Raw genomic sequence first — 56507 nt, 5'->3', positions numbered from 1 at the left:
GTTTTTACATTTTCACGCGGACAGACGTCCACGCCCACCAGACCCGCCCGCGGGACAAACTGCACCGCCTTGGTATCGGACTTCCACAACCGCACGAAGTACGTGCCGTCCGCTTCGGCAATGACCCGCAGCGGGCGACTGAAACCGGGCCTGTCGGGATCAGTGATCGACTCGAAGCCTTTGCTCTCGGCGCCGAAATTCAGCACCGTGCAATTGCGTGCGCCGGAGGCGGACACCTGGAAGGCGAAGCCGCCGAGCCTGGCGCCCGAGGCAGGGTAAAACCCCAGCACCATGACCAGCACCATCACCGCGCACGCCACCATGGCAAGCGGATTGTCGTGGCTGCGCATCTTCACCACGAACAGGGCGCCCAGCAGCTGGATGATCCACAGCACCAGCAACTCCACCAGCATCAGCGGCACCATCCACCACAGATTGCTCACATAGCGGCCGGCGATGTCGATCGCCACGATGGTGACATTAAGAATCACGCCCATCTGCACGAAGGCCGACATCAGGCAGGCGAATCGGAAGTCCATCGACATGGGGCCGTCGACACCCAATGTCATCAACCAGTAGTAGGCGGCGATGGTCAGCACCGTGCCCACGACCGCCAGCAGGGTCCAGTACCAGGTGGCAGACACCTGGGAACCGATCACGCTCAGCAACGCGCAGAACGTCCCGAGTACCACCAGGCTGGCCGCCCAACGTCCCAGCATGCGCTTGTGGCGCTTGCGCTGTTGCGCGGTGGCCGGGCCGAGGGTGAGCTCGTCACTCAGGCGCCGCTGCGAATCATTGAATCGGTGAAACAGCACGAAGATCGGCAGCAAAACAAACGCCACCAGAATCGAAATGATGAAGATCAGAATCGCCGACATCACCGGCAACGCCGTGATGACCACCGACGAGGTGATGCTCAGCGGGATCTTTTCTTCCTGGATGTATTGGTACAGGTAGACCCCGGCCATCAGCAGAATGCCCACGGTCAGCGGCCAGGCGCGCTCGTTGAGCCACAGCAGGCACTGGCTCAACTGTTTGAAACGATCGGGGGTTGCAGTACGCGGGGGAATGTTTTCGATATCGGTCACGTCGACAGGCTCCAGTTCCATGGGGGCAGGTCCAACGACTGTACAGGCCGAAACGCAGGAAAACATCGGTGCCGAGCTTAATCAGAAGCGTCCGTCAGATCTTTCGCCAATGCCCCCTGGAAACGCGCCCGGTACTTGCCCGGGCTCTCCCCGGTCCACTTCTTGAACGCCCGATGAAACGCGCTCGGCTCCTGAAAACCCAGGCGTTCGGCGATGTCGCCGATGCTTGCACGGCTTTCGCGCAACTGCTCGAACGCCACGCCACGCCGTACTTCGTCCTTGATTTCCTGGTACGAACAGCCTTCGCGCTCCAGCTTGCGGCGAAAGGTGCTGGGGCTCAGGTGCTGTTCAAGGGCAAAAGCCTGCAAGGTCGGCCAGTCGCTGTATGGGCTGTTGCGCAGGCGCTGGTGCACTTGCGAGGCCAGGCCATGCTGATTGCGGAAGCGGATCACCAGCCACTGCGGCGCCGTGCGCAGGAATACCTTCAGTGAGGCCAGGTCCTGGACCACAGGCAGGCGCAAGTAATGGCTGGCGAACTCGATCTCGGTGCGCTCGGCCCCCAGTGTCAGGTTGGGACCCCAGAGCAGTCGGTCATCGCTGAGGGCTACCCGGGCATGGCGAAAGTCGGCACGGTCGATCGGAATGCGCCGGCCACCGAGCCAGCACAACAGGCTGATCATCAGCACCAGGAAGGTCTCCTCGCCAAATCGACTGACTTCAGGGTTCTTCGCCTGGGACTCCAGGCTAATAACCGCACGCTTGCCACGTACGATCAGCGTGCCGCGAAAGTCGCGCAGGAACAGGCCGAAGTTGGCCAGGCACTGGCGCATCGCCTTGTGCAGGTCGGGTTCCTGGATCAATGCCCGACAGATCAGGGCGAACGCACCCGGCGGCATGCCATGGGAGTCGAGCAGGAAAAACTCATCATCGAGCTCGCGGATCAGGATCAGCCATAGCGCGGCAAACGCGCTGGCAGGCACTCGCGCTGTGGGCTGCTGCACCAGCACCGGGTCGATGCCGGCCTGTAGCAGCAGCGCTTCGCGACGCAACGGATCGGCGCCCAGCTCCTGGACCATGGCTTGCACAAAGTAGGCGGCGACCGAATCCTTTTCCCGCATGTGAACGCTTCACTCCCCAGTATTCGAATGGCAAAAAACACCAGTTGCGTTGAACAGTTGCGGCATAGGACAACTGCCCTGCCCGCTCTAGACTCGGCGCCAATAGTACGCTTTTGGCCGCCTCGACGGCCAAGGTATCGCACGGTTTTGAGCGCAAGGACTGGAACATGGATCTGCAAAATATTGGCGTAATCGGCGCGGGCACCATGGGCAATGGCATCGCCCAGGTGTGTGCCCAGGCCGGTTTCGATGTGATCTTGCTCGACATCAGCGAGAGCGCGCTGCAAAAAGCGCTGGCGACGGTGGGCAAGAACCTCGATCGACAAGTGGCCAAGGAAACGCTGAGCGAAGCACAAAAGCTCGCGACCCTCGCCCGGATCCGCACCAGCACTGACTACAGCAGCCTGCAGGCCGTGCAGCTGGTGATCGAGGCGGCGACCGAAAATCTCGAACTGAAACTGCGGGTGCTGCAACAGATCGCCGCACAAGTGGGCAGCGAATGCGTGATCGCTTCCAACACGTCGTCGCTGTCCATCACTCAACTGGCCGCCAGTGTCAGTAAGCCTGAACGTTTCATCGGCCTGCACTTCTTCAACCCGGTGCCAGTGATGGGCTTGATCGAAGTGATCCGCGGCCTGCAAACCAGCGACGCGACCCACGCTCTCGCGCTCGAGATGGCGACTACCCTGGGCAAGACCGCGATCACTGCCGGCAACCGCCCGGGTTTTGTGGTGAACCGGATCCTGGTGCCCATGATCAACGAAGCGATCCTGGTGTTCCAGGAGGGCCTGGCCAGCGTCGAGGACATCGACGCCGGCATGCGCCTGGGCTGCAACCAACCGATCGGCCCTCTGGCATTGGCAGACCTGATCGGCCTGGACACCGTGCTGGCAATTCTCGAAGCCTTCTACGATGGATTTAACGACAGCAAATACCGCCCTGCTCCACTGCTAAAGGAAATGGTCGCCGCCGGCTACCTGGGACGTAAAACGGGGCGTGGCTTCCATGCCTATGCCTGAGCGTTGTTCACGTTTTGCCGAATACCGGGACAAGGTGCTGGAGCTGTTTGCCAGCAAGGGTTTCGGCCAGGTCGGCATGCGTGAACTCGCCACCTGCCTGGGGCTCGCCCCGGGCTCGCTGTACCACCACTATCCGAGCAAGCAGCACTTGCTCCTCGATCTGATTGAGGAGTTCTACGAAGAGCTGCTGGCCACCCTGGGCCGCGTCGAACAGAAGGCTCCGGCCAAGCGCGAGCGCCTCAACAGCCTGATCCGCGCCCACCTGAATCTGCATGAGGACATGCCTTGGCATTTTCGCCTGGTAGAGCGCGACAGCGGTTGCCTTAACGATGAGCAGCAAGTGCGAGTGCAGCAGCTGCGCGAGCAGTACGAGCGCAAACTGCTGAAAATGCTTGGGGTGCGCTCGCGCTTCAGCGAACAGGGCATGCTCGCCGCCGGGCATGCCATCGCCTCGCTGCTCAACAGCGCCCCCACCTGGTTGACTCACCACCCGCTGGACGAAACCGAGCGCGACGAGCTGCTGGAGAACATGGTCAGCGGCGCCATCGAAAGGCTGCTGGCACCGCGTCGCTCGAGTGAGGCGATAAGCCTGGCTCTATCCATAGATAAAACATCTAAAAAAACCTCGGCAATCGCCGCGATTTAGCGCTTTGCTACCCGGGTCAATCATCTTCAATGACCGGGAGCTGAATCATGAAAATCAATCCCTATCTCATCTTCAACGGCGACTGCAAAGCCGCCTTCACGTTCTACGCCCATGCGTTAAAAGGCAGCATCGACGTCATGATGACTTTCGGTGAAAGCCCCGCCCGCGAACACGTCCCCGCCGACCTGCACAACCTGATCATTCACACCCGCCTGTCGATAGGTGACCAGGCCATCATGGGCTCGGACACCACCCCGGATCGACCCACGGATGACATGGCGGGCTGTTCGATATCGCTGAACGTCGACAGCATTGCCGAGGCCGAGCGGGTGTTCAGTGCATTGGCCGAAGATGGCAGCGTGCAAATGCCGCTGGAATCGACGTTCTGGGCGGCACGGTTTGGCATGTTGCAGGATCGGTTTGGAGTGGCGTGGATGGTGAACTGCGAGAAGGATCAGTGATTGGCTGATTGGCTGATTGGAAAATTGGCAGTTGGCAGTTGGCAGTTGGCAGTTGGCAGTTGGCAGCACCTTGTGGGAGCAAAGCTTGCTCGCGATGACTGACTCCTATTCAACAGTGATGTCGACAGGCACACCGCCATCGCGAGCAAGCTCTGCTCCCAAAATTTCACCTCCAACAGAGGGGTAGATATTCGGGCCGTGGGAACCCGCATCAAAGCTTGGCGATCGAAACCTCAGTCGATTTAACAAACGCAATCACCTCACTGCCCACCCGCAACTCCAGGTCCCGCACCGAGCGGGTGGTAATGACCGAAGTGACAATCCCGGAAGCTGTCTGCACATCAATCTCGGAGACCACTTCGCCCTGGACGATTTCCTTGATGACACCCTTGAACTGGTTCCGCACGTTGATCGCTTTGATGGTCATGTTAAGGCTTCCTGTCTGAGTCTTGTTGGCTGGCACACATGTGCAGGCCCCCAAAGTGCACCGAGCGGAACAACATTAAAAGGAATATATAATTATCCATCTATTCCTTTTTGGAATAAAAAGATTCACTTGATCCGATAGTGAAAGGTATTACGCACTGCCGGTACCGACACCGCCTTGCCATCAATCATCCGCGGCTGATAACGAAACGTATCGGCAGCGGCCAGAGACGGTCGCATAAACATCGGGTGACAACCTTCAAGCACCTTCGGATTCTCGATCTTGCCCTGCGGGTTGACTGTGTACTCCACCGTGCAATCGCCCTCCAGGTTCTTATCCAGCGCGCGTTGCGGATAGTCGGGCGCTTGCTTGCTCAAGGGCAGGTACTGGCGAGTGTCGGCAGCGGCCTGGGCAGCCGCCTGTTGACGGCTTCGCTCGGCACTCAGGCGCGCCTGCTCGGCCTGCTGTGATTGCTGTTGCGCCAGGCGCTGCTGTTCGACTTCGCGAGCGCGGTTTTGCGACTCCAGGCGCTCACGGTTTTGTTCGGCTTGGAGCTCACGCTTTTTCTCTTCGACCCGCTTGCGAGCCAAGGCCGCCTGCTGCAACTTCTGCACCTGGACCTGCGGGTCGACAGCCGGCTTGCTCGGCGCCGGCGTCGCGGCCACAGGCTCGGGCGGTTGCACCACGGCAGGCAGCGGCTCAGGCGCCGGTATGGGTGACGGTATCGGTGCCTGAAGCGCAGGTGCCTCGGGCGCCGGCGCCAGGATCACCAGTTGGGTACGCAAGACCGCCGGCTGCTCGACCGGAGCCATCTCGGCCACCCAACCCCGCACCAGCAACCCCAGCACGATCACGTGCAACCCGACCGCAAGGCTCGCAGCCAGGCCATTGCGCCACAGCCCGCTGCGGTCGACCGGCGCAGCCGCCAGGTAAGGCCTGTGCAAGGTCATCGCCGTCATTGCGGGGCCTCGGTTACCAGTCCCAGGTTACTGACCCCGCCCTGTTGCAACGCCGCCATGGCTGCGACCACGCTGCCGTAGCCGGCGTCCTTGTCGGCGCGAATGTAGACCTGGGTGTCTCGCCGCTCAGCGACCACCTGCGCTACCTTGGCCTGCATGTCTGCAAGGCTCAGCGCACTGTCGGTCTGGTTGCGGGTGTCGAGTTCGCCGCCAAGATTCCAGTAGTAACCGCCCTCGGCTTTCACCGACAGGGTGAGGATCTGCTGCCGGCTGTCATTGGCCAGTGCTTCGCTGGCGATCTTGGGCAGGTCGATTTTCACCCCTTGGGTGAGCATGGGCGCGGTGACCATGAAAATCACCAGTAGCACCAGCATCACATCGATGTACGGCACCACGTTCATCTCGGCCTTGGGTCCGTGTTTTCTTTGCGGTCTGACCAACATCGTCACTCTCCTTTCAGGCGGCGGCGGCCAGGTTGATCGGCGCGCCATGCAGCTTGCGGTGCAGGCGCACTTGCAGCTCGTTGCCGAACGCGTAGTAGCGCGTCAGTAACGTCTGGCTACGCGAGGAAAAGCGGTTGTAGGCAATCACCGCAGGTATCGCCGCAAACAGGCCGATGGCCGTGGCAATCAGCGCTTCGGCAATGCCCGGGGCCACGGTGGACAACGTCGCCTGCTGCACCTGCGACAACCCGAGGAAGGAATTCATGATGCCCCACACGGTGCCGAACAGGCCGATGTAGGGGCTGACCGAACCGACCGTGGCGAGGAACTGCAGGCCTTTTTCCAGGCGCACTTCCTGCTCGCTGATGGCGACATAGAGCGCCCGCTCCACGCCCTCGAGGACCACGTCTGCAGCATTGCCCGAGTGTTGGTTGAGGTGGTTGAACTCCTGCAAGCCGGCCTGGAAAATGGGCTCGACGCCGGCTTCGCTGTCAGTGTTTTTCGCCGTTTCGCGATACAACGCCAACAGGTCCGGCGTGCCGCGAAAGCGCTGCACGAAATCGTTGAGCTGCCGCTCGCGGCGCTTGAGGACGCTGCTGCGCAGGATGATCAGGTACCAACTGAGCAGCGATGCCAGCAGCAGGATAAGCATGACCGCCTTGACCAACAGACTCGCGTCGCTGATCAGCCCCCAGATCGTCATGTGTTCGAGTGTGGCCTGCATGGTGAAACTCCTTGTGCGGGGCTCGCGGGCCGTCGATGCGCGACGGCCGTTGAGCTATTCGATGAAAGTCAGATGACAGGGTGATGACGGATCAGGGCAGCTTGAGCGTCCTGGTGACCTCGGCCCAGGGCACGAATTTAAAGTTCTGGGTTTGCTCGGGCATGCGTTTGCGCCCGTCCTGCACCACCAGCATGCCCTCGCTCCAGGCTCCGCCGAGGTTGACGGAAGTGACCTCCAGGCCATCGGTTTCCGAGGCGCCGTCGATACCGAGGGCAGTATTCATACCGACACGAAAGGCGCCACGGGCAGCGAATGGCGGTTGGGCATCAAGCACCAGGTAGCTGTCGTTGCCTTGGCTGGAGATCACCAGATAGTCATTGCCGGCGCTTTGATACAGCGCCAGGCCTTCCACATCGGCGTGCAATTGCGGGCCAACCTTGATCACGCTGCTGAGCGTTGCCGGTTGATCCGCCCGGGCATCCACCGCCCACACGCCCACATCCTCCTCGCCGAGAAACAGCCGTTGACGCTGATCATCGGCAACGCAGCCCTCGGGCTGACTGGCGACCTTGAACTGGCGCACCAGCTCACCCTGGACCGTGCCGTTCGGCGCGCTCAAGCGGTATTGCAGGAAGGTCCCGTCCTTGCCGTTGGCGAATGCAAAGAGTTCCCCGCTGGCTGGCTGGAACAGGCAGATGCCGTAGATTTCCTTGAGGGGCGTGGCGATCTCGCCGGCCTCGCGCAGCTCGCCGCTCTGGCGATCGATGCTGAACAGGCTGAGGCTGTTGTGATCGCGATTGCTCGCCACGGCCAGGTCGACCGTTTGCTGACCGAGCTTGAAGTTGGGCCGCACATCGACATTGTTCAGACGCCCGACCGGCAGTTCCTGAAGCAACTTGCCCTGCAGGTCGTACGCCAGCAAACCCTGCTTTTTGTTGGTGCCCAGCACCCGACTCAAGCCCGCCTGCTGCGGATGAATCCAGATCGCCGGATCATCGGCGGCGTCCCCCTGCCGTCCTACCGGTTCGGTCTGCGCCTGCGCCGGCACAACCGGCAGCTCCGCGGGCCGTGCGACCGGTGTGGCTTGCCAATCGAGCTGGCCCTGATACAGACGGCCATCGTCATCGTCGCGCAACAACACTTCAAGCCCCTTGGCCGTCGCGCGCACGTCGAGGTTTTCCGGCTCCTTCATCCCAGGCAATGCAAGGCTGGCCTTGGCCACCCAGCGCTCGCCCTGCTGCTGATACAGGTGCAATTGCGCGGCCTTCGGGTCAAGTGCAACCACACCAGCGGGGATCAGGGCCATGGCGCCAGCGCTGTGTTTGATCTCGCCGAAAGGCTCGCGCAGGGCAACGGGGCTGCGCGTCACTTCGGCCTCGGGATGTGCCGGATAAGCCCACCAGCCGACGTTCTCCTCGTTGACGACCAACTGATGGGCGCCATCGTCGACCCGACAGTCCGTTGCCGAAGGCGGCAACGGCAGACCGCGTACCCGTTGCGCCTGCGCATCAAGACGGGCACCGTTGCCAACCAGCCACTGTTCACCCTTGCCCTCCTCGCCCACCAGGAACAGGAACAGGTTACTGGCCTCGTCGCGGTACAGGCACAGGCCGTTCACCGGGTAGTCACGCGTCGGCAGATATACCGGCTGACCCCAGCTGCGCTGGTCAGCATCAAGGCTGACCAGCATCGCTTGCTGCCGCGCATTGTCGAGGCTCGCCACCAGCACGCGGGAGCCCAGGGCGCGGCTGTCCAGGCTAGCGAATGATCCCTGCAGGCGCGCCAGTTCCGCGCCTTTGGGGTCGAGTAACAGCAAGCCATCTCGCTGACTGACGGCCAGGCGGTCAGCGCCGGTCGGCAGGAAAGCCACGGCGTCGACCTTGAGGTTCGGCGCCCAGGGCGTGAGTGTCAGGTTCGCCGGGCCAGCCATGGCCTGGGTGACGCTCAGGCTGATCAGGGCGGCCAGCAGGCAACGGGAGGGTGATAAAAAAATGCTCATGAACAGGCAAGTTCCTTGTGGTGCGTACAACCTGATGGCAGCGGCGGCCATCCCGGGCTTAGAAGTGGGTGAAGGTCAGGCCGAGCTTGAAGGTCGGGCCGTACTCTTCGTACTGGCCGTTGTAGGCGCGCTGCCCGGTGTAGACGAAGTACGACTCGTCCGTGAGGTTCTGCGCCTCGAAGCTCACTTGCAGGTCCTTGGTCAGCGAATAGCGCGCGCTGAAATCGACGAAGGTCTGGGCGTCGACGTGCAGGTCGTGGGCCTTGTCGTTGATGGACGCCAGTTCGTAGAGGTAATCGGACTTGTAGTTGGCAGACAGGCGCAAGCTCAGCTTGTCGTCCTCCCAGCCAACCATCAGGTTGCCGACGGTGTCCGACTGGCTGGGCAGGTCGATGCTGCGCTTGCTGTTAGTGCCGGTGGCGGCATCAAAGCCCTTGATCTCGGCGTCGGAGCGGCTGAAGGTGGTGTTGGCACCGATCAGCAGGCCGTTCCATGGCGCAGGCAGCCAATCGAATTTCTGCGAGTAGGCCAATTCCAGGCCATAGAGTTTGGCGCTGTCGCCATTGGCGAACGTGTGCGCCTCGGCGAAATCGACCCACGCACCGGTACCGGCAAGGTCGGTGTTGTAGACGAAGTTCTGGATGTCCTTGTAGAACACGAACGCCGAGACGGTACCGGCGCGGCCCATGAAGTGCTCGATGCCCAGGTCGAGGTTGCTCGACTCCAAGGGCTTGAGGTCCGGGTTGCCGAAGGTAGCCTCGTCATCGTCGATGACAAACCCCGGGGCCAGCTGGCCGAAGGTCGGGCGTACAACAGACTTGGTCCAGGCCGCGCGGACCTGAGTGTTCTTGTCCAGCTGATAACGCGCATGCAGCCCCGGCAGCCAGTGGTGATAACGACGCCTGGTGTCGGTCGCCTGAAACTCACCATCGGTGGCGCCGGTGCCCTTGGCTTCGAACTCGGTGCCTTCGTAGCGCATGCCGGCGATGAAACGCCAGTCGTCGATGTCGATGGTATTCATCAGGTAGCCGGCGTTGATGTCTTCGCTGATTTTGAAGTCGTTGACCCGCGACTCGGTCTCGTCGTAGAAATCGTCGCGATCGAGGCCGCCGATCAGGTTCTTGATCGCACTGGGGCTGATGCCCGGCCCGAACTGGCCCAGGCGGTAGTCCACGGTGCCTTTCTGGAACTGCGCCAGGTTGAGCTGCTGGTCGTTGAAACCCAGCTCATCGAAGTCTTCATAGACCCAGGCGTCGAGATCATTGTCCTTGTTGCGGCGACTGACCTTGCCGCCGAACTTGACCTGCGAGGCGTAGCCCTTGAAGTCATAATCCCGGGCCAGGTCCAGGCGCAGATTCTTTTCGGTATCGGTGGTGCGCTGCTTCTCCCAATCAACCTTGTCGAGGCTGAAATTGCCCGGGTCGTAGAAGCCCTGGCCGATGATCGGACGTGGCTTGTCGTTGTCGTAGAACCCACTGTCGGCAAAATCATCGGTGCCATCGAAGGCAGCGTTGGCAATGTGCCCCGGGCTGTCTTCGCTGGAACGGCTGTAGCCGGCCTGCCCGCTCAGGGTCCAAAGGCCGAACAGGCGCTCGCCGCCGAGCACGTAGGACTGGATTTCCTGGGTCTCTTCGCGCTGCTTGAGCTTGCGTGAGCCCTCGGCATCGCCGGTCTCTGCGGCGGCCAACGGGTCGGCAAATTCGAACGCCGTGGAGTTGCGCGTCTCGCTGTCCTTGTAGCGGCTGTAGAGCGTGCGCAGGTAATAGCTGCTGAGGTCGTCAGGCTTGTAATCGAAGTTGAGTCCACCGCCTGCCCGTTCTCGACTGATGTCGTAGTCCCGCTGCTCGAACTCCTGCAGCCGGGCGCCTTGCTCGAAGTCCCAGGCGCCGCCGGTTTCGACGTTGTCCGAACCGAAATCGCGCTTCTGCCAGCTCAATGCTGCGGCGACGCCGAAGTTGTCGATGCCGTCACCGAGGCTGAACCGGTTACTGGCGGCGCCGGAAAATTTCGGGCTGGTCTGGTGGGTGTTCTTGTCGTAGCTCGCTTCAGTGCTGCCGGTATAGAACAGCCCCTTGTGATCGAAGGCCGAGAGGCTTTGCACATCGACCGTGCCGCCCAGGGAGTTGGCGTCCATGTCCGGGGTCAGGGTCTTGATCACCGACAGCGACTGCACCAGCTCGGAGGGCAACACGTCCAGGGCTACGGCGCGACGCTCACTTTCCGGCGAGGGCACCAGCGTGCCGTTGATGGTCACGCTGTTGAGGTCGGGGCCCAGGCCGCGCACGCTGACAAAGCGGCCTTCGCCCTGGTCGCGCTCGACGCTGACCCCGGGCAGGCGCTGCACCGCTTCAGCGACGTTTTCGTCGGGCAGCTGAGCCATGCCGTCGGCGTGCACCACGCTCTTGATGCTGTCGGCGCTGCGCTGTTCCTTGAGCGCCTGGTCGATGCTCGCGGCCTGCCCCACGACCTGCACGTGCTCGGTGGTGGTCGCCGATTCGGCGGCACTCAGCCGTTCGCTGGCGATCGCCATGGCCAGAGCGGTAAGCGTGAAACCGACAAACCCGGCTGTGCTGCTGCGCTTGTACATGAATGTCCTCCCCCAAGAGTCCGTTGACGCCGGGCAAGTGGCCCGGCAACTGGGAGGGCAAGCTAGGGTTGCGTGATGACGGTTCTGTGACAGGGGGTGGCAGGGAAGGCTTCAAAACGCGCTTTTGCGCGAATCGGCGGGCGCAAATGAGCTGAAATGACCTGCCGCGCCTGACGCAACTTCTGTGGCAACACAAACTGCCTCGCCACAGGGACTCTTGATCAGATAAAAATGTGGCGGCATCACTGAGCTGATTCGACCCCCCGCCCCCGTCACCCGCCTGTCACAAACATCTGCTGTGCTGACGCGCACTGTCACTCGCCAAAGGATCGCGGCCATGTTCTCTGTGCTCAAACCCCATCGCTGGAAACTCGTCCTGCTCCTGGTGGCGGCCAATCTCGGGTTGCTCCTGCACCTGGCCTGCGGCGAACTGAAAAGCGTCAGCGAGTGGGTGTGGCTGGACATCATCGGCGAAGGCGGCTCGGCGCTACTGGCGCTGGTCTGGCTGGGGCTGGTGCTCAAGAGTCGCCCCGCTGGCCGCGTGACCAACTACCTGGCCCTGGGCCTGAGCTGCATCTTTTTCTCCTGGTGGATCGACAGCCTCGACGAGTTCATTCGCCTGCCCGACAGCATTACCTGGGATCACTGGCTGGAATCCGGGCCGATGCCGGTCGGGATGATTCTGCTGACCATCGGCATCTATCACTGGCATCGCGAGCAGCTGGCGATCAGCGCGCAAATGGAGAAGCGCGAGAAGCTGTTCCGCGAACACCGTCTGTTCGACAAGCTGACGCCACTGGGGGGTGCCGATTATCTCAAGCGTCAATTGACTGCCAGCCTGGCGCAGAGTTTTGCCCAGGAGCAGCCGCTGTCGCTGATGGCCGTGGACCTGGACAACTTCACCGCGATCAATCAGGCGTTCGGGCATGCCGAAGGCGATGCGGTGTTGCAAGCCATCAGCCATTTATTGCTGCTCAACCTGCGCCGCCAGGACCTGCTGTGCCGGTTGGCTGGCGACCGTTTCGTGGTGGTGTTGCCCAACACCGGGGAAAGCCAGGCGCGGCTGTTAGCCCTGGAACTGCAACAGGCGGTGCATGGCCTGGCCCACAAAACCCATCAGCATGGCGAGCGCTTGCAACTGTCCGCCAGCACCGCCGTGGTGATGGCCATGGATGAGGCACCTGACGTTTTGCTCAAACGCCTGAACCTGGCACTGGCGCGCGCCAAGCAGCCCCTGGCAAAAACAGCCTGAGGCGCGGCGATGACCGTTAAAAATACCTGGTACGAAAGCGACAGCCGTTTCATTCCCGGGCATTACCAGCCGGCAACCCTGATCGACCTGGCGCTGTCCCGGGACATCGACAGCCATCGCCTGCTGCGCGGCACCGGGCTGTTCCACGACGACATCCTGGCCGGACAGACGCGCCTGAGCCCGCAGCAATTCCTGGCCCTGATCGACAACAGCCGGCGCCTGCTCGATGCCGACGACAGCAGCTTTCTGTTCGGCCAGCGCCTGCTGCCCGGGCACTACGGCCCTGCCAGCCACGCCCTGCGCCATGCACAAAATCTGCACCAGGCACTCGATACGCTGGTGCAGCAACAAGCGTTGCTCAGCCCGCTGGCCGCACCACGCCTGGTAATGGACGACAAGCACGCCTATTTCTACTGGCTGGACAGCTGCGGCGCCGGCGAGCAGTGGCGCTTCCTGCTGGAGGCGAGCATGACGTCGATCGTCGCCATGAGCCGCTCCCAGAGTGGCCAGCGCCTGCCGTGGGAGTGCAGTTTCAGCCACGCCGAGCCGCGTTACGTCGAGCAGTATTGGGTGCACCTGGGCGAAGACACGCAGTTCAAACGTCCCCTGGACCTGATGCGCATCCCCCGCGAGTACCTCGTCCGGCCCTGGCCCAACTGCTCGGCAACGGTCGGCCAGGTCGCCCGGCAGGAAGCCCAGGGGCAAATCGATCAGCTGGGTTTCACTGCAAGTTTTGTCGACTGCGTCTACCGCTACCTGCAGGCCCACGTGCGCGAGGCCCCAAGCCTTGAACAGGCCGCGCACGCCTTTGCCGTGAGCCCCGCGACACTCAAACGCAAACTGCAAAAACACCACACCGGGTTCCAGCAACAGGTGGATCTGGTGCGCAAGCACGTGGCGCTGTACCTGTATCAAATCAAAGGCTTCAGCAACGAAGAAGTGGCCGAGTACCTGAGTTTCAACGATGCGGCAAATTTCCGGCGCTCTTTCAAGCGCTGGACCGGTAGCACGCCTAAATTGATTCGTCAGTTGTTCGGTTCCGGCATGGGCTAGCCGCGTCCGCCATGACCATCGTGAGATAGACAAAGGCATTGATCATGATGCCGACGAAATGGATAAAGCCGATAAGCACGCTGACGAAGAAATAGATAACGAAGCTACCCACCTCGACAAAGAGCGGCCAAGGGCGACAAACACCTGGACAAGGAATTCAAGAAAGATCTTTAGACTGCCGAAGTGCAGGCCCGCCCTATTGACCGGGCCTGCAATTGGTTACTTGGCTGCTAACCGGGTACCGCGCGGCGTTTCAAGTTTAGCCTGTAATAACAGCCATTCGCGCTGAATGATCGAATACGGAATAAACACACTGATGCGCTCGGCGCCTTTCACTCCGGGATGGGCACTGACATCGTGTAACGTCGTGGAATAAAAGCCCATGTTGATACCGACAATGTTGCCATCGTTGCCGATGACCGGCCCACCGGACATGCCCTTGACCAACGGTGCATCGTGGATGGCGTACAGATCGCCGCTGTTCTCATCGGTATTGATAAATGGCGCCTGATACACCTTGCCCTTGCCGGTCGCGGTGGCCATGTAGGGGCTGGAGCCCACGGCGGTGATGGCCTCGCCTACCCGTGGCGCACGCCAGGCGGGATAGCGGCCGTTGGCTTTGTGACGGATGAACACCAAGTCGCAGCCGGTACTGCAGCTGTATTGCACATTGGGGATCAGCGGAGTGTGACGCGTCGTCACGGCGTACTCCTCGTTCCATTGCACAGCCGAAGCCATATACATATAGGGAAGAGGAAAGCCTGAAAAAACGGTGAAGTATGAGTCGTTGGCGGGCCCCGAAAAATCGGGTTTCACCATGCCGTTGCATCCTGCGAGTACAGCTCCTATTAAAAAGCAGGCCATGATCTTGATCATGATGAGTCACCGACTTAATAGGGAGGACGAGACTGTTTTTTGTCGTCAATTTTTATTTTTTTAGTTGTAGTGATCCTTGCCAAAGGCTCTGCACCGGTACTTTGTTATTTATGGCCGATGTTCTTTAAACGTGAGCAAATGAATTGTGCTAATTCCAATTGCTTTTGGTTACATACACTAAGACTGATTATTGGCGCCTAAATAACGCCATATAAAAATCACTTCCACGGTTTTTTCTATGACGCCGTTTTACAAAATTCACAGGGTGTTTCACAATCTGGCCTAAGCTCAAAATTGTCACGGAGACGCGAGCGCGAGTACCGATCATCCGGTCGATGATCCTCTCCTGATTTCCCGGCCCCGACTGGCTCAAGGATTGCAATGGACGCCGATAGCTGCCCCAGAACAACGGATTTATGACGCGACGGCAATTTATCAACGAACAAGGACGCCAGCACTACGCTTGGTCAGTCACCGGGAGACGTATCGTGTCAACTCTCAATGAAATCGCAGCGAACCACGCGAGAATGGCTAAGGCAAAGGAAGCGGAGATCATCGCCCTGGTGGAGCGAGAGGCTCAGGTGGTGGGCGGGTTTGAAGTCACCACCCTTGAGGTGCAGCACATGCCGCTGCACCTGATTGCGGGCGCGCAGGATAACCAGGCCGGTCAAGCTGCCGGTTACGGAATGTGACGGATATCCGCCGCTTTTACTGAATCGACAACCCCGCGTCCACCACGAAGTTTTGTCCCGTGCAGCCGCGGCTGTCATCAGACGCCAGAAACAGCGCCATGCGTGCGCAATCGCTGGCGTCGAGGCGGAACTTGAGCATTTGCTGATCGATGAAATTCTGACTGGCCAATTCCAGTCCCGCCGGATCGCTGGCCCACATGGCATCCTGGCGGGCAGTGCGAATCGCACCCGGCACCAGACTGTTGACACGAATGCCACTGTCACCCAGTTCCCGCGCCAGGGTGCGGGTCATACCATTGATTGCAGCCTTGGCAGTGGTATAGCAGACCATGCCGGGACGGCCCCTCATCCACGAAATCGAGCCCATGTTGATGATCACCCCGCTTCCGCGCCGGGTCATTCCCGGGGCGACCGCCTGGGCGGCGAAAAAAGCGTGGCGCAGGTTGGTTTGCATACGTTCATCCCAGTAGTCGACGTCGACGTCCTGCATGGGATGGCGATCGTCGCGGGCAGCGTTATTGATCAACACATCCACCGCCCCCCATTGCGCTTCGACTGCCGCGATGGCGGCCTGCAACGCCGGGATATCGCGCACGTTGCAGGGCAGGAACTTCACCCGGTCCTGGCCCAGCGCAGCAGCGAGTGCCTGGCCACCAGCCTGGTCCAGATCCAGGAAAGCGACGCGGGCGCCCTGCTGGTGAAACGCTTCGACAAATGCCGCGCCAATGCCTGAGGCGCCGCCACTGATCAGGATGACTTTGCCGGTCAGGGACGGGTAACGCGTTTGGGTATGCTGGCTCATGATTCAATCCTTGCAAAAATAGGGAAACTCAACCGGCAAACAAAGGCTCGGGGCAACCGGCCACATCGACCTCTACCGAAAACAGGCAACCTGACAGCGGCCAGGTCGCCAGCTCCTCGGCACTGCGGTTTTCCCGGGAACTGGTGATGTACAGCGTGCGCAGGTCCGGGCCGCCAAAAGCAACCATGGTCGGCCATCGCGTGGGGACACGAATTTCGTCGAGTTGGGTGCCATCCGGTGCCAATCGCAGGATGCGGCCGCCGTCGAACTGCGCACTCCAGTAGCACCCGTCACTGTCGAACGCGGCGCCGTCCGGACGCCCACCCGGGCCGCGCTCGAAGGTGCGAACAGTCTGCCGGGGCCCCGGCTGGCCCTGGCCATCAAGGGGGTAGCGATACAGCACATGATTGGGTGTGTCGCTGTGGTACATCCAGGCCCGATCAGGACTGAAGGCCAGGCCATTGGACACCATGACGTCGTGCGCCATGACTTGCACATTCATGTGCTCATCAACGCGCATCAGGACGGCGCCATTGCGGTCCCGGGGTTGCCAGATCGTCCCGGCCCAGAAACGCCCCCAAGGATCGACTCGACCATCGTTGAAACGACTGTCCCCTGGACCGCAGGGGTTGTCCGCAAGCTTGCGGCCCAGTGTTCCGTCCTCGCCCAGCAAGTAGATGCCAGTGCGCAGGGCGACGATGAAGCCGCCTTGGCGACGCAGGCCGAAACAGCCCAGGTGCTCGCCCAGCGTCAGGCTGGTCACTCCCCCGGTTTGCGGGTCCAGCCGATGCAATTGGCCGGCGAGAATATCGGCCCAATACAGCACCTGCTCCCGGACCGACCACACCGGGCATTCGCCCAGTTCACTGACTTGATCGACCACGCATTTGACGGTGTAACTCATACGATTGCTCCTGATCCATCCAGCCTGATGCTCATGCGCAGGGTGCGCGTCATGTCCTGCCCGGGGCCCAATAAAACGATGCCGTGGGCTTGGGGCGCAGGCAGGTTGATGGCGTTGTTCAAGTGACTGACCGGTTCGACCGCAATGAAATCCTGGGGTGCCGGTGGCGTAAAAACCACCAGGTGATCCAGCCCTTCCTGCGCTGTGATCTCGACGCCGACCCCAGCGTGCGGCCAATACACTGAAGCCTGGCGATGCCAGCCTTCGAAACAGTTGTCCAGGGCGACGTGACCCACCGCCCGACGCCGGGCAAAGTCCCACTGTGGCGGCACCGGCAGGCGCTCCTGGGGCAACGAGTCGCTACCGTTGAGCCATACCGCCGATGCGGCAAATGACAGCTCGACCCCCTGGTGTCGGGGGAAATACGGATGCCAACCCAAACCGGCCGGCATTGGCTGCTGACTGGCATTACGCAACGTCATCGACAGGGAAACCCCCTGCTCATCAAGGCTGACATATTGATCGACCTCAAACGCAAATGGCCAATCCTCGCCGCCCTCCCCGGCAGGATCATGGGACAGACGCAGGTGGCATTCACGGCTGGTGCAATCAACCACCTGCCACTCACGCTGCCATCCCACGCCATGCAGCGGATGAGCATGCTCGCCGAAATTGCGTGGCAATTGATATTCGTGCCCGCCACACTGGAAGCGCCCTTCTGCGATGCGGTTCGAATAGGGCACCAGCGGATAGCACGCTGAGCGGCGAACGTTGGGGGTGCAATCCCACGGCCGCAACAGCGCAAAATCCCGGTGCCGCAGACCGGCCAGGGAACCGCCCAGTTGTGGCAGTACGTCGAGCTGCAGATCGCCGCTGTGCAGACCAAGAATGTTCATGGGTGGCGCCTTGTTCCAACTGTTCATCAATGCTCAGAATCCCCAACGGATACCGGCTGTCATGGCCCACGGGTCGTACCCCTTGGGCACGCTCGGGTAGCTTTCACTCAACAGCGCAAACCCCTGCCCGGAGTCGGCATTATTCTCGATGTGAGACACGTAGGTGTAGAGCTGGGTATTGGTATTAAGCGAATACAGGTAGCCCGCGTGAGTGGCCCAGGCCCGTGCGCCCTCGGCTTCGATGCGGTGCGAGACGCCAAGCGTGATGTCACCGGGGCCGAAAGTGATGCGGGCGTTGACCATCTGCGCAGAGGCGAACCAGCGTACGTCGGTATCGCGTTCGGAGTAGACGTAGTTCGCGCCCCACAGCACTCCACCGAGCCGCACGGTGCCGGAGAGCACGTGGGTGTTTTGCCGGTACAACTCACCGGTCGTCAGCGAGGGAGCCGAATCGTGCTGGTTGAAGCCGTAGCCCAGCCTTGTATCACCATCGCGATAGCGCAGGTTGAAGCCGCTGGTGCGGTTCTGATCCGGACCGTTTTCAATACTGGAGTTACCGTAGGAATACCCCAGTTCGCTGGAAAACCCATGGACCTCCGGGGTTCGGTAGCGCACGGTAGTGTCATAAAAGCCGCCGGTGCCACTTTTGCCCAAGGTCGTGGTGTGTTCCAGGCTCATGATCGAGGCCATGTTGGACAGGCCATACATCGCCACGTCCGAATCAAGGAACACCCAGTAGATCGGCATGTACAGGCTGCCCATGTCGACCGAACCGAATGGCCCGGTCACCCCTGCACCATAACCACGGTTGGTGGAGATCCTGCCCTCGTTGTAGCCGGTGCGCCAGATGTTGCGCAGCACCAGGCCGCGCTCACCGAACGCCCGCACGCCATAGCCGCTGTTGCCCAGTGCGTAGTCGATCTTCAGGCCAATTCGCGACGCCTGCAGGTTGCCGTCCGAGACCATCGTATGGCCCGGGTGATCGTCGGTGAACTTGCCGCCCTGCAGCGACAGATCAAGAATCCCGTAAGGGTTGATGCTCAGGTTTCCGGCCTTGAAGACCAAAGGTGAGGCCGCATTGGCAGAATTTCCCAGGAGGGAGCAGGTCATGGCAAAAGCAGCAAAAACGTAATTTTTATTATTCAAGTTCGCTTACTCGGGTACAGGTATTGGCGATCTCAAGGCGCAGGGAGGCCCGACGCCTCCCGTGAAGGAGGCGCACAAGGCGCTGCGTAGCGAGAAAGGATTCAACTCACAGATCGAGGTCCGCCAGGGTTTCGAAGGTCGCCTGCCAGCGACTGCCGACGCGGATGAACACCGGAGGCTGACCCAGCGGCGCTGCAACCGTTACGCGCTGGCCGCCGGCATATCGCTCGCCACTCCACAGGTGCTGCCATTGATCGCCACGAGGCAGATAGGCCGTCCACTCGCGCTGACCTTCGGCGTGCACGGGCGCTACAAGCAGGTCTTTGCCGTACAGGTACTGATCCTGGATCGAATAGGTCTCGGGATCCTGCTCGTAGTGCAGGAACAGCGGACGCTGCAGCGGCAACCCGCTGGCCTCGGCTTCATCCACCAGGCTTTGCAGGTACGGACGCAGGCCGACATACAGTCGGGTCATGCGAGCGAAATGCGCGTAGGTGTCGGCGTCCTGCCAGAACTGCAGGTTCTGGTCCGGGCGATTGCCTTCATGGGTACGCATCACCGGAGTGAACGCCGCCATCTCGGCCCAGCGCTGGAACAGTTCGCCGGTGCGGCAATTGTCGTAGAGGCTGGTGTAGCCGCCGATATCACTGTGGTGATAGGCATTGCCGAGCAAACCCGAGGACAGCGCACCACAGATGACCGTCTGCAATCCGTCATGGCGGCTGAAGTCTACTGACTGGTCCCCCGCCCACAGCAATGGGCAATGACGTTGCACGCCGCTGTAGCCGGCCCGCATGAAGAACAGCGCATCGCCGGTCTTGCCCGCGTTGGCAATGGCCCGTGCGTTGACCTCGGCCCAGCGCACCGGCCAGGCGTTGTGCTCGAGCATCGGGTCGGCATCGCCGGCCAGTTTCAGGTCGATGGGCAGGTACTCGCCGAAGTCGGCCATCCAGCCGGACAAGCCCTTGTCGAGCATCTCGCGCCGCAGGATTCGCTCTTCAAACCACTGCGCCGCTGCCGGCAAGGTGAAGTCGACCACGCCGCACAGGAACTCGCCGAAATCCACCAGATAGGTGCCGCCTTCGACTCGGGTGGCCAGGTAACCGGCTTGCTGCGCTTCCTGAAACAACGGACCGTCGTTGCACAGGTACGGGTTCACGTAGCCCATGAACCGGATGTCCTGTGCTGCAAGGCTGGCGACCCAGGCGGCGTGATCGGGGTAGCGCGTGCTGTTCCACTGCCAGTCCCAGAACAGGCGTTTGCCAAAGGAGGTGATGCGCAGGCCTTCCCAGTCCTCGCACCACAAGGCGCTCACCGCGACGCCCTGGTCAAGCGCATCGTCGAGACGCGCCTGGGCGTGTTCGCGGCCGTTCTTCAAGCCCAGAATCGCCCCTTTCATCACCCATTCAGGCAGGCGCGGCTGGCGACCGAAATGGCTCGATACCTGGCTGACCAGTTGCACGAAGTCATCGGCCAGGAGGAATTCGAACGCCTCGGGCACCGCCCAGAACTGCAGTTCATGGAATTGCTGGTGGCGGAAATCGAAATCGGCGTAGGCCGTAGTCACCGCATGCAGGCAGTAGCGCTGGGAGGAAATGTAGGTCGGCTGCGGATAGTTGGTGTGGTAGTAGTCGCCGCCGGCATTGGCTTCGTTGTCCGCTTGCAGGGTCAGCCAGGTCGACTTGTCCCTGCCGACTCCGGGCTCCGAGGTCCAGAGCGGAAAATTGCGCCCGCGCAGGTCGAAATACGACATCTGCTCGCCGCAACCCCAGACATGCTCATCCGCTGCTGCCGGTACCCGCAACCACAGGCGGTTGATGCCCGCGTCAACATTCTGTGGCACCAGGCGCAACACGTTGTCCTGCACTTGCAGGCTCAGGCTGAGCAGCACCGGGCCGTCGACCCAGGCGCGCAAATCCAGGCGCGCTGCGGCCTGGTCAAGCCAGGCGTGACGCAAGGCCAGCCGTTCCTGGACATAGTCACGGATGGAGAAGTTGCCGCGCTGCATGCTGATGTCCGCCTCGCCCTGGCCGACGAAGATCGCCGGGTTGCGCTCGCTGTGACAGAACAACACGCGGCCATCGACCACCAGGCGGATGTCACCCTCGGTCTGGACGAAAGCGGCAGTGGCGAGTGAAGTTGAAGACGTCATCAGGATTGCACCTCGCAGGTTGGCAGGGAGGATTTGGCATCAGGTTCGCGCTGGCGCCAGCGACGGCGAACCACGCTGATGGCCGCCAGCGCCGCGACCCACACCGTCGCCAACAACGGCACGAACCAACTGCTCGGCCCGGCCGCACTGGCCACTCCCAGCGGAGAAAAAGTCAGGTAGATCGAGACCAGTGCGGCCAGCAGCACGATGCTGAAGCTGCCCGCATGGCGCCATGGCGTCAGGTCCATGATCCGGCTCGAGGTCTGCACCACGTAAGGCTCGGCCCGGGCGTAGCGGTTGCGCAAAGCGATCAGGATCAGCATCTCGATGGCGAACATGATCCCCATCACATGGATAAAACTGATGCCCAGGCGCACATCGATTTTCAGGCCCAGCACGAAGACCGCGTAGCACAAGGCGTGCAGGCCCAGCACCAGCTTGGCCGGGAACGCGCCGCCGCGGGCATTGAAGAACCCGAACAGCATGATGGCAATGATCGGCATGTTGAAAAACCCGGTGAAGCGGCGCAGCACCGCGTAGATGCCTTCCGGCGCATACATCAGCATCGGCGCCACGACCAGCGACACCAGGGCAGCGAGGATGCTCACGCGCTTGCCGAAGCGCACCAGTGCCTGATCATCGGCCAGGGGTCGCAACGGCTTGTAGAAATCGTAGGTGAGCAAGGTCGCCGTGCCGTTGATGATCGCGTTGAAGTGACTCATCACAGTGCCGAAGATCACGGCCACGAAGAACCCCTTCATCCACCAGGGCATCAACACCGACACCAGCGCCGGATAGGCCATGTCGGAGTTCGACAGCGGCTGATCGCGGAACAGGTGCCAGGCGATGACACCCGGCATCAGCATGGCCAGCGGCACGAGCAGTTTCAGGCAACCGGACAACAGCACGCCCTTCTGCCCTTCAGCGAGGTTTTTCGCCGCCATGCTCTTCTGCACGATCGCCTGGTTGGTGCACCAGTAAAACAGGTTGGCAACAATCATCCCGGTGAAAATCGCACCAAACGGCACCTTGTCCTGCGGGCCGCCGATGGCATTCAGCTTCTCGGGCGAGTCCTGCATGATCGTCTGCGCGCCGGACAGTACATCGCCCTGGCCGAGGGTCCACAGGCCAATGATCGGGATCAGGATGACCACAACCAGCAGGCCGATGCCGTTGATGGTGTCCGACACCGCTACCGCGCGCAGGCCGCCCAGTACCGCGTACGCCGCGCCAATCACGCCGGTGCTGACGATCAGCAGCGAGATGGTGGCCGGGTAGGACCAGCCGAGAATGCCTTGCAGGTCGAAAATCTGGTTGAAGGTGATTGCCCCCAGGTACAGCGACGCGGGGTTCAAGACCAGCGTGTAGGTGGCCACCATCAGCGCGCTGACCACGCGACGGGTGGTGACGTCGTAGCGCTTTTCAATGAACTCCGGCAGCGTCGAAAAGCCCCCACGCATGTAGCGCGGCAAAAAGAACAACGCCAGGGCGATGGTCGAGACCGCCGCAGTGGCCTCCCACGCCATCGAGCTCAGATTGTGGGCATAGGAGTCACCGTTGAGGCCGATCAACTGGTCGATGGACAGGTTGGTGAGCATCATCGAGCCGGCGATAAACCAACCGTTGAGCCCACCGCTGGCCATGAAGTAGCCGTGGGCACCGACATCCTTGGCCTTGCGCGTGAAGGACCAGGAAATGGCGGCCACCAGGCCGGTAAAGAACAGCATGCTAAGGAAGGTGAACAGGGACGTATTCATTTTTTATAGTTGTTCTCCAACACGGGTTGGGTAGACGCTCGGATAAAATCGCAGCGCTGCTAAATGGTACGCGCCGAGCATAAACCAAGCAAAATCGTAGCGCTACGATTTTTCCTTCGTTTTACGCGCATTTTTGTTCGCATTCGAATTTTGCCGAGCTGGCATGCTCGTGATTGACTTGAAAGCGCCCTGCTTTCATTCTCTTGGACTTTTGCACCCGAGGAAACAGATGAGCGACTTACCGGCAACCATCGCCAACGGCAATCCGGGCCGTCGCAAAGGCAATCGCGTAACCATGGACGAAGTCGCCGAGCGGGCTAACGTCTCGCCCAGTACCGTTTCACTGTTCCTGCGCGATCCTGACGCTGTCTCCAGCAAGCGTGCCGAGCGTATCCGCGAAGCCATCGCCGAGACCGGCTACACCATCAATCGCCTGGCAGGCGCCCTGGCCGCTTCCCACAGCCGCACCGTAGCGGTCATAGTGCCTTCGATGATCAACGCGTTTTTCTCGGAGACCCTGCAAGCCATGCAGGACGTGTTCGAAGCGCGGGGCTATCAGCTGATGATCAGCAACAGCAACTACGACCCCGACCGAGAACTGGAGCTGCTGCGAGCACATTTATCCTGGTCCCCTGCGGCATTGGTGCTCACCGGTAACCAGCATCAAGCCGCCCGGTCGCTACTCGAAGCCACCGGCATCCCGGTGGCGCAAATGTGGGAACTGGGTGACGAGCCGTTTCATCTGCAGGTCGGGTTCTTCCACGAGGATGTCGGCGCGGCGCTCGCCGAGCACCTGTACCAATCCGGCGTGCGCCGCTTCACCTATGTCGGCTCGCGCATGCACCTTGATCATCGCGCACAAAAACGTGCCGAGGGCTTTCGTGCCTGGCTGGAAAAAAAGGGTTGCACGGCGACGATCATCGCACTGGAGGAGAGTACTTCCGAGGTGGTGTTGACCCAGGTGTTCGACCAGTTGGCCAAGACTGCAGACCAGCCTCAGGGCTTGTGCTGCTCCAACGATGTGCTGGCGATCGGCGCGCTGTTCGAAGCCCGTCGTCGCGGCATCGATGTACCGGGCCAGCTGGCGATTGCCGGTTTCGGCGACCTGCCCCTGAGCAAGCTCAGCGCGCCGCGCCTGACCACCGTGCGCCCGTACCCGCTGGAGATCGGTCGTACGGTCGCCACTCGCCTGCTGCAGTGGATCGAAACCGGCACCCTGCCCGCCGAGCCGGAAACCGTGGACCTGGGGTTCGAACTGATCGTGCGCGAGAGCACCTGCGCAGTGCCAGATTGATGCAGGCGGCACACAGCCGCCCGCATCGCTTGCAGCCTGGCGCTGTCAGCGATTGACGCCACCCAGGCACACGTATTTGATTTCCAGGTAGTCCTCGATGCCGTAGCGCGATCCTTCGCGGCCCAGGCCGGACTGTTTGACCCCACCGAACGGCGCCATCTCATTGGCGATGGCCGCCGTGTTGACGCCGACCATGCCGTACTCCAGCTCTTCACTGACGCGCATCACCCGCCCGATGTCGCGGGTGTAGAAGTAGCTGGCCAAGCCAAACTCGGTGTCGTTGGCCCGCTCGATGACCTCTTCTTCGGTGCTGAAGCGGAACAACGGCGCCAACGGCCCAAATGTCTCTTCCTGGGCGACCTTCATGGCAGCGGTAACACCGGTCAGTACGGTGGGTTCGAAGAAGCTGCCACCCAACGCCGCACGCTGCCCGCCGGTGACCAAACGGGCGCCTTTTTCCAAGGCATCGCCGATGTGCTCTTCGACCTTGCGCACGGCGGCCTCGTCGATCATCGGTCCTTGGGTGACGCCCTGCTCCATGCCATTGCCCAATACCAGTTTTTGCGCGCCGGCGGCGAGTTTTTCGGCGAATTGATCGTAGACGCTGTCCTGTACGTAGATTCGGTTGGCGCACACGCAGGTCTGCCCGGCATTACGGAACTTGGACAGCATTGCGCCCTCGACGGCCTCGTCCAGATCGGCATCATCGAACACAATGAACGGCGCATTGCCACCCAACTCCATGGAGACTTTCTTCACCGTGTCGGCGCATTGCCCGATCAACAGGCGACCCACCGGAGTCGAACCGGTAAAGCTGAATTTGCGCACCAATGGATGCCGCGTCAGCACGCTGCCAATCTGAGTCGCGCTACCGGTCACGACGCTGAATACCCCGGCCGGAATACCTGCACGCTCCGCCAGCGCCGCGAGCGCCAGGGCCGACAACGGCGTCTGGCTGGCCGGGCGCAGAACCATGGCACAACCGGCGGCCAGCGCCGGCGCGACCTTGCGGGTGATCATCGCGTGGGGGAAATTCCACGGCGTGATAGCTGCCGTCACGCCGATAGGTTCCTTGGTGACCAGAATGCGCTTGTCCGCCGACGGCTGCGGGACGGTGTCGCCGTAGACCCGCTTGGCTTCCTCGGCGAACCACTGCACGAACGAAGTGCCGTTGGCCAGTTCGCCGCGGGCTTCGGCCAATGGCTTGCCCTGCTCGGCAGTGAGGATCAGCGCGAGGTCATCGAGGTTGTCCTGCATCAGGCTGTACCAGGCCTGCAGCAACTCGGAGCGCTCCTTGGCGGTCTTGCGCTTCCACTGCTTGAATGCCTTGTGTGCAGCAATCACGGCCCGCTCGGCTTCGGCCTCACCCATTTGCGGCACCCTGGCGATCAACTCGCCAGTGGCCGGGTTGGTGACATCGAAAGTCGCACCGCTGTCGGCACCGACCCATTGCCCGTCGATATAAGCCAACTGTTTGAACAGCGAAGAATCCTTGAGGTTGAGCATGAGGTTCGAACTCCTGTGCAGATCGGAAAAAGTCGGATCAATGAATAGGTGGCTCGGGTACGACTTCCCCCGCTTGCAGGAAATCGAAGTCGCAGCCTTCGTTGGCCTGGGTCACGTGCTGCTGATACAGCGCCGCGAAAGAGCGGCCGTACTGGCGATGAACCGGCACGTGCGCAGCACGCCGGCGAGCCAGCTCTTCGTCGCTGACGCGCATGTTCAGGGTGCCGGCGTCGATATCCAGGTCGATAATGTCGCCGCTGCGCACCAGGCACAGCGGCCCACCCACCGCCGCTTCCGGCGCGACGTGCAGCACACAGCTGCCGTAGTGAGTGCCGCTCATGCGTGAGTCGGAAATGCGCAGCATGTCGCGCACCCCGGCTTCCAGCAGCTTTTTCGGGATTGGCAGATTGCCCCACTCGGGCATGCCTGGCGCGCCGACGGGCCCGGCATTGCGCAGCACCAGCACGGTGTCTGCGGTGATTTGCAGCCCCGGATCGTCGATCATTCGGCTCAGGGTTTCATGGTCGTCGAACACCAGCGCCGGCCCGGAATGCTTGCGCAATGCAGGGCTGGCGGCAGAAGACTTCATCACCGCGCCATCGGGGCACAGGTTGCCGCGCAGCAGCGCCAGCGTGGCGCCTTGGTCAAGGCCCACCACCGGGTTATCGAGGCTGCGGATAATATCGTTGTCGTAGCACTTGGCATCGGCCAGCAACGCGTCCCACGTTTGCCCGGTGGCCCCGGCGCAATCGAGCGCCAGGAACGGCGTGATCTCGCGCATCAGTGCCCGCAGGCCGCCGGCGAAGTGGTAGTCCTCCATCAGTGCATTGCCGGACGGGAACAGATTCAGCAGCACGGGGATTTTGGCCGCAGTCTCGGCTAATTGCTCCAGCGTCAGGTCGATCCCGGCACGACGGGCGATGGCAATCAGGTGAATGGCCGCATTGGTCGAGCCACCCATGGCCATGTAAACCGCCACGCCATTGGCGAAGTGCGCAGGGGTCAGCCAGGTGGAAGGCCGACGGTCGCGCCAGATCAAATCGACAATGGTCTCGCCACACTGCGAAGCCATGCGCGGATGCCCCGCATCAGCCGCCGGAATGCTCGACGCGCCCGGCAGGGTGAAGCCGATGGCATCGGCGATGCTGGTCATGGTCGACGCGGTGCCCACGGTGTTGCAGGTGCCGATCGAGCGGGTCATGGCGCCTTCCAGTTCTTCCCAGGCCACCGTATCGATCAGCCCCAGGCGCCGCTCATCCCAGAACTTCTTCGTATGGGTACCCGCGCCGGTCTTCACTCCACGCCATTGGCCGTTTGACATCGGCCCGGCAGGGCAATAGAGAATCGGCAGGTCCATGCTCAGGGCACCCATCAACAAGCCGGGCGTGGACTTGTCACAGCCGCCGAGCAACACCGCACCATCGATGGGCAGGGAGCGCAGCAGCTCTTCGGTTTCCATGGCCAACAGGTTGCGATACAACATGGTGGTCGGCTTGACCATCACCTCGCCCACCGACTGCACCGGCAGCTCCACCGGAAATCCGCCTGCTGCCCAAACGCCGCGCTTGACCGCTTCGGCACGTTCGCGCAGGTGCGAATGACAGGGTGACAACTCGCTCCAGGTGTTGAGGATGGCGACCACCGGCTTGCCCATGAACTCCTCGCGTCGCAGCCCGATCTGCTGCATGCGCTGGCGATGGGCAAAGGCGCGAATGGTGTCCGGAGCGAACCAGCGCTGGCTGCGTAGCTCTTCCAGTTTTTTGTGTTTATCTGACATGAAATGGCTTCCGCTTGACTCTAAAAGGCCGTCTCCCAGATGGGTCTCGACGGTGTCGGTGATTGTTTAAAAGTGGATGGACAGCAACGGCCGCATGACCAAGCTCACCCCTGCCAACAGCAACAGGACGAAGACGCCGATGCGCAGCGTTCGTGCCTTGATCGCGGGTGGCCGGCGGCGCATGTACCAGGTCAGGGCGAACACCACGGGCGCCGCTTCCAGAGCCAGGTAACCCGCACTCGCCTCAAGGCGCCCGGCGTAAGACTGCAGGCCCAATCGCAACAAGGCGTTCAGCGCGAACACCACGATCAAGGTGTCGCGCACCACGTGCGCTGCCAGCGGCTGGCGATACAGCTGATACACCAGGGGCGGACCAGCGCTGGAGAACAATCCGCCCATGATCCCGGACAACCCGGCGAACCCGCTGAAACTGAGCCACCCGGAAAGTCGCTCGAGGTGGCGCGACTGAACCACCAGCAGGAAGCTGCACAGCACGATCGTCACCCCCAGCGCCAACTGCAGCAGATCCCGCTCATGCGCCCCCAACAAGCCCAGCAATTCAACCCCTGCAACCACGCCGAGCAGGCTGCACCCGAGGATCAGCGCCAGCAGCTTCGGCGCCAGGGCCGGGCGACGGCGCAGCAACACAAAGGCGTTGATCAACGTCAGGATCGAGCTGACATTGGCGACGGTTTCTACCGGCGCCAGCTGCAACAATCCGGTCAGCCCCAACAGCAACAGGCCGAAGGCAAAACCCGTGGTGTTCTGTGCAAACGTGGCCAGCGCCACACAGAGCAGAAACCCCACATGTGACCAGACGCTCATCATTTACAGGCTGTCTCGAACAGGCCAGGGGGCCGACAGGTCGGGGAATTTGCAACTGCCATGAGTACTCCTGAGGGCCAGACTGCGAGTGATTTTCACCGGTTCCTGAAGCCGCCCGGCTTGAGGTCAATTAATACGGCGTGGTGACCGCAACGGGCGCCTGATGAGCCTTCAGGACCGTGAGGAACTCGTTGGCCTTCTTCATCATCATCGCCAGGTCGGAAGCCACTGCGGCGAAGGCATACCCCTGCTCCAGATAACTTTGAACCAGTTCAGGCGTGCCGCCGACTATCCCCATCGGCATGCCGATACGGCTGGCGCGCACGATCGCATCGCTGATCATTGCCTGAACCTCTGGATGCCCCGGATTACCGATGTGACCGCATGCTGCGGACAGATCGCCCGGGCCAAGGAACAGCGCATCGACCCCGGCAATCGCGGCAATTTCTTCAAGGTTCGCCAGCGCGGTTGGCGTTTCGATCTGCAGGATGCAAGTCACTGCGTCGTTGGCTTCCTTGCCGTAGTTGGCCCAGGTGCCATAGCGGCTGGCACGGTGCACGGCGGCAAAACCGCGGTTGCCCAACGGGGGATACTTCACCGCGTTAACGGCCGCCTGCGCCTGCTCGGCGTTCTCCACGAACGGCACCATGACGTTGAACGAACCCAGGTCCAGTGCTCGCTTGAGCAGCACCGGGTCATTGGCAGCAACCCGCACAATCGGCTGGGCGCCCCCGCAGTGGATGGCCTGGAGGATTTGCCACAGATCGCGAAATTCGATGGGCACGTGTTCCATGTCGACCAATAGCCAGTCAAAACCGGCGTAACCCAGGGCTTCGGCGGTGCTTGCAGACCCGGACATCAGCCAGGTGCCAATGGGAGCGCTGGGGCCGTTCAAGCGGCTGGCAAAGGTCTGGGTTGAGTGTACGTCGGACATGGCGTGCCTCCGGTTTCAGATGGGGTGGCGGCGCTGCTGGCGGTGCTTGAAAGCAAAATCGCAGCGCTGCAAATTAGGACTGAAAGCATATTCCAGAAATAATCGCAGCGCTACGATTTTTACTTGTGGTTGTTGATTGAGTGCTTCTAGTGGGGATCGAGGGATAAAAAAAATGAATTGTCTGGTTGACCGCTGGGTCACGAATTACGTAACGCCGTAATTTCTGACCAGGAGCCAGCGATGACTATTGAAGCAGAGACACTCGTACAACTGACCGCCGCGCTGCAGCAGCGCGGGATCGTTCTGGTATCGGATGTGAGGTTTACCCGAGCGCCTTACCGGATGAATCATTTGTGGACGTGTACTGTTGAGTAGGCTGCTTCTTGCGCATGGGTGATGCCAAACTGACGACAAAAAACCCGATACAGCGACTGACCTTTGTAGGAGCGACCTGGCTCGCGAAAACCATCAACAACGCGGCGTCTATACGTTTTTCGCGAGCAAGCTCGCTCCTACAACAGCATTACGACACTGGCTTGGGCGTTTTGGGTGGACTGCCCATCAAGGGTTGGGGTGCTCGCTGGATACCGAATTGGCGGCATCCACGTCGGTCATTTCTTCGTCGACAGACGCCTCATCGTCAGCTGGAAGCGGGACCTCGATTCCACTTCTTATAGGATCATGGCCTGTCTCGTTGTCAGTGCCGCCCGACACGCCCTTCTGGGAAATATTGCCTGGGGCATTCTCGTCGATTTCCATGTTGGCTCTCCGTTCGCAATGCGCGGGAATTCCGCGCTTGTATATGAGAGAGAGCACATCGTTGCAAGTGCCCGGTTATGGACGAACGGGGCTGTGTGGTGGTCTTCTAGTGTGGGCTTATACATATGCGGTGACCGGCACTGAAGCCCAGATCACCAAACTGAATGCCACGCTGGAAAAAATCTTCAATAACCTGCCGCAAGACTGACCCGGCGGGTCAATCCGGCACCGGTGTCGGCAACGGCTCGCCGGCAAAATGCGCAGCGAGGTTGGCCAAGGTCAGGTCCGACATCGCCCGCCGCGTATCCCAGGTGGCACTGGCCATGTGCGGCGCCAGCAGCACGTTGTCCAGATCCAGCAACCGCGCATGCGGCCGCGGTTCATCCTCGAATACGTCCAGCCCTGCCCCCAACAGCCGCCCCTCAGCCAACGCCTGTGCCAGCGCCGCCTCATCGACCACACTGCCGCGCCCCACGTTGATCAGGATGCCCTGGCTGCCCAACGCATCGAGCACACCGGCATCGACCAGGTGATGAGTCGAGTCCCCACCGCCCACTGCAACCAGCAGGAAATCCACCGCCGCCGCCAGTTCGGTGACCGAAGCGTAATACGGGTAGTCCACTCCGAGCGGACGCCGGGAGTGGTAGCTGATCTGCATGTCGAACGCCGCCGCGCGCTGCGCAATCGCCTTGCCGATGCGCCCCAGCCCAACGATTCCCAGACGCTTGCCACTGACCTTGCGAGTGAACGGAAAAGGCCCCTGTTGCCAGCGCCCTTCGCGCACAAAACGGTCCGCCCGTGCAATGCGCCGCGCCGTGCCAAGCAGCAAGGTCATGGCAAAATCGGCGACGTCGTCGGTCAGCACATCCGGCGTATGCGTGACCGCAATGCCACGGGCCCGGGCCGCTTCGACGTCGATGCCGTCATAACCAACGCCAAACACCACGATCACTTGCAGATCCGGCAGGCACTCGATCAAACCGGCGCTCACCCTCGACTCGCCATTGGCGATCAGCGCGCGAATACCACGCAGCGTTCGCGCCTCCAGTTCCTCGCCGCTCTCACTGCCCTCAAGCACGTCATAGTCGGCATACAGCCGCTCGCTGAGCATGTCTGGCAGACGCGCAACTTTAAGCACGGTTGATTTCATCGATGCCTCCCGGAACAGAAACGGTAGTGACCTTGCGGCTGCGTTTGCCGCCGCCCAAATAGAGCCCTAACAGCCCCCCCGCCAGCAGCGCGGCGGCCACCAGCAACAAGGCATAGTCATAGCTATGGGTGGCGTCCTTGATCCAGCCCATCACCGGCGGCAAGCCCAGGCCGGCAATGTTGGCAATGGAGTTGATCAAGGCAATCGATACGGCAGCCGCCGGCCCGGACAGGTATTCGGTGGTGGTCGCCCAGAACACCGGCGTCGCCGCCCAGTTCAGCCCCACCGCCACCACCAGCAGCACGTACGCCAGCCATTGGTTGCCGGTAAACACCGCCAGGGCCAGCAGCACTCCGGCCGCCAACAATGGCCCACCCAAATGCCAGCCCCGCTCGCCGGTGCGATCGGAGTGACGGCCGTTCAGGTACATGAACACGCACGCCAGGAAGAATGGCATCGCCGACAGCAGGCTGACCACGAACGAGCCCTGCTTCGATACCGACTGCACAATCAGTGGCAGGAACAGCGTGACGCCGATGGTGCCAAACGCCTGCAGCAACCAGAACAGGCTGAGCAACCACACCTGGCGACTGCGAAAAGCCACATGCCAGGCGTCCTTGTGCGAGATCACCGTCGTTGCCTGCTCGGCCTGCATGGTGCGGCTGAGCCAGTCCTTCTGCGCGCTGTCGAGCCAGTGGGTAGAGGCCGGCGTTTCGGGCATGTAGCGCAACACCACGTAGCCCAGCACAATCGCCGGAATGCCTTCGAGCAGGAACAACCAGCGCCAGCCATTAACGCCGAACAGGCCATCCAGATTCAGCAAGGCACCCGACATCGGCAGACCGATCACCGACGCCAGCGCAGCGCCAATGTAGAACCACGACATGGCCCTGGCTCGGTCGCTGCGCGGGAACCACTGGGAGAGGTAGTAGATGATCCCGGGCGTGAAACCCGCTTCGGCGGCCCCCAGCAGCAGACGCATCACGTACAGCTGGTTGGCGCTCTGGATCAGGCTCATGCCCGCGGCAATGATGCCCCAGGTGATCATGATCCGCGCAATCCAGCGCCGCGCACCGACCTTGGTCAGGATCAGGCTGCTCGGCACTTCGAACAGGATGTAGGTCAGGAAGAACAACCCCACGCCGATGCCATACATGCGCAGGCTGAGGCCGAGGTCGGCATTCATCGTCAACGCCGCCACCGAAATGTTCGACTTGTCGATGTAGGCCACCATGTACAGCAACATCAGGAACGGAATCAGCTTCAGGTTGAGCGTCTTCATGGTGCTGGCGTGCAGACGGCTGTCCAGCGAAGGACCAGTCATGGGGGAATTCCTCTTATTGTCTTTATTCTCGGTGGCCGGACGGCGTCGGGTCACTGGGTTGTGACTGACCTTAAACCAGCCGAGAACTTAGTTCAATATGTGAATTATAAACCCATTATGTGGGATTTAAGCTGAAACGAATAAGCCTGCGCATCTGGTGCAATGCTGTTCAATAACGGGAACATCGACCCACTGCAGGAGCGAGCTTGCTCGCGAGAAACGCCAACGATAACGCGTGAAGCCTGAGTAAACGCGGCGCCTATAAGTTCTTCGCGAGCAAGCTCGCTCCTACAACGGCATTGGAGCCTACGGGCTTTTTGCGGGGGGATTTCGCCTACGCCTGGAGTGAAGAAGTCCATCTATTGAGATGCCCTCTCCCGTCGGGCAAACTCCGCCGTCCCCATTGGCCGATAACAGGAGTTTACGGATGCCATTTCCATTGACGGAATACAATGCTTTGCTGGCCCTCAAGGGCGTGGGGCCGGCCGTTATCGGTCGACTTGAGCAGATGGGCATTGACTCACTGGCGGTGCTCAGCGAGGCGAGTGTTACTGACATCCTGGCTCATGCGTCGGCGGCCACGGGGTCGACTTGCTGGAAAAATAGCCCCCAAGCTCGTGCAGCTATTATGGCGGCCATTGAGCTTGCGAAAGGCGCGCAGTTGAGCAAGTCTGGCACGTAAGGCAGATCGCCTATTTCAATGGGTAAATCGTCTCGGGCAGGAGGAAATCTACCTCGTAGATACCACGTGCCGCGTGAACGGTCACAGGGTGTGTGACCGGTCTTAAGTCACTCAGCTCCCATGCCAGCCAGCCTTCCTCGAAATAACTTGCACAGGCCGCTTGCATGTCAGCCTGGACGAATGGACGTACAGCTTTTACTCGCACAATCGCGACGGCTGTACCGTCAGGGTCTTCGTCACCCTCCTCATGAAGAAACCGTCCGTTTTCGACAATCAGGAGATCCTCGGAGGGGGCTAAATCTGGATACCAACGACGGACCTCGAGGGTTTTCTCTCCAGCAGCGATCCGGCCCGGGACCAATGCCCACACGGCCTGACACCGAGGGCAACGGGGGCGGCTCGCAAGCATTTGGCGCCGATCCGCGCCCAGACGGTACCCGGCGCCGTACGGCGGGCATTGCAATTCAACCTCGTGCAATCTTGTCATTTGCCAAGGCTTAGGGCAGGGTCGATACCACTGACATCTCTGCCACAGGAGTCACCCATGTCAAAGCTCTATCCCAGTATCGATCCCGAGGGGCTGGTCGAGTACTCGGTGGTCTACACCGACCGCTCGCTCAACCACATGTCGCAGTCCTTCCAGGGGGTGATGAAGAACATTTCCAGCACCCTGAAACAGGTCTACAACGCCGAGGCCGTTGCAGTGGTGCCGGGCAGCGGTACATTTGGCATGGAGGCGGTGGCGCGGCAGTTTGCCGGCGGCCAGCAATGCCTGGTAATCCGCAACGGCTGGTTCAGTTATCGCTGGAGCCAGATCCTGGAGATGGGCAACATCCCGGCGGCGACCACGGTACTCAAAGCTCGACCGGTCGAGACGGGTCGCCAGGCCGCCTATGCTCCGCCCCCGCTGGACGAGGTGCTGGCAGCCATTCAGGCGCACAAGCCACAGGTGGTCTTCGCCCCCCACGTTGAAACCTCATCGGGGATTATCCTGCCCGATGACTATATGCGCGCCGTCGGCGACGCCGTGCATGCGGTGGGTGGCCTGTTCGTGCTGGACTGCATCGCCTCGGGCGCGCTGTGGGTCGATATGCACAAATGCGCCATCGACCTGCTGATCAGCGCACCGCAGAAAGGCTGGAGCGCCTCCCCGTGCTGCGCCCTGGTGATGTTCAGTCCCCTGGCCCTGGCGCGCATCGAACAGACGCAGAGCAGCAGTTTTGCCTGCGACCTGAAAAAATGGCTGCAGATCATGCAGGCCTACGAACAGGGCGGGCATGCCTACCATGCCACCATGCCCAGCGACGCCCTCGCGCGCTTCAACGAAGTGATGAAAGAGACGCAAGCCTACGGCTTCGACAAGGTCCGCGACGAACAACAAGCGCTGGGCGACCGGGTGCGCGCCATGTTGACCGCCAAGGGGATCAAGAGCGTGGCCGCCGCCGGCTTCCAGGCCCCTGGCGTGGTGGTGAGCTACACCGACGATGCCGACATCAAGAGCGGCAAGAAATTTGTCGCCCAAGGCCTGCAGATCGCTGCCGGAGTACCGTTGCAGTGCGACGAGCCAGCCGACTTCCAGACCTTTCGCATCGGTCTGTTCGGGCTCGAAAAGCTGCACAATATCGAGCGCACGGTCAGCACCCTGGAACACGCGCTGGATGAGGTGATGCGTAGCTGATCCATTCACCGGCGCCGGGCTCGTGGAGGATGACAAATCTTCTGCGGGCCTACGCCTGATGCCTCAGCGCACTGATGATGAAAGCATGCAGGCCATTCACCGCTTTCGACCCACGCGAAGCCCGGCTGCGCAGAATCGACACCTCCATCGGTTCAATGCTGCCCAAGCCGTGCTCGCGGCCCAAGACCTGAAGCGATGGCTGCACGGTGCACTGGGTAATCGCGGCAATCGCGAGCCCGCCCTCCACTGCCGCCACCTGGCCCGCGAGACTCGAACTGTTGTAGACCACCTTGAATTGGCGGCCCCGTTGGGTCAGTGAATTCACGGCATAAAGCCGAGCCAGGCTTGCGCTTTCGTAGACGGCGATCGGCACTGGGTCGCGCCTCCAGAGTTCAAACTGGGGTGAGCCCACCCAAACCATCGGCTCCTTGAAGAGAACCGTCCCGCTTTGCGCCGAGTCCCTAGACACCAGCGCCAGATCCAGATCACCACTTCGAACCCGCGGAATAAGTGCAGTCGACTGCTCACAGGTCAGCTCAATTTCCACCCCGGCATAGCGCGGCGAAAAACGCTTCAGAAGCGGCGTGAGATACCTGGCTGCATAATCCTCCGCGACGCCAAGGCGAATGCGCCCCGACAACTCCTCACCGTGAAAAGCCGCCTGGGTCTCGGCATGCAATGCGAGCATGCGTCGGGCGTAGCTCAACAACGTCTGACCATCGTCGGTCAGTTGCAAGTGCCTTGGGCCACGACTCAACAACTGCCGTCCAAGCGCGGCCTCCAGCTTCTTCATCTGCATGCTGACAGCGGACTGCGACCGGTTCACCTCATGGGCCGCGCCCGACAGCGAACCGGCATCCACCACCGCCACGAAGCACTTGAGCCAATCGATCTGCAAATCACTGGCAGGCATGGCAAATCCTCTATTCGTTAATCGAATGGCTAAGACCTGAATTATGCGCTTTTCATGACAATGCTTCACCCGCAAGATCCTGACCAAATCAACGCTTTGTGGATCTGCCCATGCCATTCGATACCTGGTTGCTGTACCTCATTACTTGCTTCGGCATCGCCGTCGTGCCAGGACCGAATGCGTTACTGGTGCTGACCCATGGCGCGCTTCACGGCAGCCGCAGAACACTGTTCACCATCAGCGGCGGCGTACTCGGCTTTGCAGTGGTGCTTGCGCTTTGTGCTTTGGGCTTGGGTGCACTGATCCAGGCATCGGCGACCTGGTTCACCGTATTGAAGGTGGTGGGCGGGCTCTATCTGATCTGGCTGGGCTGGGGGCTGTGGCGGTCTGCGCCGGTTAGTCTTGAGCCGACCGGTGCTACAAGCTTTCGACGCTGGTCGCTGTTCCGCCAAGGACTGGTGTCGGCGCTTTCAAATCCCAAGGCACTGCTGCTGTTTACTGCGTTTATTCCGCCGTTCCTGGACCCGCACAGGAGCATCATTGCGCAAACGGCAGCGATTGCCCTGACGTATGCGGTGGTAGAGTTTGTGGTTGAGTATATGGTGGCGAGTGCAGCGCATCGGGTGCGGCCTTGGCTGGCTCGGACGGGGCGGCGGTTCAATAAGGTGTGTGGTGGATTTTTTGTGGTGTTTGGGTTGGCGTTGCCGATTCATTCGTGAGGGTGTCAGCCGATTTTTGCGTATCCTCCCAGGATGTATGCTGAAAACTGCCGAATCTCAGGCGTTGTTCTTCAAGCGCTTAAGAGGTTTTGAACATGTCAAAGAAGCAAGAAGCGGATGCGCCGGTAGTGACTGCTGCCGATATTGAACGATCGATCCAAGCGTTGAACAAAATGGTTGAGCGGCTTTGGGGAGATGGTCGAGAGGCGGAGGCCAAGGCGCTGCTTGATGCGTTGGATGCACTTAATCGGGCGTTGGATCGGATCAGGATTGGTGAAAGTCGCAGGGTCAAAACTATTCACTGAAGGTGAATGCCCATGCTAAGCCCGGTTCAGCGCCGGGCTTGCTCTTGCTGCTATTGCCCGGCAGCCCGCACGGTTCCAGTCGTGGCAACTACCTCCCGGAATATCGTATGGCAGCGAGTCAGGCGTCCTGCAGAATCAGGTCGGCGCCCTTTTCCGCCACCATCAGTACGGCGGCGTGGGTATTACCGCTGGTCACGTTGGGGAAAATCGACGCATCGACAATGCGTAAACCCTCAAGACCGTGGACTTTGAGCCGTTTGTCGACCACTGATTTCTGTTCATCGGCACCCATCGCGCACGAACCGCACAGGTGATAAATCGAGCCGCTGTTCTCGCGAAAGTACTGCAACATCTGCTCGTCGCTTTCGACCACTGGCCCGGGCAATACCTCGGCGACGGTGATGCCCTTGAGCGCCGGCGCCTGCATGATCTTGCGCATCAGCCGACTGCCCTGGATCACCTCGTCGATATCCTTTTGCGTGCTGAGGTAATTGGGGTCGATCAGTGCCGCGTCCCGAGGGTTCTTTGACTTGATTTCAATGTACCCGCGGCTGGTCGGCCGGCACGGGTTGAAGCACAGTAGGAAGCCTGAGTACGGCTCTGGCTTGAGGCTGGCCTTGTTGTTTTTCGGGATTTGATAAGACAGCGGGTTGAAGTACAACTGCAAGTTTGGATTGGCCTGCGCCTCATTGCCACGGAAGAAGCCGCCAGCCTGATTGACACTCATCGCCAGCGCGCCCTTGCGGGTCAGCAAATACTTGAGTCCGAGCTTGAACTGACCGAACAGAGAACTGAGCTGATCATTCAGCGTCGGGATGTTGGCCTTGTAGTAATAGCTGGCGCACAGGTGATCTTGCAGGTTCTGCCCCACCGCCGGCAGGTGTTTGACCAGCGGGATTTGATGCTTGGCCAGCAACGCCTGATCGGCCACACCAGACAGTTGCAGAATTTTCGGCGTATCGACGGCACCGGCGCAGAGAATCACTTCCTTCTTCGCCGTAAAGGTGCGGACCACGCCACGTTGGGTCACGGAAATACCCGTGGCCCGCTCGCCCTCGAACAACACCCGATCCACCAGAGCGTAATGCTCCACCTTCAGATTTGGCCGGCTCAATGCCGGGTGCAAATGCGCAAAACTGCTGGAACTGCGCTGGCCGTTTTTGGTGTTTACGTCGTAGATGCCCGAACCTTCGAATTTCGGCCCGTTGAAGTCGTCGCTGTGCGGGTAGCCCAGTTCGTTGCACCCTTTAAGGAACACATCGCAGATCGGATGGGTCTGGCCCTTCATCGGGGTGATGCTGATCGGGCCGCTGCCACCATGGTATTCGCTATCGCCCAGCGGATGATTTTCCAGCTTGCGGAAGTACGGCAGCACGTCCTTGAACCCCCAGCCCTCGTTGCCGTTGGCCGCCCAATCGTCGAAGTCATGGGCCTGACCACGGACGTAGACCATTGCATTGATCGAGCCCGAACCACCCTGCACTTTGCCGCGCGGGGCATAGATTTCGCGGTTGTTCAGCTGCTTTTGCGGCTGGCTGTAGTACATCCAGTTGAAGGTCGGGTTGTAATACATTTTAGCGAAGCCAACGGGGATCTTGAACCATAGGGAACTGTCCTTGCCGCCCGCTTCCAGCAGCAGCACCGTGTATTTCCCCGAGGCCGAGAGTCGGTTGGCGAGGATGCAGCCGGCGGCGCCGGCGCCAGCGATGATGTAGTCGTATGTCATGCACGGTTACCGCGTAAGTCGTTATCCAAAAAAACGCCCTGTGGCAGCGAGCTTGCTCGCGATGGCGTCCGGTCAGTCAACATCTGTACCGAATGTGACGCCCTCATCGCGAGCAAGCTCGCTCCAACATGGACTGTGCTTGCTGACAGATCGTCCATTAGCCTCTGGCCGGCGATGTGTCTTTGACGTCTGCCGGAGTCGGTGCCATTTGGAGGTGCAAACGCTCGCCGGTGTACGGCGAATGCTTGCGCACCACGTCCATGTTCAATTCCACTCCAAGGCCCGGCTCGGTGGACGGGATGATGTAGCCGTCCTCCCATTGCAGCGGCTTGGTCAGAACTTCGGAATGGAACCCGCCCCAGGTCATGATGCTCTCCTGGATCAGGAAGTTCGGCGTGCAGGTCGCCAACTGGAAACTCGCCGCTGCGCCAATCGGCCCGTTGTAGAGGTGTGGCGCGATTTGCGCGTAATAGGCCTCGGCCATACTGGCGATCTTCTTGGCTTCCAGCAGACCACCGCAACGGGCGACGTTCATTTGCAGAATTGACGCCCCGCCGGCCTGCAACAGCTTGAAGAATTCGTACTTGGTGGTCAGCCGCTCGCCCGTGGCAATCGGAATGCTGGTTTTGGCCGCGACTTGCGCCATGGCCTCTTCCTGACCCGGCGGCACCGGTTCCTCAAACCACAGCGGATCGTATTTCTCCAGGCGCTTGGCCAGGCGAATCGCCGAGGACGGCACCATTTGCCCGTGGGTGCCAAACAGCAGGTCGCACTTGTCGCCCACCGCTTCGCGGATCTTGCGGCAGAAGGTTTCGCAGCGTTCCAGCACTTCCAGGGAGATCTGGTGCCCGGAGTACGCGGTGTAGGGTCCGGCCGGGTCGAACTTCAAGGCGGTGAAGCCTTTGTTCATATTCTCGATCGCGCATTCGGCGGCCAGGTCCGGGTCGTCGTAGTCGTACTCGCCCTTACTGTTGACCGGGTAAAGGTAAGTGTAGGAACGCAGGCGTTCGTTGACCTTGCCGCCCAACAACTCATACACCGGTTTGTTCGCCGCTTTGCCAATGATGTCCCAGCAGGCCATCTCCAGGCCGCTGACCACGCCCATCATGGTCAGGTCAGGACGCTGAGTGAAACCGCTGGAATACGCTTGGCGGAAAAAGCGCTCGATGTGGTGCGGGTCGTGGTTGAGCAGGTAGCGTTCGAACACATCTTCGATGATCGGCAGCATGGCTTTAGGGCCGAAGGTAGCGGCGTAGATCTCGCCCACGCCTTCGATGCCGCAATCGGTCTTGAGCTTGACGAACAGCCAGTACATGCCGCCGATGTGCGGTGGTGGAACGGCAACAATATGGGTTTCAAGGGCGACGATTTTCATCTCAGGCACCTGCTTATTTCAAAGAAATTAATTCAAAGAAGTCTTGATAGAAGATTGACGGTTGATACGAGCGCGCAAGGTCAGGGCCGCGAGGGTCCCGAGCAGGCCGACGAAGGCGATGTAACCGAAATACAACTGGTAACCAACGGCTCCGGGGAAGTGCTCGGTGAGGTAGCCGTTGATCAGCGGAATAAAGGCGTCTGGCAGGTAACCGACCACCGAGACGATGCCGATGGCCAGGCCGGTGATGCGCAGCGGAATGTTGCAGGTATCGAGGATCGCCCAGTACAAACCGCGAATCGCGTAAGTCATCAGGCCAATGAAGATCACCGTACCGATTAGCAGGCCCATGCTGTTAAGCGCCGGGAACACGATCAGGCCGACCATCGCCAGCGTCGCGCAGAACAGCGCCACGATAAGCACCGAGATGTTCGAGAACTTGTCACCGAGCCAGCCGCCGCCGATGCCGCCAATCGGACGCATCCACAATTTGATGGTCGTGATGGTACCGGCCATGACCGCGGTCATGCCGCCGCCCTGCAAGTAATCGGAGAAGCTGTAGGTGGCCCAGAAAATGTGATATCCGCAGAACACGATGGCGGTGACCAGCCACAGTTCAGGAATTTTCACCAAGGTCGTCAGGTCGCTGAGCAGGTTGTACTTGCCCTTCTCCACTGGCGCGGTATCTTCCATCGACTTCGGGTCCTTGATGAGCACCAGCACACAGCCGATGGCGATACAGGTGAAGGCATACAGGTAGACGACGTGTTTGAAGCCTTCGGCCGCCGACTCGCCACGGGTTTCGGTGGCGAAGGCGAACAGGCCCAAGGCAACGGTCGCCAGCAAGGCTTCCACTAGACCACGACCGCCATCGAGGATGCCGAAGAACCGGCCCTGCTCGGTGTGATGGGCAATCATCTTCACCCGCTTGAGCACCGAGGCCCAGAAGGTCAGACCGGTGGTCAGGCCCCAGCAGCCGAAGATGATCATCAGACCGCTCATCGACGGCGCCGTTGAATACCAAAGCCCCAATATGCCGGTAGCCACCAGCGAAAAGAAAATCAGAAAACGCGGCGCGATACGGTCTGCCAGCCAGCCGCTCGGCAAGTAGCTGAGCAGGAAGATTGTCCCCAACATCGAATACAGATAACCCAACTCGCTGTGGTTGATCTGGAACACTTCGAGCATGGTGGTCTGGTAGACCTGACGCAGGTACAGGATCGGATAGATCGCACCTGCCGCCAGCACCAATAGCATCAACTGGAAATAGCGACTTCCCTTGTCACTGTGGCTTTTTGAACCCGCGTTCGAACCCTGAACAGCGGCAACTGTGGTTGCAGGCTTGGACATCTGTGAGACCTCGGGCAGCCCGGTGGTCCGGATGCCCCAAATAATTGTTTTTATAGGTGTGGCGTGAGACGTGTTTCGGGTGGATCAATACTTCATCACCACCAGACGAGTCTGAGTGAATTCGAGCATGCCGTGCTTGCCGTCATCGCCGCCCAGACCGGAACGTTTCCAGCCGGCGTGGAAGCCCTGGTAAGGGTCAGCCGGGGTACGATTGACGTACAACTCGCCGGCCTCGATGGCGTTGGCGACTTTCATGGTGGTGCGGTAGTCCTCGGTATACAGCACCGACGACAGGCCGAACTGGTGATCGTTGGCCATGGCCAGCGCTTCGTCGATGTCGCGGTACTTGAGCACCGGCAGCACCGGACCGAAGACTTCTTCCTGGATGATTTCCATGTCCTGACGGCAGTTGCTGAGCAGGGTCGGCGGGTAGAAATGACCGTCGCCCTGCGGGATAAATCCACCGGTTTCCAGTACAGCACCGTCGGCGATGGCGCGCTCGACCATGGCGTGGATATTCTGTTGCGAACTGGCGTTGACCAATGGGCCCATGAGGCTCGCATCAGTGGCGCGGTCGCCGAACTTCACGGCACTGATCTTGGCTTTGAGCAAGGCGAGGAATTGTTCGTAGACACTTTCCTGAACGTAGACCCGTTCGACCGCTGTGCACAACTGGCCGCAGTGGGTGATCTTGGAAGCCACGACGGCACTGGCGGCGGCTTCAAGGTCAGCGTCGGCTTCGATGATTGCCGGGGTCTTGCCGCCCAGTTCCAGCGATGGTTTGGCAATATTGGCCTTGCAGTAATCGAGCACGATGCGCCCGGCGTTGACGCTGCCGGTCAGGGTGATCAAGCCGACGGCTTTGTGAGTGCACACCGCAGCGGCGGTGGCGTGGTCCATGGTCAAGATGTTAACCACGCCCGCGGGCAGACCGGATTGCTGCACAGCCTTGGCAATTTCAAACGCCGAGGTCGGGGTGTTGTTGCTCGGACGCACCACCACGGTGTTGCCGGCAATCAGCGCCGGGGCGATTTTGCGCAGCAAGGTGTAGACCGGGTAGTTGAACGGGATCAGGCAGGCGACCACACCGATTGGTTCACGGTGCAGAAAGAGGTTTTCGTTGGGGGAGTCACTGGGGATGATCTCGCCTTCGATACGACGCGCCCACTCCGCGTGGTAACGGGTGATCTGCGCGGCGTAACGGGCTTCGTTACTGGCGTCGCTGACGCTCTTGCCGGATTCGGCGGCCAGGGCTTTACCGATGTTATCGGCACAGGCGTCCAGGGCGTCGGCGAACGAGCGCAGATGTTCGGCACGTTCGATGCTCGTGAGCTTGCCCCAAAGCTTTTGCGCCGCAGCAGCGGCTTCGACAGCGGCGGTGGCTTCAGCGGTGGTAGCCGCCGAAACCTGACCGACCAAGGCTTCGGTCGCCGGGTTGTAGACTGCAATCAGCGCATCGCTGGCAGGCTCAATGAAGTGACCGTTTACAAAATTTCGCTCAAGTCGCATGTGCATCGCCCATCGTTGTTTTTATCCAGTCCCCGCAGTCTTGGCATCCTGGACGGGTTGAACAAACGATTTATTGAGCGGGAGAACATTCGAAAAAGGCATGTTATACCGAAAATACTCGATTCCCTGTAGGAGCTGCCGAAGGCTGCGATCTTTTGATCTTGTTTTTAACGAAGCCAAGTCAAGAGATCGCAGCCTTCGGCAGCGCCTACAGGGGGGGGGATTTGCGGTGTTTCAGGTGGCAGCGGTGGAGGGCTCGAGCTGCCGTTGCGCCAACCAGATCTCTTCCTGCAACCACTGGCTGAACACCTGCAATTGCGGCATCAAGGTCTGTTCCGGCCGGGTCACCAGCCAGTAGGATTGATGCCCTTCCACGTGCACGTTCAGCACCTGAGTCAACTGCCCGCTGGCCAGCTCCGGCGCAACCATGTGCCAGTCGGCAATGGTAATGCCCAAGCCATCAGTGGCGGCGCGAATGGCCAGGTCCAGCAGGTCGAATTCATAACCGCCCTGGGTGTCGACCCCACTGATTTTCGCCGCATCCAGCCAGTGTTTCCAGGTCAGGTAGCGCTGATCTTCCCGAGCCAGTACATGCAGCAACGTCAGGCGATTGAGGTCGATGCCCCGCTCACTCAACTCCCGAGCGTACAACGATGGCGCACACACGGCGATGTGCCGTTCCTGGATCAGCAATGAGCTGTCCAGACCATCCCATTCACCATCGCCAAAACGGATCGCGCAGTCCAGGGTGCTGGTCTCCGCCAGGCTGTCTTGCAGGCGCGTGGTGATGCTCAACTCCAGCTCCGGGTGCTTTTCCCGCAACCGTCCGAGTCGCGGCATCAGCCAGCGACTGGTGAAAGTCGGCGGCGCATTGATGTGCAGGCGATTGGCGTGGGACTTCTGCTGGATGCTGCGCACCGTCAGCTCTATCTTGTCGAATGACTGGTGCAGCGCCCGCAGCAACACTCGGCCGGCACTGGTCAATTCGAGGTGATGATGCCGGCGCTCCAACAGGTTTTCACCGAGCTGCTCTTCGAGCTGGCGCACTTGGCGGCTGACCGCACTCTGGGTGACATTCAGCAACTCCGCCGCCCGGGTAAAGCTGCCGGTGCTGCCGGCCACTTCGAAGGCTTTGAGCGCATTGAGCGCGGGCATTTTGCGTTTCATAAAGAGTACTCGCGCAGAGGCTGACGAGTGCCAAGCATCCCACGGCTTGTGGGAAATTTCCCGAGTAACATGCATTTTTGTGTTGTGTAGGACGATTTCCGTGACCTGGCACCAACCCTGTGGCAAGGGTCTTGCCCCGGTTAGGCAGCGAAGCGGCGCGAAAACCTGCAACCTCAACGAATCAGGCACAACACCATCGACTGGCTGGCGGGTGCTTCGCAACCTATAGGTTGCAAGCGCCCTCGCCACAGGTAATCGGCAATATTCAGATTGCGTCGGTTTTAGCTCAGTACCTGTCGCTCACGCATAAATAGCATGCGTATTTCGCCTCACACTCATGACTATTAAGCACTGGCTGCATTGCTTATATAAACGCTAGTCTGACTTCCATTAAACTCCTTAATAAGCCAACGCACTTACATAGGGCGAAACCTGCAACTTCGCCCTATCCTGTTGCAATTAACCTGTTCGAGCCAAACACATGCCAATCACTGCAAATTCACCCACAAGAAGTATTGGCGTATTGGCCCTAATCTTCACCGCGTGTAACGCCACTACCCACGGCTTCAGTATTTTTCTGTATTCGGCGTTATTACCCGAAATCCGTCAGGTATTCGAACTGAGCTACAGCCAGGCCGCGTTCATTGCGGCGCTGTTGCAGTTGTTCTATATGGGGGCGTCGATTGTCAGTGGCATCGCGGCGGCATGGATCAGCCCGCGCAACATGGTGCGGCTGACGATGGCCTTGAGCCCGGCGCTCTTGGCGCTGGCCATCGCCACGCCGTGGGTGCTGCCGTTTGCGCTGTGCCTGGCGCTGGTTTCGGCCTGTGCGGTGTCGAACTGGAATGCCATTGCGGCGCTGGCCAGCGAGGTGATCCCGGCCTCCCACCGCAGCCGGGTGCTGGGGCTGGCATCTTCCGGGGCGGCGTTTGCGATTTGCCTCAACGGTTTGCTGATCGCCCTGCTCCAAGGGGTTTCCCTGACGCGCTTCTGGCTGATCTGCGCAGGCTTGACGCTCATTGTCACGCTGCTGACGTTCTGGACTCTGGCACCACTCAACGCGGATCCGCGCATCAAACCCACCAGCGCACCGTCGCTTAGCAGGGTGCTGCGGCAATGGTTTCAGCTGTGCCTTGAACATCCCGTGGCGCTGCATGTATTGCTGCTCAGTGGGTTTATCGGCGCTATCAGCGGACCCTTCCTGAACTTTCTCTCCGCGTTTGCCATTGACCGCCTGGGCGCCAACGCGCAGGTCACCGGGTCGTTGTGGACACTGATTGGTATTGGCGGGGTTGCAGGCGGTTTGCTGCTCGGCGCGCTGGCGGATCGCTGGGGCGCGCTGCGGGTCATGGCGCTGAGCATCAGCGCCTTCGGCATGGCGATGCTCGCCCTACTCTGGCAACCAAGCCTGGGCCTGACCTGGCTCGCAGCGGGGCTGTTCGCACTGTTCTATTTCCCGATCTGGGGTTTGATTGCCGCCTACCTCAGTGCGCGATTAAGCCCGATGCAAAGCCTGCAAGTGGTGAGTCTGAGCATGGTCGGTTACGGCCTGGGAAGCGCCACCGCCAATTGGCTATGCGGCTGGCTACTGCAAGCCTCCGGGCAGTTTGCCCTGGTGCATGGCTGGATCGCCTGCTGGGTCGCGGCCAGCCTGTTACTGCTGGGGTTGATGGCCCGCCGTCAATCCCGCGAGCCCGCGTTGGGCCAGCAGCTCTGAACGGCCCAACTCGCGGCAGAGAATGTCCACCAGTGCCCCGACGGCCAGTGCCTGAGACTGAGCCGAACGCCAGACCATCAACCGCGCCGGGTCGATCGGCGGAAAACCTTGGGCCTCATCGAGCACCTGCCAACCCGGCGGCACCAGCCGCCGCGCAGTGACGCCTACCGACTGCCCCTGTTCAATGGCAATCCCGATGCCGCGCGGGCTCTGACTGGTGTAAACCACATGCCAAGGCCGCCCGGCCTCGGCCAGCGCCCGCACCGCATTGGCCCGAAAGGCGCAGCCCTCGGCATACACCGCCAACGGCACCGATTCGTCCTTGCCCACGCACCAACCTTCAGCCGCCACCCAAACCAGCGGCTCGTCGCACAGGTATTCACCCGGCTGCAGATTGGCATGCTGCACACCCAGCACCAGATCCAGTTCACCGCGCTGCAAGCGGCTGACCAGCGCGGTCGACATCTCGCAACAAATGTCCGGGCGTACCTGGGGAAACTGCGCCTGAAAATCGCGCAACACATCGGCCAGGCAGAACTGCGCATAGTCCTCGGGCAGGCCGACGTGAATGCAAGACTGCTCGTCTGGCCGGTGCACGGCGTTGATCGCATCGGCGTGCAGCTTGAGGATCTGCCGGGCGTAAATCAGAAAGGTTTCGCCGCCGGGCGTCAGGCTTATCGAACGACTGGTGCGCTGGACCAACGGCGTGCCGACTATCTCTTCCAGGCGCTGCAAACTCTGGCTAACGGTCGATTGGGTTTTGTGCAGGCGCTCGGCCGCCGCAGAAAATCCGTGGCACTCGATAATCGCGACAAAGACTTTAAGTAAGCTTCCATCCAGTTCTCCTGACATAACTATCGCTCCTGCCGATGGATTCGATCACATCTTGTAATTTCCACTTCGCACCTCTTTAAGCAACTATCGATTTAACGCCAAACACTGTTAATTGAAAGTTTCAGGAGATGTGCATGAGCCTTCAACTTGCCGACGCCGAAGTGGGCGATATCAGCGACATAATTAATACCAAGTTGTACCCCATACATGATTCGGGCCATGTCCAGCTGCAGGCGCTGATCGAATACGCCCGTGCCGAACTGGCCGAGGACGGTTGCTGCCTGCTGAAGAACTTCCTGAGGCCCGAGGCGCTGCAACAGGCCCGTGTCGAAGGCCAGGCGCTGTCGGGCAAAACCTTTTACTCGGTGCGCAAGGTCAACGCCTACTTCACCGAAGACGACCCCGCCCTGCCCCAGGATGACCCGCGCCGCACATTCATGGAGCGCACCAGTGGTTTCGTCACCCGGGACATGATTGCGCCGGACGCAATCATTCATCGTCTGTACGTCTCGCCGATGATGAAGCGCTTTATCGGTGCCTGCCTCAATGAGCCGGAGATTTTCGAATACGCCGACCCGTTTGCCGGACTAGTGATCAATGTGATGCCACAAGGTACGGAGCAGCCCTGGCACTTCGATACCAACGAATTCATCGTCAGCATGATGACACAGAAGCCCGAGGCTGGCGGTCTGTTCGAGTACGCGCCAATGATCCGCACCCGCACCCAGGAAAACCTCGGCGCCGTCGGCAACGTGGTGCGCGGCGACGACCGCAGCCGCGTGCAGGAACTGGAACTCAACCCCGGCGACTTGCAGATTTTCAAGGGCCGCTTTTCTGTGCACCGGGTAACCCGCGTCGAGGGCGCCACCGAGCGCAACACCGCAATCTTCGCCTACTCCGAAAAGCCCGGAATCATCGGCCGTGCCCAGCGCACCAAGCAGCTTTACGGACGCCTGTCCGAAGCCCACCTGCAAGCCGAACGCAACCTGGTGCGCAGCGACCAGTTGCTCGATTGATTCACCCAAAAATTCCTGGAAAAAACCAACCGTATTTGCCCTGCGAGGAACATCCATGAGTCTGTCCGGCCCTAACCGCAACCCCGCCGACTGCGAACCAACGCACGACGAGATCCAGCAGATCCAGCTCGACCGTTTGCAAAGGGTGCGTAATGAACTGAAAAAACGCGACTACGCCGCGTGCGTGCTGTTCGACCCGACGCATATGCGCTACGCCACCGGCTCGCGCAACATGCAGGTGTACTCAGCGCGCAACCCGGCACGTTACGCCTTCATCCCGGCAGAAGGCCCAGTGGTGGTCTTCGAGTTCGGCGGCTGTCTGCACCTGGCAGAACAGCTCAACACCGTCGATGAAGTGCGCCCGGCCAAAGCGATCTCTTATTACTTCTGCGACAGCTTCCTCAATAATGTCACCGCCGAATGGGCCGCTGAAATCGCAGAACTGGTGCTCAAGCACGGCGGCGGAAACAAACGCGTCGCCATCGAAAGCGCGACCTCGGCCGCTGCGTTCGAACTGCAAAAACTCGGCTATCAGATTTTCGACGCCCAGGAACCGCTGGAGCGAGCGCGCTGCATCAAAGTGCCGAACGAGTTGAAGATGATCCGCGCCAGCCTGCGTGCCACCGAGGCCGGCGTGCGCTTGATGGAAAGCAAGCTAGTGCCGGGCATCAGCGAAAACGAACTGTGGTCGCACCTGCACCAGCACGTGATCGCCACCGACGGCGACTACGTCGAAACCCGCCTGCTGTCCTCCGGCCCGCGCACCAATCCGTGGTTCCAGGAATGCAGCACCCGGCCCATCGAGACCGGTGACCTGGTGGCGCTGGACACCGACGTGGTCGGGCGTTTCGGCTACTACGCGGACTTTTCGCGGACCTTCCTTTGCGGCGTACAAGCCGCCACCGCCAAGCAACAGGAGCTTTACAAGCTGGCCTACGAGCAAGTGCAGACCAACATGGAAATGCTCAAGGCTGGCCGCAGCTTCAAGGAATACGCCGAGCTGGCGTGGCGAATCCCGGACAACTACAAGGCCAACCGCTATTTCGCCTTGGCCCACGGCGTCGGCATGACCGGTGAATACCCATACGTGGTGCACCGCGAGGACATTGATGCGCTGGGCTACGACGGTGTGTTCGAGGCCGGCATGACCATCTGCGTTGAAAGCTATATCGGCCACGACGAGGGCGGCGAAGGGGTCAAGCTCGAAGAGCAGATCTACATCCACGAAAACGGCATTGAACTGCTTTCCGACTACCCGTTCGATCCGCGGCTGATGCCGCGTTGAGTTGCCCCGGACGGTGCCATCACCTCCTTTGATACCGTCCGTTTCCCCCCTTGTTCCCACCTGGAACAAGGGCCGTTTTCGGCCATCGCGCAGTGTTTCGTACCTGCGCTTTCATCCGTCCGGCCTGTCTAGCTCAAGCGGCAGCCCTCCTTACGGTAAGTAACATGCATTTATCGAACGTTTCAGCGTTGAATTTATCGTTTGTCGATCTTTGCCCAGATGACAAAACTGCGAGCATCTCAAATAAAAACAACATGAGAGCAGCCCTATGTCCTATCCCGCCTTCGTCCTCCTGATTGCGTTGCGCCTTGTTCTTCTGCCGGCTTCACGCCTGTCACGCCTGCGCCTTCGCGCTGCTTGCCACTGACAGTTTCGGTTCATCGAAAACCGACCGCGTCTACCGCTCGCCTCATCTGCGGCCAGTCGAAAAACGCACTTTTGCACGTTATCGGAGAGGCATATGAAAGACTTAACGACACTGGACGGCGCCCTGCCGCATCCAGCGGTAAACGACCTGTGCACCCAATTCAGAAGTGGCGAGATCAATCGTCGCCAGTTCCTGCGCACCGCTGCGCTGCTGGGTATCACCGCCGCCAGCGCCAGCACCTTCATCGGTTCCGCGCTGCTCGGCAACCCGGCCCACGCCGCCGATGCGGCGACGCCGCGCCAGGGCGGTAGCCTGCGGTTTGCCTGCGCCATCCAGGAAATCCAGGACCCGATGCTGATCACCTGGATCGAAGCGTCGAACCTGCTGCGCAACTCGCTGGAATTCCTGACCTGGGTCGATGCCGACAACATCACTCACCCGTACCTGGCCGAGAGCTGGAGCCCGTCCGAAGACCTCAAGACCTGGACGTTCAACCTGCGCCAGGACGTGAAGTGGAGTAACGGCGACACCTTCAACGTCGAGGACGTGCAGCACAACATCGAGCGCTGGATTGCCGCCGATTCCAAGTCGGTCAACCGTACGGCGTTCCAGGACATTACAGCCTTCGAAAAAGTCACTGACTTCCAGTTCCGCCTGGTGCTCAAGCGACCGATGCTGGCGATCCCGGAAATGCTCAACGCCTTCACTTGCGCCATCGTCCACCGTAGCTTCAAAGCCGGTGACGACTGGGCAAAAAACCCGCTCGGCACCGGGCCGTTCAAGCTGATGTCGTTCGCAGTCAACAAGCAGGCAACCTTCGCCAAGCGTGCCGATTACTGGCGCAAACCGGCCAACCTGGACGAGTTGCGTTACGTCGACATGGGCACCGACATCTCCACCCATCTCGCGGCGTTGCAGGCTGGGCAAGTAGACGTGCTGTATCGGGTAACCGTGGCCGAACTCGACCTGGCAAAACGCTTGCCGGGCGCGCAATTGCTCACCTGCAAATCCGCGCAAACCATCGTCATGCGCATGGCCTGCGACCAGAAACCATTCGATGACGCACGGATTCGTAAAGCCGTGGTGCTGTGCGCCGACAACGCGCAAATGCTGAAAATCGCCTATCGCGGCATGGGCACCCTGGGCGAGGACCATCATGTCGCCCCGTCCCACCCGGAATATTTTCCGTTGCCAAAACGTTCCCGTGACATCTCTGGCGCGAAGAAACTCCTCACCGAAGCGGGTCATCCGAACGGCATCGATATCGACCTGATCGTCGGTAACACCCAGGGCCGCTACGAACAGGACTGCGCGCAGATCCTGCAACAGAACTGCGCCGAGGCCGGCATTCGCATCAATCTCAAGGTGATCCCGGCCACTCAATACTGGCCTATCTGGGACAAAGCCGCGTTCAGCCTCACCTACTGGGCGCATCGCCCGCTCGGCGTGATGTCTTTGGAATTGGCCTACCGCAGCGGCGCGGCCTGGAACGAAAGCCATTACAGCGACCCGGCGTTCGACGCCGCGCTGGATAAAGCCATGAGCATCATCGACCCGAAACAACGGGCCATGGCCATGCAAAGCGTCGAGCAGATCCTGCAAGACGCCTGCGTCATGGTGCAGCCCTTCTGGGGCGACAAGTTCACCGCTGCGAGCAAGAAGGTCCAGGGCTTCCAGGTTCACCCATCAGACTTCTACCCGATGGATCAAGTCTGGTTGAGCGCCTGATTCAAGCGACCCGAACGAGCCCGCCCACTCAGTTGCGGCGGGCCGCCATCCCTTGATTAGCCGGAGCGTGCGAGCATGGCTGAATTTCTATTACGCAAGCTATTGGCGCTGGCGGCAACCTTGCTGTCAGTGTCAGTGATCGTGTTTTTGGCCCTGGAGCTGAACATCGAGGACGTCGCAATCAATGTCCTGGGCCCTTACTCCGCCGCCGACCAACGCGCCGCGTGGCTGGTGGAACACGGTTACAACCAACCCTTTATCTGGCGCTATCTGGTGTGGCTGAAGGACTTTCTCAGCGGCGACTGGGGCACCTCGGTGCACTTTCGTGAACCGGTGATTGACCTGCTTTTGCCCAACCTTGGGCAAACGCTGATCCTTGCTGGATTGGCGCTGCTGGTGATGGTGCCGGTGGCCCTGACCCTGGGCATTCTGGCCGGCATTCGCCAGGGCTCGGCGGTGGATCGGCTGGTGTCGTTCCTGTCGATTGTCACCACCTCGATTCCGGACTTCGCCAGCGCCGTGTTTGTCTCCGCGATCTTTGTGTTTTGGCTCAACTGGCTGCCGGGCGTGAGCAGCATGAGCGACGGCTTTAACGCCGTGGAACTCGCGTTGCCACTGATGGTGCTGTGCCTGTTCGGCATCGGTTATCTTGCACGGATTACTCGGGCCTCGATGGTCGAAGTGATGCAGGCGCCGTACATCCGCACCGCCCGCCTCAAAGGCGCGTCCACCTCACGCATCGTGCTGCGCCATGCGTTGCGCAACGTGCTGATAGCGCCGATCACCGTGATCATGTTGTACATCCCGTGGCTGCTGTCGAACGTGATCGTGGTCGAGGTGTTCTTCGCCTACAAAGGCTTTGGTTCGCTGCTCTACACCGCATCGCTGAACCATGACGTCTACCTGATCGAAGCCTGCGCGATGATCAGCGGCATCGTGGTGGGCGCGACCAAGATCTTCTCGGACCTGGCCTACACCTGGCTCAACCCGCGCATCACCTTGCGCAGTCTTGGCGGAGGTGGCCAATGAACTTCCTCAACTCGTTCAAACATCCCTTGGCGATGCTCGGTGTGCTGCTGGTCGGCGGCTGGGTGCTGATGGCGCTGTTCGCGCCGTGGCTGGCGCCCCACGACCCACTGGAAAGCTTCGCCCCGCTGCTGACGCCGATGACCTCCGATGGCAACGGAATGAGCTTCCTGCTGGGCACCGACATGATCGGCCGGGACATTCTGTCGCGGCTGATCTGGGGCACGCGCACCGTGTTGTTCTGGTCGATCCTGGCGACCCTGACCGCGTTCGCCGTTGGCATCGCCATGGGCCTGTGCGCCGGCTACTTCAATGGCTGGGTCGATGCGCTGCTGTCGTATGTCGCCGACACGGTGCTGTCGTTCCCGGTGCTGGTGTTGTACATCGTGATCATCATCGCGCTCGGCGCTTCAGCGCTGAACATCCTGATTGCGGTGACCTTCACCAGCGCTCCGGCGATCTTCCGGATCATGCGCGCGCTGACCATCGACATCCGCTCCCGGGACTATGTGCTCAGCGCCATCACCCAAGGAGAGGGTTCGCTGCGGATCATGCTGGTGGAGATCCTGCCCAATTGCGGCGGCCCGCTGATCGTCGATTTCTGCCTGCGCATCGGCTACACCGCGATCATGATCGGTGCCCTCGGCTTCCTCGGCCTCGGCCTGCCGCCGCCAACCCCGGACTGGGGCGGCATGATCAATGAAGGCCGCAGCATGGCCATCGCCTTCCCGCACCTGGTGATCTTCCCGTGCATTGCCATCTCCACCCTGATGCTGGGCCTGAGCCTGTTAGCAGACGGTCTGGACGAACACGCCCAGAAAGGCACAAGGAGTTGAGCATGAGTCATCAGCAAGTATTGAGAGTAGAAAACCTTTCCATCGAATTGCCACTCGGCGCCGACCGCAGCCACGCCGTCAAAGGCATCAGCCTCGACGTGCGCAAGGGTGAAATACTCTGTGTGATCGGCGAATCCGGCTCCGGTAAATCGGTGCTCTCGGCAGCGATCATGGGCGACTACGCCAAGGGCCTGTGCCACAGCGAAGGCGTGATTGATTTTCTCGGTAACGACATCTGCCGCATGGACGAACCCGCCCTGCGCCAGTTGCGCGGTAACCGCATCGCAATGATTTTCCAGGAGCCGATGGCGGCGTTGAACCCGGCGATTCGCATTGGTCAGCAGGTCGAAGAAATCTTCGACATTCACGCACCGACCATGCCCGCTGCCGAGCGCCGGGGGCGTATGCTCGCCCTGCTCGATTCCACCCAGTTGCCCGACCCGCCACGGATCGCCAACAGCTTCCCGCATCAACTCTCCGGCGGCCAATGCCAGCGGGTAGTGATTGCCATGGCGCTGGCGATGAACCCGGATTTGTTGATTGCCGACGAACCGACCACCGCCCTGGACGTCACCACTCAGGCCCAGGTGCTGAAGCTGGTGCGCGACCTGCGCGGTCGTGGTCAGCACGGCATTTTGTTCATCACCCATGACTTCGGCGTGGTGGCGGAAATCGCTGACCGCATCGCCGTGATGGAGGGCGGTGTGCTGGTGGAAATCGGTGAGCGCGATCAAGTATTGAATGCACCGAAACACCCGTACACCCGTAAGTTGATCGCCGCCGTGCCAGCGCTGCACCCCGAGTTGCACGCACCGTGCGCGGATGGCGAATTGGCGTTGCGCATCGAACACCTGACCAAGACTTACAACGTCGGGGGTCGGTTGGTGCCTGCGCTGAAGGATGTCTCGCTGCAACTGCCACGGGGCAAAACCCTGGCGATTGTTGGCGAATCAGGTTCGGGCAAGAGTACGCTGGTGAAAGCCGCGATTCGGCTGGTGGAAAGCGACAGCGGCCATGTATGGGTCGGCGATACGGACTTTCTCGCGTTGCGCGGCTCTGCGTTGGCGGCCAATCGGCGGCGTATCCAGATGATTTTCCAGGACCCCTACGGCTCGTTGAATCCGCGGCATCGGGTCGGCGACATCATCGCCCGCGCCGCGCAACTGCGTGGGTTGTCGGCCAAGGATGCCTGGACCGAAGCCGGCGACTTGCTGGAACAGGTCGGGCTCAAACGTGACGCCCTCAAGCGCAAGCCTCGGCAATTCTCCGGCGGCCAGCGCCAACGTATCGGCATCGCCCGCGCCCTGGCGATGCGCCCGGAAGTGTTGATCGCTGATGAAAGTGTCTCGGCGCTGGATGTCTCTGTGCAGAAACAGGTGTTGGAGCTGCTCGCCCAGCTGCAACAGCGCCTCAACCTGAGCATTTTGTTCATCACCCACGACCTGCGCGTCGCGGCGCAGATCAGCGACTACATCGCGGTGATGCGCCAGGGCGAAGTTGTGGAGTACGGCACGGCGCAGCAGGTGCTGTTGCAGCCGCAAAACACCTACACCCAAACCTTGCTGGCAGCAGCACCCGGCGCTTCGGCGATACCGGTAGCGCCTGCCGCTGAACCGACGCTGAGGCTGATCCGACCTCAGGCCAGCTGAGTCTATAACCCTTTCCCCAGGTCGCAGCGTTCGCTGCGGCATGGGTTGCTGTTACTCAATAAAAATCAGAAATCGGAGTATCACTGTGCGCACCACCCCCCCTCTTGCAGTCCATTGCCTCGCTCTCATTGCGCTGATCGGCGGCTTCGCGGCCCCGGCAATGGCGGTGCAGGTCACCGATAACCTCGACCTCGGCGGTGCCGTGCGGGCGCGTTGGGACTACGACCCGGATCGCGATATCCAGAAGTTTGGCCTGGACACGGTTTTCCTTAGCGCCAAGTACAACTCCGACACCTGGATCGGTGAGGCGCAATACCGTTTCTACGGACGCTCCTATCCTTACCAGTACACCAAGGACTACGGCGATATCCAATTCGCCAAGTTCGCCTGGGCCGGCTACAAGTTCAACCCCGACCAGCAAGTGCAAGTGGGCCTGAACACGGTGCCGTTCGGTTTGCAGCCGTACTTCGGCAGCACCTTCTACGAAACCCTGGGCAACGTCATCGGCCTGGAAGATGTGCAACAGGTTGGCGCCAAGTACATCCAGCAAAACGGCGACTGGAACATCCAGGCCGGCTACTACCTGCGCCCGGCGTGGCAAGGCAAGGGCACCAGTAAAGGCGTGACCTATTCCAGCGTGGTGTCCGGGGCCGACAGCTACGTGGTTGACGGCAGCGACAACCAGGAACGCCACACCCTGGTGCTGCGGGTGGCCAAGGCCCTGGACCTGGGGCCGTGGAAATCCGAAGTGGGGATCTCCGGCCTGACCTCGACCCTGGAAAACAAGGACACCGACAAAGATGGCCGACGCAACGCCGTGGCCGTGCACTACCTGGGCAAGAACGGCCCGTGGGGCGTGCAACTGCAAGCGGCGCGGCAGCAGATGTCGCCGCGTAATGCCGGCACCGATGAAGTGGTCACCCTGGGCGGATACGACGGCACCTACAACGTCGCCAGTCGCGGCAATTTGTACGTAGCCGACCTGAGCTACGACGTCAGCGGAAAATACGTGTTCGACCTGGTCAGCGGCGTGAAGCTGTACGCCAACTACAGTGCATTCGACAAATCCGCCGAGGAGTTCAAGACCTCGCAAAGGATGATCTTCGGCACCTCGTTTTCCTTCAGCAAACTGTGGATCGCGACGGAGTGGCTGTACGGCAAGAATGACCCGTATATCGGTGGTAGCAGCTATACCCAGAGCCTGGGCGCCGGTGGGACGGATCATTGGGAAAATCAGCTGTACATGAACATTGGGTATTACTTCTGATCCCGATTTTTGGGCGCTCCTGAAGGCCTCTTCGCTAGCAGGCCCGCTCCCATATTTGTACGCGGCCCACTGTGGGAGCGGGCTTGCTCGCGAAGACTGTAGCCCAAACAATACTTGCATCAGCCCCTGCCACAGGAGTCAGATACGCCCTACAAAACATTCGCCAAAAACAATAAACCTGCCCCCGTTCGGCGACAGGTATGGAGTCACCCTTTCATGCGTCAACTGCCCTCGCTCAACATGCTGCGTGTCTTTGAAGAAGTCGCGCGGCATCGCAGTTTCAGCCAGGCAGCCTTGGGATTGAACGTCACCCAAGGCGCGGTGAGTCGTCAAATCAAGCAGCTCGAAGACTACCTCGGCGTGGCGATGTTCATCCGCACACCACAAGGCCTGTCCCTGACTGAAACCGGCCTCGCCCTCTCACCGCAACTGAGCGATGCCTTCGACCACATCGAACGTGCGCTGCAAGCGGTGCGCGTGCCCAACCTGCGCCAACGCCTGCGCATCGTCGCGCCACCGACCTGGGCCACTCGCTGGTTATCGGCGCACCTGCGCGCTTTTTGCCAACGCTACCCGGATATCAGCCTCAGCGTGACTAACCAAAGCGCCCACGACAGTTTCGCGGAAATCGACTGCCACATCCGCTTCGGCCTCGAAGCCGCGAGCCAGTGCAGCAGCCAGTTGCTGGTGATGGAACGGCACATGGCGGTGGCCAGCCCGGAGTTGTTCGTCAACGGCCAGCCGCCGGACTTGCGTCAGCTTCCACTGCTGCACATCCTGCACAACGG

General features: G+C 60.7%; 50 protein-coding genes (2 of these 50 cut by a window edge). 20 read left to right on the top strand and 30 right to left on the bottom strand.

Annotated features, from left to right (window positions below):
- Positions 1–1109, bottom strand: partial view of a hypothetical protein gene (locus tag AAEZ09_RS04635; protein ID WP_350598327.1) — the 5' portion only. Its footprint begins 37 nt before the window's first position; the window shows 1109 of its 1146 coding nt (coding positions 1–1109); its start codon is at positions 1107–1109; its stop codon lies beyond the left edge, outside the window.
- Between the two features lie 56 nt (positions 1110–1165).
- Positions 1166–2206 carry an AraC family transcriptional regulator gene (locus tag AAEZ09_RS04630; protein WP_045061261.1) on the bottom strand — a complete coding sequence of 347 codons (1041 nt, stop codon included), beginning with the start codon at positions 2204–2206 and terminating at the stop codon, positions 1166–1168.
- 167 nt (positions 2207–2373) lie between these two features.
- Here AAEZ09_RS04630 and AAEZ09_RS04625 point away from each other — a divergent pair, with 167 nt between their 5' ends.
- Genes AAEZ09_RS04625 through AAEZ09_RS04615 form a run of 3 tightly spaced genes read left to right on the top strand, consistent with a single transcriptional unit; the run spans position 2374 to position 4332 of the window.
- Positions 2374–3225, top strand: a complete 852-nt coding sequence (locus tag AAEZ09_RS04625; RefSeq protein WP_045061260.1) for a 3-hydroxybutyryl-CoA dehydrogenase — start codon at positions 2374–2376, stop codon at positions 3223–3225.
- Entirely contained in the window at positions 3212–3871 is a 660-nt protein-coding gene (locus AAEZ09_RS04620) for a TetR/AcrR family transcriptional regulator (protein ID WP_045061259.1), read from the top strand. The genes AAEZ09_RS04625 and AAEZ09_RS04620 overlap by 14 nt, the downstream gene beginning before the upstream one ends.
- Positions 3872–3918: 47 nt before the next feature.
- Positions 3919–4332 (top strand): VOC family protein, encoded by a 414-nt coding sequence (locus AAEZ09_RS04615; protein WP_350598325.1) that lies wholly within the window; start codon positions 3919–3921, stop codon positions 4330–4332.
- 211 nt (positions 4333–4543) lie between these two features.
- On the opposite strand, the gene AAEZ09_RS04610 is transcribed toward AAEZ09_RS04615, so the two are convergent.
- The 6 genes from AAEZ09_RS04610 to AAEZ09_RS04585 form a co-directional block, all read right to left on the bottom strand.
- The gene (locus tag AAEZ09_RS04610; protein WP_045061257.1) at positions 4544–4759 is read right to left on the bottom strand and encodes a TOBE domain-containing protein; all 216 of its coding nucleotides are present in this window, start codon (positions 4757–4759) and stop codon (positions 4544–4546) included.
- Between the two features lie 125 nt (positions 4760–4884).
- On the bottom strand, positions 4885–5718 hold the full coding sequence (locus AAEZ09_RS04605; RefSeq protein ID WP_350598322.1) for an energy transducer TonB: 834 nt from the start codon (positions 5716–5718) through the stop codon (positions 4885–4887).
- Positions 5715–6161, bottom strand: coding sequence for a protein TolR (gene tolR / locus AAEZ09_RS04600; protein ID WP_350598320.1), 447 nt, complete (start codon positions 6159–6161; stop codon positions 5715–5717). The genes AAEZ09_RS04605 and tolR overlap by 4 nt, the downstream gene beginning before the upstream one ends.
- Before the next feature lie 13 nt (positions 6162–6174).
- Positions 6175–6885 (bottom strand): protein TolQ, encoded by a 711-nt coding sequence (tolQ, locus tag AAEZ09_RS04595; protein ID WP_045060500.1) that lies wholly within the window; start codon positions 6883–6885, stop codon positions 6175–6177.
- Between the two features lie 91 nt (positions 6886–6976).
- Entirely contained in the window at positions 6977–8884 is a 1908-nt protein-coding gene (locus AAEZ09_RS04590) for a phytase (protein WP_350598317.1), read from the bottom strand.
- Positions 8885–8942: 58 nt separating this feature from the next.
- A complete protein-coding gene (locus AAEZ09_RS04585; protein WP_045060498.1) occupies positions 8943–11471 on the bottom strand; it encodes a TonB-dependent receptor in 2529 nt (842 codons plus the stop codon).
- A gap of 337 nt (positions 11472–11808) precedes the next feature.
- Here AAEZ09_RS04585 and AAEZ09_RS04580 point away from each other — a divergent pair, with 337 nt between their 5' ends.
- On the top strand, positions 11809–12723 hold the full coding sequence (locus tag AAEZ09_RS04580; protein ID WP_350598316.1) for a GGDEF domain-containing protein: 915 nt from the start codon (positions 11809–11811) through the stop codon (positions 12721–12723).
- Between the two features lie 9 nt (positions 12724–12732).
- A complete protein-coding gene (locus AAEZ09_RS04575; RefSeq protein ID WP_350598313.1) occupies positions 12733–13776 on the top strand; it encodes an AraC family transcriptional regulator ligand-binding domain-containing protein in 1044 nt (347 codons plus the stop codon).
- A gap of 219 nt (positions 13777–13995) precedes the next feature.
- On the opposite strand, the gene AAEZ09_RS04570 is transcribed toward AAEZ09_RS04575, so the two are convergent.
- A complete protein-coding gene (locus AAEZ09_RS04570) occupies positions 13996–14595 on the bottom strand; it encodes a trypsin-like peptidase domain-containing protein (RefSeq protein WP_045060495.1) in 600 nt (199 codons plus the stop codon).
- 545 nt (positions 14596–15140) lie between these two features.
- On the opposite strand from AAEZ09_RS04570, the gene AAEZ09_RS04565 reads away from it, so the two are divergent.
- A complete protein-coding gene (locus tag AAEZ09_RS04565; RefSeq protein ID WP_350598311.1) occupies positions 15141–15344 on the top strand; it encodes a hypothetical protein in 204 nt (67 codons plus the stop codon).
- 16 nt (positions 15345–15360) lie between these two features.
- On the opposite strand, the gene AAEZ09_RS04560 is transcribed toward AAEZ09_RS04565, so the two are convergent.
- The 6 genes from AAEZ09_RS04560 to AAEZ09_RS04535 form a co-directional block, all read right to left on the bottom strand.
- Positions 15361–16146, bottom strand: a complete 786-nt coding sequence (locus tag AAEZ09_RS04560) for a sulfoquinovose 1-dehydrogenase (RefSeq protein ID WP_045060493.1) — start codon at positions 16144–16146, stop codon at positions 15361–15363.
- 28 nt (positions 16147–16174) lie between these two features.
- Positions 16175–17050 (bottom strand): 6-deoxy-6-sulfogluconolactonase, encoded by an 876-nt coding sequence (locus AAEZ09_RS04555; protein WP_350598309.1) that lies wholly within the window; start codon positions 17048–17050, stop codon positions 16175–16177.
- Positions 17047–17946 (bottom strand): aldose 1-epimerase, encoded by a 900-nt coding sequence (locus tag AAEZ09_RS04550; RefSeq protein ID WP_350598307.1) that lies wholly within the window; start codon positions 17944–17946, stop codon positions 17047–17049. Before AAEZ09_RS04550 ends, AAEZ09_RS04555 begins: the two co-directional genes overlap by 4 nt.
- Positions 17947–17979: 33 nt before the next feature.
- Complete coding sequence (locus AAEZ09_RS04545; protein WP_350598306.1) at positions 17980–19056, bottom strand: porin; 1077 nt, start codon at positions 19054–19056, stop codon at positions 17980–17982.
- Between the two features lie 142 nt (positions 19057–19198).
- A complete protein-coding gene (locus AAEZ09_RS04540; protein WP_350598304.1) occupies positions 19199–21244 on the bottom strand; it encodes an alpha-glucosidase in 2046 nt (681 codons plus the stop codon).
- Positions 21244–23001, bottom strand: coding sequence for a solute:sodium symporter family transporter (locus AAEZ09_RS04535; protein WP_045060488.1), 1758 nt, complete (start codon positions 22999–23001; stop codon positions 21244–21246). The genes AAEZ09_RS04540 and AAEZ09_RS04535 overlap by 1 nt, the downstream gene beginning before the upstream one ends.
- A gap of 229 nt (positions 23002–23230) precedes the next feature.
- Here AAEZ09_RS04535 and AAEZ09_RS04530 point away from each other — a divergent pair, with 229 nt between their 5' ends.
- Complete coding sequence (locus AAEZ09_RS04530) at positions 23231–24295, top strand: LacI family DNA-binding transcriptional regulator (RefSeq protein WP_350598301.1); 1065 nt, start codon at positions 23231–23233, stop codon at positions 24293–24295.
- 45 nt (positions 24296–24340) lie between these two features.
- Here AAEZ09_RS04530 and AAEZ09_RS04525 read toward each other — a convergent pair whose 3' ends face one another.
- The 7 genes from AAEZ09_RS04525 to AAEZ09_RS04495 form a co-directional block, all read right to left on the bottom strand.
- Positions 24341–25801 carry a 3-sulfolactaldehyde dehydrogenase gene (locus AAEZ09_RS04525; RefSeq protein WP_350598300.1) on the bottom strand — a complete coding sequence of 487 codons (1461 nt, stop codon included), beginning with the start codon at positions 25799–25801 and terminating at the stop codon, positions 24341–24343.
- A gap of 37 nt (positions 25802–25838) precedes the next feature.
- On the bottom strand, positions 25839–27578 hold the full coding sequence (locus AAEZ09_RS04520) for a 6-deoxy-6-sulfo-D-gluconate dehydratase (protein WP_045060485.1): 1740 nt from the start codon (positions 27576–27578) through the stop codon (positions 25839–25841).
- A gap of 66 nt (positions 27579–27644) precedes the next feature.
- Positions 27645–28403: a sulfite exporter TauE/SafE family protein gene (locus AAEZ09_RS04515; RefSeq protein ID WP_045060506.1), complete on the bottom strand. Its 759-nt coding sequence runs from the start codon at positions 28401–28403 to the stop codon at positions 27645–27647.
- Positions 28404–28533: 130 nt separating this feature from the next.
- Positions 28534–29337 (bottom strand): HpcH/HpaI aldolase family protein, encoded by an 804-nt coding sequence (locus tag AAEZ09_RS04510; RefSeq protein ID WP_045060484.1) that lies wholly within the window; start codon positions 29335–29337, stop codon positions 28534–28536.
- A 561-nt stretch (positions 29338–29898) separates the two neighbouring features.
- Positions 29899–30096 (bottom strand): hypothetical protein, encoded by a 198-nt coding sequence (locus AAEZ09_RS04505; protein WP_205893695.1) that lies wholly within the window; start codon positions 30094–30096, stop codon positions 29899–29901.
- A gap of 217 nt (positions 30097–30313) precedes the next feature.
- Entirely contained in the window at positions 30314–31246 is a 933-nt protein-coding gene (locus tag AAEZ09_RS04500) for a 2-hydroxyacid dehydrogenase (protein ID WP_350598297.1), read from the bottom strand.
- Entirely contained in the window at positions 31227–32570 is a 1344-nt protein-coding gene (locus AAEZ09_RS04495; RefSeq protein WP_045060481.1) for an MFS transporter, read from the bottom strand. Before AAEZ09_RS04495 ends, AAEZ09_RS04500 begins: the two co-directional genes overlap by 20 nt.
- A 427-nt stretch (positions 32571–32997) precedes the next feature.
- Here AAEZ09_RS04495 and AAEZ09_RS04490 point away from each other — a divergent pair, with 427 nt between their 5' ends.
- Positions 32998–33252 carry a helix-hairpin-helix domain-containing protein gene (locus tag AAEZ09_RS04490; RefSeq protein WP_205893693.1) on the top strand — a complete coding sequence of 85 codons (255 nt, stop codon included), beginning with the start codon at positions 32998–33000 and terminating at the stop codon, positions 33250–33252.
- A gap of 10 nt (positions 33253–33262) precedes the next feature.
- Here the strand turns inward: AAEZ09_RS04490 and AAEZ09_RS04485 are convergent, their stop codons facing one another.
- On the bottom strand, positions 33263–33661 hold the full coding sequence (locus AAEZ09_RS04485; protein WP_350598294.1) for an ASCH domain-containing protein: 399 nt from the start codon (positions 33659–33661) through the stop codon (positions 33263–33265).
- Between the two features lie 135 nt (positions 33662–33796).
- Here AAEZ09_RS04485 and AAEZ09_RS04480 point away from each other — a divergent pair, with 135 nt between their 5' ends.
- Positions 33797–34930, top strand: coding sequence for a pyridoxal-phosphate-dependent aminotransferase family protein (locus AAEZ09_RS04480; RefSeq protein WP_350598292.1), 1134 nt, complete (start codon positions 33797–33799; stop codon positions 34928–34930).
- Positions 34931–34979: 49 nt separating this feature from the next.
- Here the strand turns inward: AAEZ09_RS04480 and AAEZ09_RS04475 are convergent, their stop codons facing one another.
- The gene (locus AAEZ09_RS04475) at positions 34980–35843 is read right to left on the bottom strand and encodes a LysR family transcriptional regulator (RefSeq protein WP_350598290.1); all 864 of its coding nucleotides are present in this window, start codon (positions 35841–35843) and stop codon (positions 34980–34982) included.
- A gap of 110 nt (positions 35844–35953) precedes the next feature.
- On the opposite strand from AAEZ09_RS04475, the gene AAEZ09_RS04470 reads away from it, so the two are divergent.
- Both AAEZ09_RS04470 and AAEZ09_RS04465 read left to right on the top strand, forming a co-directional pair.
- Complete coding sequence (locus AAEZ09_RS04470) at positions 35954–36562, top strand: LysE family translocator (protein WP_122838355.1); 609 nt, start codon at positions 35954–35956, stop codon at positions 36560–36562.
- Between the two features lie 95 nt (positions 36563–36657).
- Complete coding sequence (locus AAEZ09_RS04465) at positions 36658–36867, top strand: hypothetical protein (RefSeq protein ID WP_350598288.1); 210 nt, start codon at positions 36658–36660, stop codon at positions 36865–36867.
- Positions 36868–36985: 118 nt separating this feature from the next.
- On the opposite strand, the gene AAEZ09_RS04460 is transcribed toward AAEZ09_RS04465, so the two are convergent.
- The 5 genes from AAEZ09_RS04460 to AAEZ09_RS04440 all read right to left on the bottom strand — a co-directional run bounded on the left by AAEZ09_RS04460 (position 36986) and on the right by AAEZ09_RS04440 (position 43994).
- Positions 36986–38593: a GMC family oxidoreductase gene (locus tag AAEZ09_RS04460; protein WP_350598286.1), complete on the bottom strand. Its 1608-nt coding sequence runs from the start codon at positions 38591–38593 to the stop codon at positions 36986–36988.
- 157 nt (positions 38594–38750) lie between these two features.
- Complete coding sequence (locus AAEZ09_RS04455; RefSeq protein WP_350598284.1) at positions 38751–39968, bottom strand: mandelate racemase/muconate lactonizing enzyme family protein; 1218 nt, start codon at positions 39966–39968, stop codon at positions 38751–38753.
- Between the two features lie 27 nt (positions 39969–39995).
- On the bottom strand, positions 39996–41318 hold the full coding sequence (locus AAEZ09_RS04450; protein ID WP_350598282.1) for an MFS transporter: 1323 nt from the start codon (positions 41316–41318) through the stop codon (positions 39996–39998).
- A gap of 84 nt (positions 41319–41402) precedes the next feature.
- Entirely contained in the window at positions 41403–42827 is a 1425-nt protein-coding gene (aldA, locus tag AAEZ09_RS04445; RefSeq protein ID WP_350598420.1) for an aldehyde dehydrogenase, read from the bottom strand.
- Between the two features lie 234 nt (positions 42828–43061).
- Positions 43062–43994 carry a LysR substrate-binding domain-containing protein gene (locus AAEZ09_RS04440; protein WP_122838350.1) on the bottom strand — a complete coding sequence of 311 codons (933 nt, stop codon included), beginning with the start codon at positions 43992–43994 and terminating at the stop codon, positions 43062–43064.
- A 481-nt stretch (positions 43995–44475) separates the two neighbouring features.
- Between AAEZ09_RS04440 and AAEZ09_RS04435 the strand changes: the two genes are divergently transcribed.
- Positions 44476–45711, top strand: a complete 1236-nt coding sequence (locus AAEZ09_RS04435; protein ID WP_350598280.1) for an MFS transporter — start codon at positions 44476–44478, stop codon at positions 45709–45711.
- Here AAEZ09_RS04435 and AAEZ09_RS04430 read toward each other — a convergent pair.
- The gene (locus tag AAEZ09_RS04430) at positions 45649–46563 is read right to left on the bottom strand and encodes a LysR substrate-binding domain-containing protein (protein ID WP_350598279.1); all 915 of its coding nucleotides are present in this window, start codon (positions 46561–46563) and stop codon (positions 45649–45651) included. The two genes, AAEZ09_RS04435 and AAEZ09_RS04430, sit on opposite strands and share 63 nt — an antisense overlap.
- 116 nt (positions 46564–46679) lie before the next feature.
- Here AAEZ09_RS04430 and AAEZ09_RS04425 point away from each other — a divergent pair, with 116 nt between their 5' ends.
- The 8 genes from AAEZ09_RS04425 to AAEZ09_RS04390 all read left to right on the top strand — a co-directional run.
- Positions 46680–47561, top strand: coding sequence for a HalD/BesD family halogenase (locus tag AAEZ09_RS04425; protein WP_205894064.1), 882 nt, complete (start codon positions 46680–46682; stop codon positions 47559–47561).
- 55 nt (positions 47562–47616) lie between these two features.
- Positions 47617–48846, top strand: coding sequence for a M24 family metallopeptidase (locus AAEZ09_RS04420; RefSeq protein WP_205894063.1), 1230 nt, complete (start codon positions 47617–47619; stop codon positions 48844–48846).
- A 460-nt stretch (positions 48847–49306) separates the two neighbouring features.
- A complete protein-coding gene (locus AAEZ09_RS04415) occupies positions 49307–50941 on the top strand; it encodes an ABC transporter substrate-binding protein (protein WP_350598276.1) in 1635 nt (544 codons plus the stop codon).
- A gap of 75 nt (positions 50942–51016) precedes the next feature.
- Positions 51017–51970 carry an ABC transporter permease gene (locus AAEZ09_RS04410; protein ID WP_205894061.1) on the top strand — a complete coding sequence of 318 codons (954 nt, stop codon included), beginning with the start codon at positions 51017–51019 and terminating at the stop codon, positions 51968–51970.
- Positions 51967–52803, top strand: coding sequence for an ABC transporter permease (locus AAEZ09_RS04405; RefSeq protein WP_350598274.1), 837 nt, complete (start codon positions 51967–51969; stop codon positions 52801–52803). The genes AAEZ09_RS04410 and AAEZ09_RS04405 overlap by 4 nt, the downstream gene beginning before the upstream one ends.
- 2 nt (positions 52804–52805) lie before the next feature.
- Complete coding sequence (locus AAEZ09_RS04400; RefSeq protein WP_350598273.1) at positions 52806–54452, top strand: dipeptide ABC transporter ATP-binding protein; 1647 nt, start codon at positions 52806–52808, stop codon at positions 54450–54452.
- A gap of 160 nt (positions 54453–54612) precedes the next feature.
- Positions 54613–55719: a hypothetical protein gene (locus tag AAEZ09_RS04395; protein ID WP_237142332.1), complete on the top strand. Its 1107-nt coding sequence runs from the start codon at positions 54613–54615 to the stop codon at positions 55717–55719.
- A 216-nt stretch (positions 55720–55935) separates the two neighbouring features.
- Positions 55936–56507, top strand: partial view of a LysR substrate-binding domain-containing protein gene (locus AAEZ09_RS04390; protein ID WP_350598270.1) — the 5' portion only. 304 nt of this gene lie beyond the right edge of the window; only the first 572 of its 876 coding nucleotides appear in the window; it begins with the start codon at positions 55936–55938; the stop codon falls past the right edge of the window.

Origin of the sequence: Pseudomonas sp. 65/3-MNA-CIBAN-0223 (assembly GCF_040310425.1) — a bacterium.
GTDB lineage: Bacteria > Pseudomonadota > Gammaproteobacteria > Pseudomonadales > Pseudomonadaceae > Aquipseudomonas > Aquipseudomonas gregormendelii.
Note: the sequence above shows the minus strand (reverse complement) of the source record. Positions and strands in the feature narration are given on the sequence as shown.

What these genes read in the sequence shown, in the direction of transcription:
- AAEZ09_RS04420 (WP_205894063.1), top strand. Translation starts at nt 47,617, where the DNA reads ATGAGTCTGTCCGGCCCTAACCGCAACCCCGCCGACTGCGAACCAACG.
- AAEZ09_RS04570 (WP_045060495.1), bottom strand. Translation starts at nt 14,595, where the DNA reads ATGGTGAAACCCGATTTTTCGGGGCCCGCCAACGACTCATACTTCACC.
- tolQ (WP_045060500.1), bottom strand. Translation starts at nt 6,885, where the DNA reads ATGCAGGCCACACTCGAACACATGACGATCTGGGGGCTGATCAGCGAC.
- AAEZ09_RS04505 (WP_205893695.1), bottom strand. Translation starts at nt 30,096, where the DNA reads ATGGAAATCGACGAGAATGCCCCAGGCAATATTTCCCAGAAGGGCGTG.
- tolR (WP_350598320.1), bottom strand. Translation starts at nt 6,161, where the DNA reads ATGTTGGTCAGACCGCAAAGAAAACACGGACCCAAGGCCGAGATGAAC.
- AAEZ09_RS04495 (WP_045060481.1), bottom strand. Translation starts at nt 32,570, where the DNA reads ATGACTGGTCCTTCGCTGGACAGCCGTCTGCACGCCAGCACCATGAAG.
- AAEZ09_RS04575 (WP_350598313.1), top strand. Translation starts at nt 12,733, where the DNA reads ATGACCGTTAAAAATACCTGGTACGAAAGCGACAGCCGTTTCATTCCC.
- AAEZ09_RS04405 (WP_350598274.1), top strand. Translation starts at nt 51,967, where the DNA reads ATGAACTTCCTCAACTCGTTCAAACATCCCTTGGCGATGCTCGGTGTG.
- AAEZ09_RS04400 (WP_350598273.1), top strand. Translation starts at nt 52,806, where the DNA reads ATGAGTCATCAGCAAGTATTGAGAGTAGAAAACCTTTCCATCGAATTG.
- AAEZ09_RS04415 (WP_350598276.1), top strand. Translation starts at nt 49,307, where the DNA reads ATGAAAGACTTAACGACACTGGACGGCGCCCTGCCGCATCCAGCGGTA.
- AAEZ09_RS04515 (WP_045060506.1), bottom strand. Translation starts at nt 28,403, where the DNA reads ATGAGCGTCTGGTCACATGTGGGGTTTCTGCTCTGTGTGGCGCTGGCC.
- AAEZ09_RS04615 (WP_350598325.1), top strand. Translation starts at nt 3,919, where the DNA reads ATGAAAATCAATCCCTATCTCATCTTCAACGGCGACTGCAAAGCCGCC.
- AAEZ09_RS04485 (WP_350598294.1), bottom strand. Translation starts at nt 33,661, where the DNA reads ATGCTTGCGAGCCGCCCCCGTTGCCCTCGGTGTCAGGCCGTGTGGGCA.
- AAEZ09_RS04460 (WP_350598286.1), bottom strand. Translation starts at nt 38,593, where the DNA reads ATGACATACGACTACATCATCGCTGGCGCCGGCGCCGCCGGCTGCATC.
- AAEZ09_RS04610 (WP_045061257.1), bottom strand. Translation starts at nt 4,759, where the DNA reads ATGACCATCAAAGCGATCAACGTGCGGAACCAGTTCAAGGGTGTCATC.
- AAEZ09_RS04555 (WP_350598309.1), bottom strand. Translation starts at nt 17,050, where the DNA reads ATGAGTTACACCGTCAAATGCGTGGTCGATCAAGTCAGTGAACTGGGC.
- AAEZ09_RS04525 (WP_350598300.1), bottom strand. Translation starts at nt 25,801, where the DNA reads ATGCTCAACCTCAAGGATTCTTCGCTGTTCAAACAGTTGGCTTATATC.
- AAEZ09_RS04480 (WP_350598292.1), top strand. Translation starts at nt 33,797, where the DNA reads ATGTCAAAGCTCTATCCCAGTATCGATCCCGAGGGGCTGGTCGAGTAC.
- AAEZ09_RS04590 (WP_350598317.1), bottom strand. Translation starts at nt 8,884, where the DNA reads ATGAGCATTTTTTTATCACCCTCCCGTTGCCTGCTGGCCGCCCTGATC.
- AAEZ09_RS04530 (WP_350598301.1), top strand. Translation starts at nt 23,231, where the DNA reads ATGAGCGACTTACCGGCAACCATCGCCAACGGCAATCCGGGCCGTCGC.
- AAEZ09_RS04550 (WP_350598307.1), bottom strand. Translation starts at nt 17,946, where the DNA reads ATGAACATTCTTGGTCTGCACAGCGGCGATCTGCAGCTCGACGTACTG.
- AAEZ09_RS04580 (WP_350598316.1), top strand. Translation starts at nt 11,809, where the DNA reads ATGTTCTCTGTGCTCAAACCCCATCGCTGGAAACTCGTCCTGCTCCTG.
- AAEZ09_RS04620 (WP_045061259.1), top strand. Translation starts at nt 3,212, where the DNA reads ATGCCTATGCCTGAGCGTTGTTCACGTTTTGCCGAATACCGGGACAAG.
- AAEZ09_RS04440 (WP_122838350.1), bottom strand. Translation starts at nt 43,994, where the DNA reads ATGAAACGCAAAATGCCCGCGCTCAATGCGCTCAAAGCCTTCGAAGTG.
- AAEZ09_RS04630 (WP_045061261.1), bottom strand. Translation starts at nt 2,206, where the DNA reads ATGCGGGAAAAGGATTCGGTCGCCGCCTACTTTGTGCAAGCCATGGTC.
- AAEZ09_RS04430 (WP_350598279.1), bottom strand. Translation starts at nt 46,563, where the DNA reads ATGTCAGGAGAACTGGATGGAAGCTTACTTAAAGTCTTTGTCGCGATT.
- AAEZ09_RS04605 (WP_350598322.1), bottom strand. Translation starts at nt 5,718, where the DNA reads ATGACGGCGATGACCTTGCACAGGCCTTACCTGGCGGCTGCGCCGGTC.
- AAEZ09_RS04435 (WP_350598280.1), top strand. Translation starts at nt 44,476, where the DNA reads ATGCCAATCACTGCAAATTCACCCACAAGAAGTATTGGCGTATTGGCC.
- AAEZ09_RS04560 (WP_045060493.1), bottom strand. Translation starts at nt 16,146, where the DNA reads ATGAGCCAGCATACCCAAACGCGTTACCCGTCCCTGACCGGCAAAGTC.
- AAEZ09_RS04465 (WP_350598288.1), top strand. Translation starts at nt 36,658, where the DNA reads ATGTCAAAGAAGCAAGAAGCGGATGCGCCGGTAGTGACTGCTGCCGAT.
- aldA (WP_350598420.1), bottom strand. Translation starts at nt 42,827, where the DNA reads ATGCGACTTGAGCGAAATTTTGTAAACGGTCACTTCATTGAGCCTGCC.
- AAEZ09_RS04410 (WP_205894061.1), top strand. Translation starts at nt 51,017, where the DNA reads ATGGCTGAATTTCTATTACGCAAGCTATTGGCGCTGGCGGCAACCTTG.
- AAEZ09_RS04450 (WP_350598282.1), bottom strand. Translation starts at nt 41,318, where the DNA reads ATGTCCAAGCCTGCAACCACAGTTGCCGCTGTTCAGGGTTCGAACGCG.
- AAEZ09_RS04585 (WP_045060498.1), bottom strand. Translation starts at nt 11,471, where the DNA reads ATGTACAAGCGCAGCAGCACAGCCGGGTTTGTCGGTTTCACGCTTACC.
- AAEZ09_RS04425 (WP_205894064.1), top strand. Translation starts at nt 46,680, where the DNA reads ATGAGCCTTCAACTTGCCGACGCCGAAGTGGGCGATATCAGCGACATA.
- AAEZ09_RS04510 (WP_045060484.1), bottom strand. Translation starts at nt 29,337, where the DNA reads ATGTCCGACGTACACTCAACCCAGACCTTTGCCAGCCGCTTGAACGGC.
- AAEZ09_RS04470 (WP_122838355.1), top strand. Translation starts at nt 35,954, where the DNA reads ATGCCATTCGATACCTGGTTGCTGTACCTCATTACTTGCTTCGGCATC.
- AAEZ09_RS04500 (WP_350598297.1), bottom strand. Translation starts at nt 31,246, where the DNA reads ATGAAATCAACCGTGCTTAAAGTTGCGCGTCTGCCAGACATGCTCAGC.
- AAEZ09_RS04490 (WP_205893693.1), top strand. Translation starts at nt 32,998, where the DNA reads ATGCCATTTCCATTGACGGAATACAATGCTTTGCTGGCCCTCAAGGGC.
- AAEZ09_RS04455 (WP_350598284.1), bottom strand. Translation starts at nt 39,968, where the DNA reads ATGAAAATCGTCGCCCTTGAAACCCATATTGTTGCCGTTCCACCACCG.
- AAEZ09_RS04535 (WP_045060488.1), bottom strand. Translation starts at nt 23,001, where the DNA reads ATGAATACGTCCCTGTTCACCTTCCTTAGCATGCTGTTCTTTACCGGC.
- AAEZ09_RS04540 (WP_350598304.1), bottom strand. Translation starts at nt 21,244, where the DNA reads ATGACGTCTTCAACTTCACTCGCCACTGCCGCTTTCGTCCAGACCGAG.
- AAEZ09_RS04395 (WP_237142332.1), top strand. Translation starts at nt 54,613, where the DNA reads ATGGCGGTGCAGGTCACCGATAACCTCGACCTCGGCGGTGCCGTGCGG.
- AAEZ09_RS04545 (WP_350598306.1), bottom strand. Translation starts at nt 19,056, where the DNA reads ATGACCTGCTCCCTCCTGGGAAATTCTGCCAATGCGGCCTCACCTTTG.
- AAEZ09_RS04475 (WP_350598290.1), bottom strand. Translation starts at nt 35,843, where the DNA reads ATGCCTGCCAGTGATTTGCAGATCGATTGGCTCAAGTGCTTCGTGGCG.
- AAEZ09_RS04625 (WP_045061260.1), top strand. Translation starts at nt 2,374, where the DNA reads ATGGATCTGCAAAATATTGGCGTAATCGGCGCGGGCACCATGGGCAAT.
- AAEZ09_RS04520 (WP_045060485.1), bottom strand. Translation starts at nt 27,578, where the DNA reads ATGTCAGATAAACACAAAAAACTGGAAGAGCTACGCAGCCAGCGCTGG.